This is a genomic window from Nodosilinea sp. AN01ver1 (genome assembly GCF_050565655.1).
Taxonomy (GTDB): domain Bacteria; phylum Cyanobacteriota; class Cyanobacteriia; order Phormidesmidales; family Phormidesmidaceae; genus Nodosilinea.
This window is the reverse complement of the sequence record NZ_JBNXVS010000019.1, coordinates 55,441-105,056: the sequence shown is the minus strand read 5'-3', so window position 1 is coordinate 105,056 and position 49,616 is coordinate 55,441. Positions and strand designations below refer to the sequence as shown.

Here is a 49,616-nt window from a genome sequence, read left to right as displayed (position 1 = left end):
AAACAGCTGCCTGGTCGCGTGATGTCAACACCATCCAGCGCGGGGTTGACTGGCAGATGAAGGTCGACGACGCACGCTGTAAGCTCGCGTCTGTCTACCCTAAAATTAAGTCTTGACGCTGCACTAGCCGCCCTGGGGCAGCAGCATTTAGCTTAAATCTCGGTAGTGCCGTAGAGCTCAGGCACCTCCCGGGCGGGGGGCAGCGATTTGGCATCACGGGTCTCGATGTAGCCGGTGTAGTAGGCCCCTGGCTCTATTTCTAGAGCACCAGCTACTACGTCGCCCTCCAGGCGGGCCGTGCGGCTGAGCGTCAGTTTGCCTTCGGCATAGACCCGCGCCTTCAGCACTCCCTGCACCACAATATTCTGGGCCCTGACCTCCGGCCCTTCGATCAATCCTGTGGAGGAAATCTCAAGATCGCCTTTGATGTCTACGGTGCCGTGGATAACGCCGTCTACCCGCAGCATTCCCTCGGCGTGGAGCACCCCCTCAAACTCGGTTTTTTGACTCAAATAGGTCAATAGCGGAGCCGACTTACGCTTGAACATCAAATTGCCCTCATAACTCCAGAGAACAGCACTCCAACCATGGTCTGAGCCAGATTGACCCTACGGCAGCCCCACCGCCAAGCTGACGGCTCAGCCGTATAACTAGATTCTATATGTAACTAAATCTTAAAAGACAATAGCTGCCGCGCGTCCAACAATCCACTAGCTGGACGGAATTTTCTCATCTTGAGGAGGATACGCACTCCGGTTTGCCCTAGCTAAGCTTTAAATCAAAAGAAACTTGGAAGAAACGCTCTTTATTCAAAAAGGACAGGGATCAATATAAACAGACGATAAAACTGATTAAATTGATCCCCCTTCCTCTTCTTTTTTTCGCTTCGACAGCTTAAAGACATTGTTTTAGCTCCAGCAAATGAGAGCGGGAGATTCTACTCCTCGCGATCGCACCGAGTCCGACAGCGCACCTGGCCTGTGCTGTCGTATTGCCATCTCCCCCATAACAAACCCCAAAGGAAACCTACCATGACCGCTACTGACGTCCGCCTCCAGTTTGAGCAAACCGTTCAAGCGTTTGAATCCGTTGATGTAGACTGCAAAATTGCCGTGCTCTGGCAGACCTACGATACCTTGGGCCAGGCCTTTGCGGCCATTGCTCCCGTGGCGCTCTTCTCTCAGGCAGTGCAGCAGCTGCTCAGCCAGATTCAACAGCTCAATCGCGACGACCAGGCCGCTATCTTGCGCGATATTCTCTCTGGAGCCGATACCCGTTTTACCCACGCCTACCAGGCGCTCAACATCAACATGAAGCTGGCCTTCTGGCACCGGCTGTTTCACCTGATGCCAGCTAGCCGTCTGCCGCTGGCCACCTGCCAGGATGGCTCGGCTAGAACTCAGGCGCTGCTAACCCGTCTTAACACTATGGGGCTGAATGAGCGGCTTCACTTCCTACGCCAAGTTGTCGACTAGGCGAGCCCCGCAGGTTTAGATCCAGGTGCTCTAAAATCCCTTACTGCAGCTAGATGGCGGCTTTCGTGGGTTTGAGAGCCGTTTACTCCGCGCTGGGCATGGGCTGATAGGGGGCCGAGGCTTGGGCAATGCCCGGAATCAGGGGTTGGCGGTAAAGTGAAATCCATAGGCCTTCACAGGGCTATTCTTTATGCCGTCAACCTACGCCCAGTTTCCATGCCCAGCATTGATGTCGACCAGCTCAGCAAACGCTACCCCGTAGCTGTCAAAGAATCGGGGTTAGGAGGCACCCTGCGGCACTTTTTGCGCCGTCAGTACCGCATGGTAGAAGCGGTGCAGGAAATATCGTTTCATATTGAGCCAGGGGAAATCGTGGGGTTTTTGGGGCCAAACGGGGCCGGCAAGACCACCACGCTCAAGATGCTGACCGGGCTCATTCACCCCTCCGCCGGTACGGTGCGGGTGGGTGATCAGATACCTTTTCAGCGCCGGGCCGAATTTTTACAGGATATTACCCTGGTGATGGGGCAAAAACAGCAGCTGCTGTGGGATTTACCGGCCCTCGACTCGCTGCGCATCAATGCCGCTATCTACGGTCTCTCCGATAAAGAATTTCGCTACCGGGTAGATGAGCTGACCGAGATGCTCGCTCTTCAGGGCAAGCTCAACCAGCCGGTGCGCAAGCTCTCTCTAGGCGAACGTATGAAGGCTGAAATGATGGCGGCTCTACTGCACCGTCCCCAGGTGCTCTTTCTAGACGAACCTACCCTGGGTCTAGACGTTAACGCCCAGGTAGCCGTGCGCGAATTTTTGCGCGACTACAACCGTCGCTACCAGGCCACTATTTTACTGACCAGTCACTACATGGCCGACATCACTGCCCTGTGTCGGCGGGTGCTGCTGATCTACCAGGGGCGGTTGATCTACGACGGCAGCCTGGAGGGGCTGCTCGATCGCTTTGCCCCCTACCGAGAAGTGACTGTAGATCTGGCCAGCCACTGTGATGCTGCCACCCTCAGCCGCTACGGCGAACTGGAGTCGCTGGAAGGCTGCACCGCCCGGCTGATTGTGCGCCGCGAAGCGCTAACTCAAACGGTGAGCCAGCTGCTGGGAGAGCTGGACGTGCAGGATTTGACCGTCAGCGATCCGCCCGTGGAGGAGGTGATTGGGCGGGTGTTTGCGGCGGGGGCGGTGAGTGGGTGAGTGGGTGGATGGGTGAGTGAGTAGGCGGGTGAGAAAGATGAGGGGATGGGGAAGGTAAGGGAGTGAGGTAACCATGTGCATTAGAGTGCATATCGCTAAGGCGAGGCTGCGCCCACGCGCAGCAACCCACCGCGAGGAAGGCCATCCCAAGTAGGGTGGGCACTGCCCACCAGCGTGTAGGCAACGTCTTCGGACAGGCTCTAAACTCGGAGGCCGAAGTAGGTGAGAACAAGGTCTTCGGTGCCGGTGTTGGCGACTTCGTGGTGTTCGCCGGGTTCTACCGCAATGCAGGTACCTGGGGTCAGGAGGTAGGGCTGGCCATCGACGGTGATAGTGCCCTGGCCCGATTCGACAAAGAAGACCTCCGCCATATCGCTGTGGCTGTGGCCGTTGGCAATCTGGCCGGGGGCAAAGCGGGCCTGAGAAAAATTGGTCAGGTGGGGCAAATCGTGCGATCGCAGCAGCACCCGCTTTTTAATCGCCGGGTTGTGGGAGACCGCCTCTTCGGGCACCTGATTTAGGCCAGTAATCTTCATGCTAGAACAGCTCGCACTGGCCGTGGTGGCGCAGCAGGTGGTCGCACAGCACCAGGGCCACCATCGCCTCGACCATGGGCACGGCGCGGGGCAGCACGCAGGGGTCGTGACGGCCTCGCGCCTCTAGCACGGTGGCTTCGCCCGTATTGGTGACGGTGTTTTGGGCTTTGCGAATGGTGGCGGTGGGCTTAAAGGCGACGCGAATGATGATGTTTTCGCCGTTGGTGATGCCGCCCTGGGTGCCGCCGGAGCGGTTGGTGCGGGTGCGCAGGGTGCCGGTTTCGTCGGTGTAAAACTCGTCGTTGTGCTGGCTGCCGGTGAGCAGGGTACCGGCAAAGCCGGAGCCAATTTCAAAGCCCTTGCTGGCGGGTAGAGACATAACGCCCTTAGCCAGGTCGGCCTCCAGCTTGTCGAATACGGGAGACCCCAGGCCAACGCGAACGCCTCGGGCCACGCATTCCACCACGCCGCCGATGGAGTCGCCCTGGTCACGGATGGCTTCGATGCGGTCGATCATGCGCTGGGCGGCCTCGGGATCGGGGCAGCGCACCATGTTGCTTTCGACCTGCTCCAGGGTGACGGTGGCTGGGTCAACGGTGCCTTCCAGGTCTTGAATGCGCTTGACGTAGCCGATGATCTCGGTGCCTGTGACCTGCTGAAGAATCTTTTTGGCGATCGCCCCCGCCGCCACCCGGCCAATCGTTTCTCTGGCCGACGATCGCCCGCCGCCCTGGTAGTTGCGCAGGCCGTATTTGGCGTCGTAGGTGGCATCGGCGTGGGAGGGCCGATAGGTCGTCACCATCTCGCTGTAGTCTTGCGGGCGAGTGTTCTCGTTGCGCACCAGAATGGAGATGGGCGTGCCCAGGGTTTGGCCCTCAAACACGCCGGAGAGAATTTCGCAGCGATCGCTCTCTTTGCGGGGGGTGGTAATTTTGCTCTGCCCAGGGCGACGGCGGTCTAGCTCGGCCTGAATCTCTGCGGCGGAAATAGCCAGACGCGGGGGGCAGCCGTCTATCACCACCCCGACTCCACCGCCGTGGGATTCGCCAAAGGTGGTAATGCGAAATAAATGCCCAAAGGTGTTGCCCATAGGTTCGGTAATGCTAGCGCTGGTGCAGGTTGTTTTACCGATCCTACTATGCCAGGTTCAGGTCGGGAGCCGGAGGCTTCCCACCGGCAAAACTCCACTTCTGGGTTTGGATTGGGTTTATTTGGGTTTCTCAAGCTTCAAATAGTAGCGAGGATTCACGGCCTGACCGTTGCGGTAGATGCTGTAGTGCAGGTGCGGGCCTGAGGAACGCCCCGTACTGCCCAGGTAGCCCACAACATCGCCCCGCCGAACGCGATCGCCAATTTTGACCTCGATCTTGGACATATGGGCGTAGAGGGTTTCGTAGTTGTAGCCGTGGTCAATTCTGACGTGGTTGCCGTAGCCGCCGTTGTAGTCGGCTCTGACCACGACGCCCTCGGCGGTGGCCAAGATGGGTTTGCCCACCGGACCAGAAAAATCGAGCCCCTCGTGCATTTCATAGCTGCGAGCGCCAAAGGGGTTGGGGCGCAGGCCAAACTCCGACGACACCTTGGCCGTGCCAGCGATGGGCTTGCCGCTGGGGAAAGCGGCGGCCTGCTCGGCCTCAGACTCCAGGGTTTGCTCCAGGGCGGGCTTAACGGCGATCGCGAGCATTTGCTCTAGACCCGGCAGCTGCTGACGAGCCTCGTCAAACATCATTTCGGCAGGGGCCACCTCAGCCACACCTCCCCGCGGCGGCATCTTCTCATCGTCGGGGAGACGAGTGTTCTCCAACCGTTCGTCGGGCAGCCCGGCCCGGGTTTTGAGCACCTCAATTTCGTTACCGATGGCGTTTAGCTCGGTGAGCACTTCGCTGGCGGTTTCCGATAAATTTTGGTTGCGCTGGGCCAGCTGCACGTTTTGGTAGAGCAGCAGGCTAATCCAGGCGATCGGCAGCCCCACCAGCAAACCCAAGCCCACCAGCAGCGGCACCGGGCGCAGTTTTAGCACAACCGGAGCCCTGCCGGTTGCCGTAATCAGCACGGTATAGGGGTTGATGGAAAAACGGGCCATATGCGGAATTCGATAGTGGAGAAACGGCAGTCAACGTTAACCCTCAGACCAAAACGGATTATACGGGGATCAGCGCGTTTGCACAATTTCGCGACTGTTTGTACCACAGAGCGAAGGCCGAACTGGAGTGTAATTGTGGTCATGAACAGCTCAGCAATAGGCCCAGAAAATCGGTCAATTCTGCCTGTGTAAAGAATCCGTTACAATATTAAAAGCCGCTTTATACAGAGACTCTGCCCATGGATGTGACCTGGCTCGACAGTAATTCTTGGCTGCTAACGTTGGGTGGGCAGCGCATTTTAGTAGACCCCTGGCTAGTGGGTGAACTGGTGTTTGGGCAGCAGAGCTGGCTGTTTAAAGGTGAGCACCCCCAATCCCGTCCTCTGCCTGAGGCGATCGACTTAATTTTGCTCAGCCAGGGGATCGAAGACCACGCCCATCCGCCGACCCTGGCGGCGCTCGATCGCTCCATTCCTGTAGTCGGTTCTCCTAGCGCGGCCAAGGTGGCCGAAAAGCTGGGCTACAGCCAGGTCACCGCCCTGGGCCACGGCGAAACGTTTGCCCTAGGCGAGGTGACAATTAAAGCCGTGCCTGGTACGCCCATGGGGCCTCTGCTGGTCGAAAATGGCTACATCCTGCGCGATCGGAGCACCAGCACCTCGGTATTCTATGAGCCCCACGGCTTTCATCGGGCCGAACTCAAGCAGGAAGGCCCGGTGGATGTTCTGATTACCCCCGTGGTCGATCTGGCGCTGCCGCTGGTTGGTCCCATTATTCGAGGCCAAAAAGGGGCGCTAGAACTGGTGGAGTGGCTGCAGCCTCAGGTAGTGCTGCCCACTGCCGATGCTGGTGCCGTGACCTACAGCGGCGTGCTGCTCAACTGGCTCAAAGTAGTTGGCAACCCTCAGTCGCTACAGACTGCGATCGCCCAAAAAGGCCTAACGACCCAGGTGCTTAGTCCAGCAGTAGGGCAAGCGATCGCTCTCAATCTGGCTCCTCGGCAGCCGGCTGCGGCCTAAACCCAGCTTATCTCGCTGGGTTTAGCTCCCTAGACCTATCTCCTTGTCGCGATTGGGGATCGCTGGGGGTACCCAGTTAGCGCCCTCATCAGGTAACCTTCTTTTAAGGTTAGTCAATTTTTAAGAAGGGATTTTAGCAATGCCTTACACCACTGAAGAGGGCGGTCGCCTAAACAACTTTGCCAACGAGCCAAAGATGTACGAGGCTGAGCCACCAACCGCGTCTCAAAAGCGTAACTACGTTATTTTAGGTGGTCTAGGGCTGGCGCTGATCGCTGGGCTGATGGTGGTAGCGGTGTCGGTGTCCTAATCGCAATTAAAAACCTGGGTGCTGCCCAGGGCTAAAGCGGGTGACCTGAATTGGTTTAGGCTGATTCAGGTCACTTTGCTGTGCTGCTCTCAGTTGGCCCTGGCTGAGCCAGGGTAAAGTAGGCAGAGTAGGGTTTTTTAGGTGATATGGCAGACTGGCCCCAGTGGCTTGAGGGTGCGACGGGCAGCGGCAAGACCGCCTGGCTACTCGACCAACTTGCGGCGGCATCTGTAACTGGCAGCGACCTTAGACCACCCCTGGAACTGGGCCAGAGCTTTTTGGTTTTTGCCGCCAATGGCGACAATCGCCTGCGGCTGGCGGCCCGGCTGGCCGATGTGGCTCCCGAGGTCGCCGTGGTCACCACCACCCCCAACGGATTCATTCAGGATGAAGTAACCCTGTTTTGGCCGCTGCTGGTCAATAGTCTGGGGCTACTGCCGCAGTTTCCGCTGCGGTTGCGCCCCGAAAACGAGCAGGAGCTGACCACCGGGCTGTGGCAGGAGAAATTGATCGACGGCACCATGACCGTTGAGGGCTGGCGCGAGGCCCAAACGGTGCGGCGATCGCTCGATTTTCTACAAATGGCGGCGGCGGCAGGCATTCCCGCCGACGATCTGCCGGTGCTGCTGCCGGAGGGCATTCCCTCGGGCTATGCCCCAGAGACTGTATGGCGGGCCATCGGTGAGGCCGTTTTAGACTGGCGCGACTGGTGCCTGGCGCGCAGCCTGCTCACCTACGGCGTGATGACCGAACTGTACTGGCGGCATCTGCTGCCCCACCCGCTCTACCAGGAGAAGCTGCTGGCCCGCTACGGCGGCGTTTTTGTCGATGACCTGGATGAGTACCCTGGGATCACCGCCCGGTGGCTACAGGTATTTATCGATCGGGCTCGACCCGTGGCGCTGACCTGGAACCGCTACGGCAAAGGCCGACTGGGCATGGGGGCCAACCCCGACAGCCTGGAGCAGCTCCTCAAGCCGCAGTGTCAGGTGATCGAGCGGCCCGAGCCCGCCGCCGACTCCCTGGGCTATCGCTGGGGCGACCAGGTGGTGCGGTGGGTGATGGACCCAATGACGCTGCCGGAACCCCTGGCCTGTTTTCAAACCCTGCAAACAGTGTCGCGGGGCGAGCTGCTGCGGCAGACGGCAGAGCGGGTGGTCGAGGTGGTCAGGACCGGGCAGGCGGCCCCCCACGAGGTGGCGATTATTGGGCCGGGGCTAGATGCGATCGCCCGCTACACCCTGGCTGAAATTTTGACCAACCGCGGGCTGCCCGTGGCCTCGCTCAATGACCAGCGCCCGGTGATTCACTCGCCGCTGGTGCGGGCTCTACTCACGCTGCTGAGCTTTGTTTACCCAGGGCTGGGGCGGCTGGCCGACGCAGAAACCGTGGCTGAAATGCTGCTGGTGCTCAGCCAAATTCCCCAGGCCCCAGAGGTTGGCCCCTGGTTTGAGTCGGTTCAAATTGACCCAGTGCGGGCCGAACTGCTGGTCGATCACTGCTTTGAGCCCAGCCTAGAGCAGCCTGAACTGCTGCCCATCGAGCGCTTCGATCGCTGGGATCGGCTCGGCTACAAAGCCACCGAAGCCTACAATCGCCTGCGCCAGTGGATTGCGCAGCAGCGCCAGCAGCGCCAGCGCCGCCTCACCCTGGGTGTGGTCAGCGTGCTGGACCGCGCCATTCAAACCTTTTACTGGGGCGGTAGCCACCTGCCCCCCGACCAGCTGTCTGCCCTGCGGGAACTGATGGAAACCGCCCAGCAGTACTGGGCGATCGAAGATCGGCTGCGCCAGATTCCGCCAGCGCTCGGAACAACCCCGGCCCACCTGCTCAAACCGGCCCTGGAACGGTTCATTTTGCTGCTGCGTCAGGGCACCGTCACCGCCGACCCCTACCCGGTGGAGTCAGCTGACCCCAGCCAGCGGGTGATTACGATCGCCACCGTGTACCAGTACCGGCTGCAGCGCCTGCGCCACCGCTGGCACTTTTGGATTGACGCTGGATCGCCCCGCTGGCTGGGTGGCACCGAGGATTTGCTGTTTGGCTACCCTATATTTTTGAGCACCTACCGGGGGCGGCCCTGGCGTACCGAAGACCTGGAGGAGCTGCACCGCGATCGCCCTGAGCGAATTCTACGCGATTTGCTCGGTCGGGTTACCGAGCGGGTGGTGCTGTGCCACAGCGATTTAGCCGTCAGCGGTCAGGAGCAAATTGGCCCGCTGCTCACCCTGGTCAACGCCAACCTTGAGGAGTGACCATCCAAAACAAACAAAACAAAGGGGACACCGATAACGGCATCCCCTGACTGTGGCTTTGATTGGAGGCTCTAAGCAAAATCTTCCTTAACGAGATTAAGACAAGACCAGTAACCGCTGCGGCGGTAGCCCCCAGAAACCCCCATTCAGCCTATCTAAAGGCAGCTTAGCGGTAGCGCTTCTTGCGCCGGGCGACGGCCTTGCGCTTGCGCTTTTCCTGGGGCGTCTCGAAGTGGCGACGACGCTTAACTTCTGAAAAAATCCCTGCCTTAGAGACCTGCCGCTTAAAGCGGCGCAGGGCCGATTCAATGCCCTCGTTTTCACCTACAACGACTTGAGTCATACGAAATTGCTTCTTTACTCCTTGGGTATGAACTAGTGACCAATCAACTGGCAGGCCGCTGGGCCTACAAAAATTGGGTTGGGTTGCCCTGGAACGCTTGAGCCACCTCCCATTGTTCCAGGCAAAGTCGTTAAGGCTGCATAGCAGCACAGTCATTAAAAAACTGCCAGCATACGAATATACAGACAGCAAAGCTTGGGCATAACTGCCCATTGATTAGCTATACCTTAGCACAAATTTCGCTTGCTAACCGCCCCCTGGCTAGACGCACTGCCGATTGGCAGTAGAGCCAAAAGGTGTGATATCGCAGCAGCCAAGATAGTTAGGACACTTTAACCGGCAGAGTTCTCTGCCCAGGGCATGGCCGTGCAATGCCCCCACGCTGAACCTGGCCTAGCCCAGCAGCCATCTGCGACACCAGTGCCTAAGCGGTATAGGTTCTGGGTCTGGGAAAGGGCAGATTTCCGGTGCAGAGAGCTTTCCCCAGGCGCTGTTCGCAGAAGGATTTCTCATCGGGAGCCAATTCGTCGTAGCTGATGTCTCGGCGCAGCACAACGCCGTTATGTCCGGCTAAAAATCGAGGTAGTTCCTCGTATTCAATGGTGCGCAGGGTTTGCATGTCGTAGGTCGTGTAGGTAGTCAGGTCGGGATCGCTGAAGTCAACGTCGATGACCGTGATCACTTTCCAGGGGGGCAGTTGGCTGTCGATGAGCGGGCGGGGGCCAGCGCCCAAAATGCCCGTGTGCAGCAGCTGTAGCTGCCCCCGGTGGCCGGGGTAGTAGGCGTGGTGGTGCCCGCTGATGTAGGTGTGGACGTTGTAGCGCTCTAGCATGGTGCGCAGCTGGTCGGCGTTCGCCATTACTTCGCCCGGTTCGTCGCGCCCTACCGCCACCGCATAGAGGGGTAAATGGCTGAGCAAAATACGAGCCTTAGCCTGCTGAGCTACGTCGCTGGCCAGTGCCTGCTCGACCCAGGCCAGCTTGTCTGCGGGGATCTGGCTCGATGAGCCATCCCAGGCCATAAAGAAGATGCCCTGCTGCTCAAAGGTGTAGAAATAGGGAAAGTCGGTGCGATCGATAAACGTTACCCCAGGGCTGTGGGCCGGGTCTTGCCAGTAGGCCGAGGCCAGGTCGCGCTCCTGCTGAAACAAAAACTGATCGTGAACGCCCCGAGCGCTGGAGGCGTCGTGGTTGCCGATGGTAAAGCCAAAGGGCAGGTTTTGCTGGCGCAGGGGGGCGGCGACATGGTCGTCAAAGGCCCGCCACATGGCGGTAATTTGCTCGGGCGTGAGGGCCGGGTTTTGCCCGGCTACCATATCGCCGCTGCACACCACCAAGTCGGGTTGCCAGTAGGGCAGCAGAGCGATCGCCTTATCGACTTCGGGGTCATAATCGGTAGAGCCGTAGGCGCTGTTGAGATCGCTGATTGCCACCAGCCGCACGTCTTTGCGGGGTGGGTTGACCATGCCGCCTGGGGCACTGGCGATCCACTCCTGGGCGACGGCAGAGAGTTCGGGGGCGGCAGGAGATGACTCTGCCGCTACAGGCGCACCCTCGCGGGCTTGCTCGGGGGAAATCTCCTCCGCTGCAGCATCGGGCGGCGTTGACCCCGCTGGCTCAGACAGCAGCACCCGCTGGGAGCAGGCGATACAGATGCTGAGCACCAACCCCAGTCCCAGCCCCGTTAGAAACCGTCGATAACCCATGACACCTTACTGGCCGAACCACAGGCATAAACTTACCCCATCCGTCTCTTGTTTGCGCAGGGGGATGGGAGAGTTTTTGGGGTGTTTCGATTGCCAGCCTCGGTCGCTGGTACGTGAGGCGTGATGGTCAAGACCGGGCCAGAGGGGCATCGCTTCAAGGATTAACCTAGGCTTACTTTCCCCCTGCCACATCGATAAACGAACCCGTTGTGTAAGCAGACTCGGCTGACAGCAGCCACAAAATCGCCTGGGCCACCTCGATCGCCTGGCCGCCCCGCCCCAGCGGCACCGAAGCCTTAACCCGCTCCACCCGGTTGGGCTCGCCACCGCTGGCGTGAATATCGGTGTAGATAAACCCTGGCCGCACCGCATTGACGCGAATGCCCTCGGCGGCCACTTCCTTGGCTAGCCCAATGGTCAGGGTGTCGATCGCGCCCTTAGCAGCGGCATAGTCAACATATTCTCCGGGAGAACCCAGCCGCGCCGCCACCGATGAAACGTTCACGATCGCGCCCCCATCTCCGCCCCGCTGGGTTGACATGCGGCGAATGGCTTCACGCGCGCACAAAAAGCTGCCGGTCACGTTGGCGGCCAAAACGCGGCTGAGCCGGGCGGCATCAATATCTTCGACCCGCCGCTGCTGCTCTAGAATACCGGCGTTGTTAACCAGCGCCGTCACCCGACCCAGTTGCTCATCCACTGTTTCAAACAGGCGCACCACATCGCTCTCAACGGCCACATCGGCGGCCACCGCGATGGCCCGTCCGCCCGCCTGGGCAATAGCCTCGACAACAGCGCTGGCCGCCGCCTGGTTCTGCCGATAGTTGACGCATACCGCGTACCCTCGCTCTGCCGCCAGCTGAGCCGTCGCGGCTCCAATGCCCCGGCTGCCGCCAGTTACAATCAAGACCTGTTTCATTGTTTTTGCTGCGTTATTAGAGAGTTAAAAACCTTTGATGGTGTATACGTCTAGGAATGTTTTTCTTGCCTTACAGAAGGAGGAATACTTTAAGCCTGGGTGAATCGAAATCGAGAGCTTTTGAATTTTTTCTAAATTCCTAACCCACGGCACCCTCTTTAGAGGGGAATTGTATGTCTTGTGTTAGGCTTCAGGGACTTTGTCGAGTTCTTCAAAAACATCTTTGGCAACCATTAATGCATTGACCGCCGCAGGAAAACCAGCATAGACGGCCATTTGCATGATCACTTCAACAATTTCTTCTCTAGTGCAGCCTACATTTAGACTGCCCTGAATATGCGCCCTGAGTTCGGTGGGGGCATTGCCGAGGGTAACCAGGGATGCGATCGTGGCGATTTGTCGCTCTTTAGGTGACAGCCCTGGCCGCGAGTAGATGTCGCCGTAGGGAAATTCGATAATCAGGCGGGCAAAGTCAGGGGCAACATCCCCCAGCGCGGTCATAACGCCTTCGCCAATATGGCCGTGAATTCGGGCTAGAGCCTCTTGTCCGCGCTGGTATCGAGTCGAGTCCATAGAGCGATCAATGATAGAGAACGAAGTCGATTTTATCGCTTTTTCAAACTCAAACTATGGCTTGGGATGAATTTATGAAAAGCGTCTTTATCGCGTAATGCAAGCTCTGCTTTGAAAAAAATATTGGGCTAAAGAGCGGCGATCGCCCCAGCATTTTAGAAAGCCCAGACGGCTCAATTTTCTATACAATGTAAAAGTTCTACCCGCCGCATAGCTACCCTCGCTCAATCCGCCTTAAGAAGAGCGCTATGCTAAGGCCCTAGCCTGTAGCTGCCCCATGAGTCAAACCTACAAAACCATCGGCATCAATCTCAAGGCCATACCTCTAGGCGAGAGCGATCGCTTGCTCACCATTCTTACCCCCGATCTGGGGTTGGTGCGGGCGGTGGCACCGGGGGCGCGCAAGCACCAGTCGCGGCTGGGGGGGCGCAGCGGTCTGTTTGTCATCAACGAGTGCCTGGTCGTCAAAGGCAAGCGCCTCGACAAACTCATTCAGGCTGAAACCCAGCGCACCTTTCCGGGGTTGAGCCAGCACCTGGGGCGGCTGACCGCCAGCCAGTACCTGGCGGAGGTGGCCCTGTTGATGGCCCTGAGCGACTGCACCCAGAGCGATTTGTATACTGTATTAGTAGAGCACCTGGAACGGCTCGAAACCGCCGCTCCTGGCTCCTTGCTGGCGGCCCTTTGCCACGGGCTTTATCACCTGCTCGCCCTCGATGGCGTAGCCCCAGAGGTACACCGCTGCACCCTCAGCCGGGCCGACATTGTGCCTAACCTGCTCGACCCCAGCTGGCGAGTTGAGTTTAGCGCCGAAGCGGGAGGGCTGGTGCAGCTTGCTTCTGCCCCCCAGCTGGCAGAGGCATCAGGGCGCTATGGGGCTGGCCAAAAGCGTCCAACGCTGCTAACGGCCACCGATGTCGCCCTGCTGCAGCAGTTGAGTAAGCCTGAAATTGTCTCTACCTTACCCACCGGCCTGGCGTCATCTGGGTCTGGAAAAAGCCAGCAGCTGTGGTCACGAGTCGAGCGGCTTCTGCGAGAATATACTCAAGACTACTTTGAACGCCCTATCCGGTCGGCAGCTCTGGTTGATGTCTGTTTTGCTACCGTTTAAACTGCTGGGTAGTGAGCTGCCCAGTGCCCTGGTTCGTTGGTTAACCTATGCTCCGCGAGTTTGATACTGATACCGATACTGCCGAGGCAAACTATTTGCCTCAGACTGAGTCTGACCAGGCTACCCCGGACGTAGACTCTGCCAAAGGCCAGCGGGGGGCGATACCGGGCGTTGAAGACTTGCCGCCCAGCTCCAAAAACGGATTCAGGGCCATATTTCAAAACCGAAACTTTTTAATCCTGTGGACGGGACAGCTCTTTTCTCAGCTGGCCGACAAAGTCTACCTGGTGCTGATGATCGCCATCATCGCGGCTCGGTTCGAAACCCCTGGTCAGACCATCAGCGGCTGGGTGGCGGCGGTAATGATCGCGTTTACTGTACCAGCCGTGCTGTTTGGGGCGCTGGCGGGAGTATTTGTCGATCGCTGGCCCAAGCGTCCGGTGCTGATCTGGTCAAATCTGCTGCGGGGTAGCCTGGTGATGGCGCTGCCCCTGGGCATCTGGCTGACGTTGAGCTGGGGTACCGTACTGGGGCTGCCGGTGGCGTTTTGGCTGCTGCTAATCGTCACGTTTTTGATTTCGACCCTGACTCAGTTCTTTGCTCCGGCGGAGCAGTCGATTATTCCTTTAATTGTGGCTGAGGGCGACCTGCTCTCGGCCAACTCCCTCTACACCACCACCATGATGGCCTCGGTCATCGTTGGCTTTGCGGTGGGCGAACCGCTGCTGGCCCTGGCCGACCGGCTCATGCTGGCCCTGGGCATTGCCAATAACGGCCCGGCTATCTTAGTAGGCCTTAGCTACCTGGTGGCGGGTTTTTGCCTGATGACGATGGCCCCCGGCAAAGAAACCCTCTCTGCCGCCCATGAAGATTTGTCTCAGTTCTGGGCCGACATTAAAGACGGCTTGCGCTACCTGGGCCAGCAGGTGCAGGTGCGGGTAGCGATCATTCAGCTGGTGCTGCTGTCGTCGGTGTTTGCGGCGCTGGCGGTGCTAGCGGTGCGGCTAGCAGAAATGATTCCGGCGATTAAGGCCTCGCAGTTTGGCTTTTTGCTGGCGGCTGGCGGGCTGGGGCTGGGGTTAGGGGCGGTGCTGGTGGGTAAATTTGGCTCTCGCTTTCCCAGGCGCTTTCTCAGCCTGTGGGGCGCGATCGGTATTGCGGTGTGCCTCATTGCCCTGGCCTGGACAACCAATCAGCTGTGGGCCTCAATGGCCATCATTGCCGCCCTTGGCCTGTGTGGTGCCTTTGTGGGTATCCCCATGCAGACTCTAATTCAAGAAAAAACGCCAGAAGCTATGCGGGGCAAGGTGTTTGGCCTGCAAAATAATTTGGTGAACATTGCCCTTAGCCTGCCGTTGGCCCTGGCTAGCGCCGTGGAAGCACGCCTCGGTTTGGCGAATGTTTTTATCGGTATGGGCGCTTTGGTGGGCTTAGGTGGAGTTGTAACCTGGTATATTGCCGATACGGCTATGAGAAAGGTCTAGGTTCCACGCTAGGCACCGTTTTTTTACCTTAGAACGGCTAGCAAATTGGCGCTCCGGCCTGGGCGATAGCTAGAAAACGGCCCCTTGAGGCGATCCGATAATGGATGCCCATCCTGAGTCGGTTCCAGAACGCTGCGCGATCGCGTCGGTGTTCCGCTGGCGCTTGTTTCGGTTGTTTAATGGATATCGCTACACGGCATGCATATCGCGTGGCTAGGCAAAAAATCACCCTTTTGTGGCAACGTTACCTACGGCCGAGAGGTTACTAACGCCCTGCTTGAGCGAGGCTACCGAGTTACCTTTCTGCACTTTGCCCAACCTCAGGAGGGGCACGCTGCCGACCACTTACCCCGCTCAGAAGAGGTACCGCTCCCCTTTCTGTTTAAGTCTCAGATTCTCACGATTCCTTCGCTGAAGTCAGGCAAGCTGCTGGCCGAGGCCCTGGAACGACTCCAGCCTGACCTGGTTCATGCATCGCTGACGCTGTCGCCCCTGGATTTTCGGCTGCCCGAAATTTGCGCCGAGCTGAACATTCCTCTGGTGGCCACCTTTCATCCCGCCTTCGATCGCCGGGTGCGCAGCCTAACTTCGGGTACCCAGCACCTCACCTACCAGCTCTATGCTCCCTGTTTGGCCCACTACGATCGCGTCATCGTCTTCTCTGATCTCCAGCGCGATCTGCTGAGCAAGCTGGGGGTGCCTGCCTCTACCCTGGTGGTGATACCCAATGGGGTCGATACCCATCGCTACTCGCCGGGGCCATCGGCGGTCAAGGCCGATCTCTACGCTCGGCAGCTGTTTGTCTACCAGGGGCGAATCTCGCTAGAAAAAAACGTAGAAGCGCTGCTGCGGGGCTGGCGACAGGCCGACATGGGACCAAACTGCAAGCTGGCGATCGTCGGCAGCGGCCCACTGGAGGCTTCCCTGAAGCGGTTCTACGGCGATGAAAACGATATTATTTGGCTGGGCTACCTGGCCAACGAGCAGCGCCGCATTGATATTCTGCGGGCGGCGGACGGGTTTATTTTGCCGTCTTTAGTCGAAGGGCTGTCGCTGTCGCTGCTGGAGGCGATGGCCTGCGGCACGGCCTGTATCGCCACCGATGCCGGGGCCGATGGCGAGGTGCTGGCCGAAGGGGCGGGCATTGTGCTCGACACGCAGCGGGTGTCGTCGCAGCTGCAAACCATTCTGCCCATTTTGCGCGACCATCCCGAAATCACCCAGCTTTTGGGACACAAGGCCCGCGAGCGAGCGCTGCAGCGCTACACCTTAGACGGCAATATTTCTGCCCTAGAGCGGCTCTACAGTGAGGTGACGGCGGAGCAGCGGTTGATGTGTGGGCAGCGGGCCTGATTGGAAGTGGATAGGCTATGGATTTAGCTGATTTGCCACAATAGGGAATAGTCTTGTCGCCAGGTTCACGGTGTGTGCCTATGCCTTCTCCTTTTCCTGGTATGGATCCTTATTTGGAGCAGGCGACGTTTTGGTCGTCGTTCCATAGCCGTCTGATTGTGGCATTGGCAGATGCTCTGGCTCCTCAACTGCGGCCTCGCTACTATGTCGAAGTTGAGACTCGCACCTATACCGATACCCCTGACGGGGGCGAAGTGCTGGTAGGTATTCCCGATGCGGTGGTCTTGTCTCGGCAAGCCATGCTTTCACCTGTGGCTCAATCCTCAGGTACGTTGGCGGTTCAGCCGATGCCCCAAGTGGTGACTCTGCCCATACCGACGGAAGTTAAAGAGCGATACCTTGAGATCCGGGAGGTCGGTAGCAACGCGGTCATCACCGTGATAGAAGTGCTTTCGCCTAAAAATAAGCGCCCAGGCAAAGGAGGTACTGTCTATCAGGAGAAACGCCAGACTATTTTGGGCAGCGCCTCTCACCTGGTGGAAATTGATTTGCTGCGGGGCGACTCGCCCCTGCCAATGGAGGGTCAGGTTAATTTAGCTCACTACCGGATTCTGGTCAGTCGGGCCGAGACTCGTCCCCAAGCGGAACTCTATGCTGTGACCGTGCGGGAGGCTTTGCCCTGCTTTCCGCTGCCGCTGCAGGCGGTGGATGGTTCGGTTTTGGTAGACTTATCGGCTATTGTCAAAGGCGTTTATGACCGCGCCAGCTACGACCTCCGCATTGACTACAGTCAGTCGCCACCGCCACCACCGTTCTCAGAGGAGGATCGGGGTTGGATGCAGACTCTGTTGAACTCTAGTCCCTAGAGGGGCAGCCCTAAAAAATATTTCGATCCCACCCGTGAAGCCAAGGGAAAACCTTGGACTCTGCCGTAGAGTTCTACAGTCGCTATTAAGATAGCTCCCCCTAAATTGGGCAATCTGGAAAAATAACCGGGTTGCCCTTGACAAGCACCCAAAAAAGCTTAAAGGAGCATCAAAATGCAGACGTCACCGATCGCTTGTAGACCGCTTGCCGACTGGCTAGGGCAAAGCGTTCGCTTTCAGGGATACCTGAACTACTGGGAAACGGCTAATAGAACTGACGATACAGCGTTTCTACTGCAACATGTCAAGGTGGTGCCTTACAAAGGGGGTGAGAAGCAAATAAGAACGCTGGATCATATTTGGTTGTATTCACCCAAAGAAGCCCATGCCAACACCAAGCTCGAACGGCTCAACGCATACGGAGCGGTTGGGCAAGTGGTCAGCTATACCCGGAGTAATGGCACCAAAGATTTTGCTATTAACGTCAAGTCTTTTGCGCCGATGGCGTGGCATCTTGATCTGCTTGATTCGTATGGAGAATCCAAGCTCGATCATATCAAAGCCAGAACATTAGTGCTGGAAGAGACGCTGAACGCATTAGAATCCGAAGAGTTGCATTTTGATATTCACTCATCCTACGAGGAGGTTTATCAGGACTTTCAGGATGAATATGAGTTTTGCCGCAGACATATTGAAATCAACGAGCGGTATGAGGCCAACAAACAGCACCGCTCCAAGCCCAAACCGGATATTCTCAAGTTTGCTTCAACATCATCGAAGTCAACCAAGTTAGCCTGCAAGGGCTTCGCCGCCTCGTAACCTGTCTGGTGATGAAATAGCAAGGGCTGCGATCGCACTGAGCTACCTACCAACTTGTTATGCCGACACTTTCCGTATAAATGCCTTGTAGAGAGTAGTTATACTGACAGTCCACGAAGTATATCCTGACTGCTGGTAGTCACCTAAAAACTCTCCGTTACTTCTATAAAGACTGGCAGCAGGCGTCGCCTCTACTCTATGGTTGACACTGAGCGTCTGTATCAGTAATGTTTTGCGTTAAGCCGTTCGACCCCGAGCGGTTGACCCACAGAACTCGAAAATTTTAGCGCTGCCGGAAGGTGTTCTCAGCACCAACCGACAGCTAACCCCGCAACTCTAGTAGGCAGATTGCGAGGTTAGGCTCATGGTACCCTAGCCCCCTCAGTTTGCACGGCAAGCGCGGGTGGCTAGGGTTTTCGCGTTCTGTTTCTTCCGTAACCCATCACAAGGAAACAGAACCGATGTTTGAATATCTTGAGCCCGATGCCGGTGGCGCGTCGAATCTTCCGCCTGCCAACTCTGGCAAACCTCAACCTCGCCAAGAGCGGGTGCGCCATATGCTCTTTGGCAGCCTGGCGGGGATCGTTCGCGAAGCGTCTCCGTTCCGGAGAATCGCACCATCAAAATCCTCCACGCCCTAGGCTACGCCGACCCCAACGACTGGAGCGAACCCATCCCTGCGCCACCTGGTGCATTGGTAGATGACACAACCCGGTCGCTTCGACTCCGCTCAGCGAGCAAAGCTGAGATACCAGCAGCGAGCGAATTCGAGGCGCGGTCATCGAGCGAATTCGAGGCGCGGTCATCGAGCGGAGTCGAGGCGCGGTCGTCGAGCGGAGTCGAGGCGCGGTCATCGAGCGGAGTCGAGATGTGGATGGCGATACGGACCAAGACCCTTCTGATTGAGTAGCTTCTTGTCAAGAAACCGGGTGCCTGGTGTTTTTCCAAAAACTGGGCTACAAACAGCAGGCACCCAGTTCCCAATCGCCAAAAACTAAGCTCTAAACTCCCCTACGATCGCTTGCCGATTAGCTGATCGCGCAGGGTTTTGATGCGATCGCGGTACTTGGCCGCCTCCTCAAAGTCGAGGTTTTTGGCGGCTTCTTTCATTTGCTTTTCGAGCTGGCCAATGAATTCTGGAATGTCTTCTAGGGGCAGCTCGTCTTTGTGCTCGTAGACCTCCTCTAGCTCGTGGGCGTTGAGGCGGCGCGAGACTTCTAAGAACGACAAAATCGAGTTGCTGTTGCGGCGAATGATCGAGGTGGGGGTAATGCCGTTGGCCTCGTTGTAGGCAGTTTGAATGGCGCGGCGGCGCTCGGTTTCGCTGATGGCTTTGGCCATGCTGTCGGTGAGGTTGTCGGCGTAGAGAATGGCCTGACCCTGGACATGGCGGGCGGCGCGGCCGATGGTCTGAATGAGCGATCGCTCGGCTCGCAAAAAGCCTTCCTTGTCGGCATCCAGAATGGCTACCAGGGAAACCTCAGGCAGGTCCAGCCCCTCCCGCAGCAGGTTGACCCCCACCAGCACGTCGTACAGCCCCTCGCGCAGGTCTTGAATGATCTCAATCCGCTCGATGGAGTGAATTTCAGAGTGCAGATAGCGCACCCGCACCCCATGCTCCTCAAAGTACTCGGTCAGGTCTTCGGCCATGCGCTTGGTCAGGGTGGTAATCAGCACCCGCTCTTGCTTGGCGGCCCGCTCGCGCACTTCGCCCAGCAGGTCGTCGATCTGGCCCTCGGTGGGGCGCACAAAGATCTCGGGGTCGAGCACCCCGGTGGGGCGAATGATCTGCTCGACCACCTTGCCGCCGGAGATTTCCATCTCCCAGTTGCCGGGGGTAGCCGAGACAAACACGCACTGGTTCACCTTTTCCCAAAACTCTTCGGCCTTCAGCGGGCGGTTGTCAGCGGCGCTGGGCAGGCGAAAGCCGTGGTCGATCAGCACCATTTTGCGGCTGCGATCGCCGTTGTACATGCCGTGAATCTGCGGAATGGTGACGTGGGACTCGTCGATCACCAGCAGCCAATCTTTAGGGAAGTAATCGAGCAGACATTCCGGCGGCGACCCGGCTTTGCGGCCAGCCAGGTGGCGGGCGTAGTTTTCCACGCCGTTGCAGTAGCCCACCTCGCGGATCATCTCCAGGTCGTAGCGGGTGCGCTGCTCCAGCCGCTGGGCCTCCAGTAACTTCCCTTCTTTTTCTAGCTCCGCCAGACGCTCCTGCAGCTCATCTTTAATCGCCTGGCAGGCCTCTTCGATGCGATCGTCAGGGGTGACAAAGTGCTTGGCGGGGTAAATGCTCAGCCCCTCCATGCTCTGTAGGGTGGCCCCGGTGATCGGGTCGACGTAGCGCACGGCATCGATTTCGTCGCCAAAGAACTCGACGCGAATAATGCGGTCTTCGTACGCGGGGCCGATTTCCAGCACGTCGCCCTTGACCCGAAACTTGCCCCGGCCCAGGTCGAGGTCATTGCGCTCGTACTGAATCGAGGCCAGATCGCGCAGCACCTGGCGCTGGTTCACCTCCATACCCACGTGCAGCGGAATCGACGCCTTCAGGTACTCCGACGGAATGCCTAGGCCGTAGATGCAGCTGATCGAGGCGACTACGATTACGTCGCGGCGCTCAAACAGCGATCGCGTCGCCGAGTGCCGCAGCATATCAATTTCGTCGTTGATCGAGGCGGTTTTGGCGATGTAGGTATCGGTGGTGGGAATGTAGGCCTCGGGCTGGTAGTAGTCGTAGTAGCTGATGAAGTACTCAACGGCGTTGTCGGGGAAAAACTCGCGCAGTTCGTTGCAGAGCTGGGCGGCCAGGGTTTTGTTGTGGGCCAGCACCAGGGTGGGCTTGCCAATGTTGTTGACGACGCGGGCGATGGTGTGGGTTTTGCCCGTGCCCGTGGCCCCCAGCAGGGTCTGGTACTTGGTGTTGTCCTGCAGGAATTTGGTCAGCCCCGCGATCGCCTTGGGCTGATCTCCAGTGGGTTCAAAGGGAGCCTGAATGTTGAAGTCGCCCATAGGTCAAATCGGTACAAAGACACTATTTCGCTTCTTTATAATGACTGATTTTGCCTCAGATGGTGGTTACGGTAATCACTCAACGGGCCGTTTGGGTGGGGACTGTACTCAGCGGGCGATCGCCCCTAGCGCCCGCATTTGTGACCCTCAGGCCTGAGCCAATCGCTCTATACCTGTTTGCCCCTGACCTGTTCTTGGGGGCGGGCGTGGCAAGGCTTGTTACGTCAAACTTTTGGCCCCAATTAATGACACGCCCTGGGGCTGTAGCGACGGTCAGTTCCACTAAAATGGGCTGAGGCTCTGTAACCGAGAATTCGTTTGCGAACTGTGTTGCGAACCGTTATGGCCACCCGCTACGTCACTCCCCTGCGGGAGGGAGGCTCTCTCCCGGCCATTGTAGAGGCTGACGACGATGGCATGTATGTGCTGAAGTTTCGGGGTGCCGGTCAGGGCGTCAAGTCGCTGATTGCCGAACTTGTGGCTGGAGAAATTGCGCGGGCCGTCGGTCTGCTGGTGCCCGAAATTGTCCTGATCGAAGTCGATGCCGAACTGGCCCGCACCGAACCCGATCCCGAAATTCAAGATCTAATTCGCGCCAGTGTGGGTCTCAACCTGGCCCTCGACTATCTGCCCAGCTCCATCACCTTTGACCCCGTTGCCCAACAGCCCGATGCCGCCCTGGCCTCGACCATTGTCTGGCTCGATGCCTACGTCACCAATATCGATCGCACCGCCCGCAACACCAATATGCTGATGTGGCACCGCCGCCTCTGGCTGATTGATCACGGGGTTGCCCTCTACTTTCACCACAGCTGGAACAACTACTTAGAGCGCAGCCGCACCGCCTTTCCCGGCATCAAAGATCACGTTTTGCTGCGGTTTGCTAGCCAGCTGCAAGCGGTTGATGCCACCATGACGGCCCAGCTAACGCCAGATGTCATCACTCACATCGTCAACCTAATTCCAGAGCCCTGGCTGCTGGAGGGCTCTCCATTTACCAATAGCCAACACCATCGCGAGGCTTATATTGAGTATTTGCTGAGGCGGCTAGAGCCACCCCACGCTTTTTTAGAGGAGGCCATTCGTGCACGATCGCGTCACCTATGATTACGCCATCATTCGCGTGGTACCTAAGGTTGAGCGAGAAGAGTTTGTCAACGTCGGCGTGATTGTTGCCTGCGCGAAGCGCAACTTTCTCGAAGCCCAAATTGAACTCGATCCGCAACGGCTGCTCGCCCTTGACCCCACCCTAGATTTAGAAACAGTCGCAGGTCATTTAGACACCATTCCGATCATTTGCGCTGGGGATACCCAGGCTGGCCCCATTGGTCAACTGCCCCAGCGAGAACGGTTTGACTGGCTGGTGGCCCCCCGCAGCACGATCATTCAAACCTCACGGGTGCACACCGGCCTGTGTAGAGATCTACCGGCTGTGGTCGAACACCTGCTAGCGACTATGGTGCGTCCGCTCCCGTGCCCCCTGGGGAAACGGGTAAAGAGTTAACGTTCAGTCGGCCTCAGCTACGCTGCCCTACAACGAGCAGACCAAAACGCGTATCCCGCTGAATCTACAGCAGAATTTGCTGAGACTGCGGCCTGGGCGCACCTTTTCTGACGCGCTGCCCGAGTTTTGGCTAACGACGGTTACGATGTCTTAATCAAACGGGCCACCGCTACACATATCAGTACTAGGGCATAGAAAGCTCATTTAAACACCGATTAGGATATTTATCGCACCGACAGCTGGGGCAGGTAGTATGGAGCTTTTGGGGTAGGGTAATGGCACTCTTCTTCTACACCGGACAAAAGAGCGTCCGCAGTGCACCCACACGTCATAGTTGAGACGCGAACGGTGGCAGAAAAGCCTGTAGGGTCTAACGCTTTGAATGCGCTTATTCAGCGAGTGACTGCAATTTTCAAGCCGCCCCTTTCAGCCCGGTCTAATCGCGGCTTGCTTTCGCTGAAGTGGTATTTGATTTTGCTGGTCGTAGGAACGCTACTGCCGGTGGGGGCGTTTGCGGGGGCTGTCGTGATTAGGCTGTCGCAGCAGCAGCAGGGGGTAGCTGAGCGGCGCATGCTGCGAGAGGCCCGTAACTTAGCCTCAACCGTGGAGCGCGAGTTTTCAAACACGACTCGAACGCTTCAGGCCCTGGCGGCCTCTGAGCATCTTGACCAAGGAGACCTGGAGAGCTTTTATAGCGACACCAAGCGAGTGACGGCAACTCAGTCTACCTGGCTAACTGTGCTGCTGCTGTCGCCTGATGGTCAGCAGCTGTTGAATAGCAGGCAGCCCTTAGGCGCACTGCTACCCTCAGTAAATGAGCCCGCTAGTCTAAAAAAACTGGTGACAACCCGCCAGCCCGTTGTCGGCGATCTAAGTCGGGGGCAGACGGGAAAAAACTTTGCGTTCCCGGTTCGGGTGCCGGTCATGCAAAACGGCAGCTTGCGCTACGCCCTGACCGCCGTGATTACGCCTGAGGCACTGGCTACCATCGTTGAGGGGCAGCAGCCGGTGGAGGGCGAATGGACGCGCACCATTGTCGATAGTCAGGGGGTTGTGGTGACGCGCACGCTCAGCCCTCAGCGGTTTGTGGGGCGGCGGGGCACGCCGTCTTTTTTAGAGCGAATTAGCGCCGCCAGCGAGGGCGTCTATCCCGATCGCACGCTGGAAGGGGTAGAGGTCTATGTAGCCTTTAGCCGCATTGGCAACACGCCCTGGACGGCGGCTGTCACGGTGCCCATTGACGATATTCAAGGCCCGGCCCGCCGAGCCATGGGGCTGGTGGTGGGTTCGGGGCTGGCGCTGCTGCTGCTCAGCGGCACGGGGGCTTTTTTGCTGTCGCGGCAGCTCTCGCGCAGCATTGCCTCGGCGGCCCAGGCAGCAGAAGCCCTGGCCAACAATGAGTATCCTCAGGTGCGATCGCTGTCGATTAAAGAACTCGTGCTGCTGGGGCGATCGCTGGAATTGGCCGCCAACCTGCTGTCGCAGCGCGATCGCGAGCGGGCCGAGCACCTGCGCCAGGCCCAGGCGGCCCAAGAAGAGGCCGAGCACGCCAACCGCATTAAAGACGAGTTTTTAGCCGTGCTGTCTCACGAGTTGCGCACGCCGCTCAACCCCATTTTGGGCTGGGCCAGCCTGCTGCGCAACGGCACCCTCAGCCCCGAAAAGACGGCCTTTGCCCTAGAAACCATTGAGCGCAACGCCAAACTGCAAACCCAGCTGATTGAAGATCTGCTGGATGTGACCCGCATTATGCAGGGCAAAGTGCGGCTGAATAAGGAGCCCGTTGACCTGGTGGGCATTGTTGCTGCCGCCCTGGAGACGGTGCGGCTCACCGCAGAAGCTAAGTCGATTGACATACAAACGGTGTATGAGCCTCACCTGGGGCCAGTTTTGGGCGACTCGACTCGCTTGCAGCAGGTGATCTGGAATTTGCTCAGCAATGCGGTCAAGTTTACCGACCAGGGCGGGCAGGTGATGGTGACGGTGTCGCAGGTGGGGGCTGAGGTCCAGGTGCAGGTGAGCGACACCGGCAAAGGCATTCACCCCAGCTTTTTGCCCTACGTGTTTGACTACTTTCGCCAGGAAGACGGCACCACCACCCGCAAGTTTGGCGGCCTGGGGTTGGGGCTGGCGATCGTCCAAAACCTGGTCGAGCTGCACGGCGGTACCGTCACTGCGGCCAGCCCTGGCGAGGGCGAAGGGGCCACCTTTACGTTGCGGCTGCCGCTGCAACGGTAGGTATAGCGGCCGCTCGCGCTGTGCCTTCTATCTTCTGGTAGATTGGCTTGCCATAGCAGACGCTATACAGTTTTAGTCGATGCCATTTGCGATCGCCTGTATGCCTTCGGATTCAACACCGTCTTCTTCGCTGCAAGCGCTGCCTCGGCAGCAGCCGGAGATTGGTCAGCTAATTCGCGATCTGCGGCAGGCACTCGGATCTACCCAGGCGCAGTTTGCCGATGCCTTAGGGGTGAGTTTTAGCACCCTCAACCGCTGGGAAAACGGCCACATGCAGCCGTCGCCCCTGGCGCTGCGACAGGTCGAAAGCGTGTTAGCAAACCTGAGCCAGTCCCCCGATTTGGCGAGCGGCAGTCAGGCGCTCTTAGCCAAATATGGGGTCAACTATGGGAGCCTAGGCCGCTAACGCTTTTCTATGGCTAATTCCGATTCTCGCAACGCCCCCAACCCAACCCCGGCGGCGGACCTGCCCCAGGCTCGCCCCCCCGGGACTCGCACCATCTTAATCATCGATCGCGATGCCGAGCGTGCCAGTGTCTACCGCCACCTGCTGCGATCGGCGGCGGGGGCCAGCTATCGTGTCTTAACGGAGGGCTGTGACGGTCCCATTTTAGACCTGTGCCAGCGTCAGGCGGTCGATGGCGTCATTCTGGCCACCCATGCCCCCGATCGCTGCAGCCTCGAACTGCTCGATCGGCTCCAGTCGCAGGTCACTTGCGGTCCGCCCACCATTGTGATTGGCGACAACGACGTCAACCTGGCCAAACAGGCGCTGCGAGCGGGGGCGACCGACTATTTAGTGCGCGAGCAGGTGACGGCTGACACACTGGCGATCGCCCTCCAGACGGCCATGCCGCTAAACCAGGAATGCGCCGGTCTGCGGCAGCAGCTTCAGGCGGCAGAGGCGGCTCTAGACGACAGCCGCGATGAACTCGACCGGCGATCGCACATCTTTGACGCGGTACTCTCCACCATCACCGATTTTGTCTATCTTTTCGACCGCCAGGGCCGCTTTGTGTTTGTCAACCAGCCCCTGCTCGATCTGTGGGGCCTGACCCTGAGCGAGGCCGTGGGCAAAAATTTCTTTGACCTCAACTATCCCCAGGCGCTGGCGGCCAAGCACCAGCGAGAAATTGAGCACGTATTTATCACGGGCGAAACCGTTAAAGACGAGTCGGTCTACGTCAGCCCCAAAGGCGTCAGCGGCATTTACGAATATATTTTCACCCCGCTGCTGGGTTCCGATGGTGCGGTCACCTCCGTTGCGGGCTCAACCCGCGACATTACCCACCGCAAGCTGGCCGAAGCGGCCCTGCGCGAATCGGAAGAAAAGTACCGCACGCTGTTTACCTCAATTGATCAGGGCTATTTCTTAGTCGATGTCATTTTTGACGAAAGCGATCAGGCGGTGGATATTGTCTGTCTGGAAACGAACACGGCGGCGATCGACATTGTGGGCGAAGACTTCACCGGGCGGCAGCTCAGCCAAATTAGCCTCACCCAGGGGCCGCGCTGGTACGACATCTTTGGGCAGGTGGTGCGCACGGGCAAAGGCGAGCGGCTAGAAGAATACGCCGAACTGAACCAAAAATGGTACGACTTCTATATCTCTAAGGTTGGCGACGAAAGCAGCCGCCGGGTGGCGGTAATTTTTCAAAACGTTACCCGGCGCAAACGCCGCGAAGCCAACGCCGCTTTTTCGAGCGAGATTGCCGCCGATTTTGCTCAACTGTCGGCAGCAGATGACATCATGCAGACCGTTGGGGCCAAAATTGGCGCTTACTTAAATCTGTCTGTCTGTGCCTTTGCCGAAATCGACGCCGCCGGGCAAAACGCGGCCATTGACTACGCCTGGCATCGCCCCGAGGCGCACAATGTGGTCGGTGTCTATCACCTCTCAGAGTTTGTCACCAACGAATTTTTGCGGGCGGCTCAAAATCAGGAAACGATTGTGGTTCGCAACACGCAGACTGACCCACGCACGGTGGCTGAGCAGTATGCCGCTCTCAATATTCATGCCTTTGTGAGCGTGCCGTTCCATAAAGATGGGGAGTGGAAGTTTCTGCTCAATATCTACGACGCCTACCCTCGCCACTGGCACTCTGACGAAATTCGCCTGGTTCAGGAGCTATCCAACCAGATTTTTCCGCGCCTGGAGCGGGTTCGGGCCGAGGCGGCTCTGCAAGAAAGCGAAGAACGCTTTCGGCTGTCAACCTATGCCGTCGATGGCATGGTCTACGACTGGAATTTACAGACGGGTGAGGTCTATCGCTCGGAGGGGCTCTATCGCCTGATTCAGCTACATCCTGAAGATGTTCCGTCAAACAGCGACTGGTGGGCAACGCGCATTCACCCTGACGATTTGGCCGATATTGAGGCAAAGGTAGCCTCTATTCTTGACGGCAGCGGCCATCGCTACGAGTTTGAATATCGCCTGCGCCACGCCAGCGGCCACTGGATCGACGTTTGGGATCGCGGCTACCTGATTCACAATCAGCAGGGGCAAGTGGTGCGGGTAGTGGGCTCGACCACCGATATTACCAGCCGCAAGCAGGCCGAGCAGGAGCGCGAACAGCTGCTGGCCCGCGAGCGCACCGCCCGCGAGCAGGCCGAAGCCGCCAACCGCATCAAAGACGAGTTTTTGGCTGTGGTGTCCCACGAGCTCAGGTCGCCCCTCAACCCCATTTTGGGCTGGTCGAAGCTGCTGCGCACGCGCCAGCTCCCTGAGCAAAAGCGAGATTACGCCCTGGAAGTAATCGAGCGCAATGCTCAAATTCAGGCGCAGCTGATCAACGATTTGCTAGATGTATCCCGCATTTTGCGCGGCAAGCTGAGCCTCAACAAGACCGTCGTCGATTTGGGAACGACCGTTCAGGCTGCCCTAGAAACCGTGCAGCTGGCCGTTGAGGCCAAATCGATTCAGGTTTGCGCCCAGCTTGAACCAACCTTCAGGCTGGTTTCGGGCGATGCCGACCGACTGCAGCAGGTGGTGTGGAACCTGCTGTCGAATGCGGTTAAGTTTACCCCCGAGGGCGGGCGCATTGAGGTGCGGCTTGCCTACCTCGACCCCTACGCCCAAATTACGATTACCGACACGGGCAGGGGCATTGACCCTGGTTTTTTGCCCCACGTGTTCGATCGCTTTCGGCAAGAAGACGCCACCACCACCCGCCAGTTTGGCGGCCTGGGGCTGGGGCTGGCCCTGGTGCGCTACCTGGTCGAGCTGCACGGCGGCCAGGTGCAGGCCGCCAGCCAGGGCGAGGGCCAGGGCGCTACCTTTACGGTGCGCCTGCCGCTGCTGCCGCTGCACCAGGCGGTCAAACCCGAGCCTCAGGCCGCTAAGCCCCCAGTTGACTTAAACGGCAGCCGAATTTTGGTGGTCGATGACGACAGCACCACCCGCGAGTTTATTGCCTTTTTTCTGGAGCTACAGGGGGCCGAGGTGATCACCGCCGCCAGCGCTGGCGAGGCGATCGCGGTGCTGACCCGATTTCGACCCGACGTAATGCTGAGCGACATCGGCATGCCCGACATGGATGGCTACATGCTGATGCGCCAGGTGCGCTCGCTCTCGCTGGAGCAGGGCGGGCGGGTACCGGCGATCGCGCTGACTGCCTACGCTGGCGAGATTGACTACCAGCAGGCGCTGGCGGCGGGGTTTCAAAAGCACATTACCAAGCCCGTCGAGCCCGACCAGCTGATCGAGGCGATCGCCGCCCTGGTCAAAGCCAGCCCCTAACCCTCGGCCTTGAGCAGGGTTTCGAAGCGGTTGTGGGCCTCAAAACTGCCCACCACCAGCAGGCGATCGCCTGTTTCCAGCTGCATTTCTCCGGTGGGGTAGCGGTGCAGGTGTTTGTCTCGCTCGACCGCCATTACGGTGGCCCCGGTCAGCCGACGAATGTTGGCCTCAGCCAGGTTCAGATTCACCAGCGGCGAGTCGGGCAGCAGCTCGTACCAGTGCCGCTGCAGCCCTTCGATCGCCGTCTCCAGATCGGTGGCACCCCAGTACTCCGATCGCTCGGGCAAGATGTCGCGGTAGCGGCCGGTGCGGTAGCGGTTGACCACCTGCTGCACCTCAAAGGTCGAGTCGCCCAGGTTCAGCAGCAGGTGAGCACCCATCTCCAGCGAGGCCTCAAACTCGGGCTGCACCACCTCCTGGGCTCCGAGCTGGTAGAGGGTGTCGATTTCGGCGTTGCCGTGGGCGCGCACTGTAATGTCGAGATCGGGGGCCAGGCCCAGCGCCCGGTTGAGGGTGAGGCGAGTGGCCATTGGGTCGGGCAGGGCGATCGCCATGGCCTTGGCCTGGGGCAGCCGCGCCTTTTCGAGCACCAAGGGGCTAGAGGCGTCGCCAAACAGGTAGGGAATGCCGCGATCGCGCAGTGACTGCAGCACCGCCTCGTTGTTGTCGATCACCAAAATTTTGTAGCCCTGAAAGTACAGCATGCGCACCAGGGTGTGCCCCACCCGCCCGCAGCCCACCACCACCACGTGGCCCGCCAGGTCTTCTTCCTGCCCGTACAGGCGGGGCGACTGGCTGAGCCGAAAGAACCGATTTAGCCACGGCAGCTGCTCTAGCGCCGTCAGCAGGTGGGGCGCGGCCCGCAGCAAAAACGGCGTAATCAGCAGCGTGGCCGCCGTGGTGCCCACTGTCAGGCCGTAGAGCCGGGGCGAAAACAGCCCCTCCTGCTGGGCCACCCCCGCCAGCACAAAGGAAAATTCGCCAATCTGGTTAATGCCCAGGCCCACCGTCAGCGCCGTTTTGAGCGAGTAGCCAAACAGCGCCACCACCCCGGTGGCAATGATCGCCTTGCCCACCATGGCGATCGCCACCAGCCCCAGCAGCACCCAGCCGTTGGCCAGCAAAAAGGCCGGGTCGATCAAAATGCCAATGGAGGCAAAAAAGAGGGTGGCAAACACATCGCGCATGGGCAGCATGCGATCGAGGGCGTGGTCGGCGTACTCCACATTAGAGATCATCAGCCCCGCCACAAACGCGCCCATCTCAATACCCAGCCCCAGGGCCGAGGTAATCAGGGCAATGCCCAGGCAGAGCACTAAAATGCCCAGCAAAAACAGCTCCTGCGAGCCGCTGCGCACCAGCAGGTGCACCGCCTGAGGAATCACCCACTTACCCACCAAAATAGCGCCGCCCAAAAAGAGCAGCGCCTTGAGCACCGCCGCCACCAGGGCGGTGCCAATTACATCGGCGGGCTGGGTGAGGGCGGGCAAAATGGCCAGCATCAGGCCCACGCCCAAATCCTGGGCGATCAGAATGGCGAGCATGATCTGCCCGTGGTTGGTCTGCATCTCGTTGCGCTCGATCAGGCTTTTGAGCACCACCGCCGTCGACGACAGCGACAGCACCGCCCCCAAAAACACCGCCGTCGGCATCGTCTCGACCCAGCCAGTCAGGTAGGCCAGCCCGCCTCCCAGCAAAACGGTCAGCAAAATTTGCAGCGACCCGCCCCCCAGGGCGATCGCCCGAATGCGCAGCAGGTCTTTGAGCGAAAACTCAATGCCCAGGGCAAACAGCAGCAGCGCCACGCCAATGTCGGCCAGCACCTCAATGTCGCCTTCGAGGGTAATCAGCCCCAGCCCGGCGGGGCCAATTAGCATGCCGCCCAGCAGGTAGCCCAGCAGCACCGGCTGCTTCAGGCGACTGGCCACAAAACCGCCCACCGTGGCGGCCCCCAGCACCGTCACCATCTCGACAATTAGCGTTAACTCTTCAGCCATTGGGGTGGTCAGCCATGGGGGGCGTTAAATGCGACGGTGCCGGGGCCTGGGGCTAGCTGGGCGGGCTATTTGGCCACGCCGCCTCTAGGCTAAACGATGCCGGGACGGGTGTACCGCTGAGTTTGGGCTGGCGGCTCAACTCCGTACCTGTATAATCGGCCCATCTGTCTGGCAGGTAAATCCTATGGCTCAGGTGTTGGGTATGCCGTTTTCTACTGGCCTGGGACTGTTGGTAACGGGAATGGGCGCTGTCGGAGTTTTGGGCTGGCAGCGATGGCGCAGGCGGCAACACTTTCAGGCGCTGCGATCGCTCCCCTCTCCTCCCCGGCACTGGCTGCTGGGGCACATTCCGCCGCTGCTGGCGGCGGTCAAAAACCGACAGCTGTTTCAGATCTTGTTTGACTGGTCGCAAGAGTTTGGCCCCCGGTACCTGTACTGGGTGGGCTACCCGGTGGTGGTGCTCAGCCAGGCCAAACTGATCGACAGCACCATTGTGCAGGGCACCCGCGACGGCAGCCTGGTGCGCACCGGCCAGTCGCAGCGCGCCTGGAACGAGCTGATGGGGCCGATTATGATCGGCAAAGATGGGGCCGAGTGGCAGTGGCGGCGCAAGGCCTGGAACCCGGAGTTTAGCTCTAGCGGCATCAACCACTATCTGGCCCTGGTCGATCAGGCCTGCCACCAGACGGTGAAGCAACTGCAAGCCGCCCCGCCAGGGGAACCTGTCCCCGTCGATCCGCTGTTTGTGGAGCTGACCATGCGGGTGATTGCGGCCCTGGTGTTGGGTATTCCTATCGACCCAGCCGAGCCCAGCCCCGAAGGCCCACCCCTGGAGATTGAACCCACCTACAACGCCATGTCGGTGTTGACCTATCGGTTTTTGCGGGTGGCCGTCGGCGAAAAGCCCTGGCAAAAGTACCTGCCCACCCAAGCCGCCAAAGACTACTGGGCCGCCCGCCGCCACTTTGAAACGGCCCTAGAATCGCGCCTAGACCTGGCCCTGCGGCTGCGCGACGACCCCGCCGCCCTGGCCCAGACTAGCCCATTGTTTCAGCAGTCGATGCTGGTCAAAATTGCGGCCAAAGAACCCCGCTACACCCGCGCCACCCTGCTGCCCGAAATTATCGAAATGCTGATTGCCGGTACCGATACCACCGCCCACACCCTCTCCTTTGCGGTGGGCGAGCTGGCGCTCAACCCCGAGGTGTTTGAGCAGGCTCAGGCCACGGTCGATCGCGTGTTTGAGCAGCACAGCACCCTTACCCTGGCCAGCCTCAAGCAGCTCAGCTACCTGCAAGGGGTGATCAAAGAAACCCTGCGGCTCTACTCGGTGGCGTCGGGCACGACATCGCTACAGGCGACCCGCGACATCGTGGTCGATGGCCAAGCCATACCCGCCGGAACCCGCCTGTTTTGGTCAATGCTGGGAGCCGGACGCGACCCCGACGCCTACCCCCAGCCCGATCGCTTTTGGCCCGATCGCTGGCTGAGCGACGATCGCCAGTCGCCAGCCCCGCCGATGATTGACTTTGGCTCTGGCCCCCACCGCTGCCTGGGCGAACACCTGGCCATGCTGGAATCGACCCTGATGCTGGCCCAAATGCTGCGGCACTTTAGCTGGGAGTTGGTAAACGGGCGATCGTCGCTGGAGAACCTGAAGCAAAATTTGCTGATCTACCCGGTAGACCGCATGCCGATCTACTTGCAGCCGCGCCAGGGATAGGTCATGGAGCGGTTCGATCGGTCAAAGGCGATGGGTTTTGGGTTTTAGGTGTACGGTTCAAGGTCTGCTATAAACCGTGAACCGTACACCGCAAACCGTTTACCCCCCCGGCGGCGTAATGCGGCGGTTGGTAAGGCTGATGTATTCGCCGCTGCGCCCGGTGGGGATGGGATCAATCCAGGCGATTCGTTCGCAGTAGCCGAGCACTTCCATGCGGTTGATGGCGGCGACGAGGGCAGCGTAATCGCCGAGCAGAATGTGGCAGAGGCGATCGGGCTGGTAGGTGGGCAGCGTAAAGCTGGTGGGGATGGTGCTCCCCTCGGCAGGTTGGTCAAACATACGGGTGAATCTCCGTTTTCGGTAAAGAAAACGGGGAACGAGTCTAGCTGTCCCCATTGCAGGTAATACGACGCTAGAGCCTAGAATGATTCCAGGTTATCGCCAGCTTACCGATACTAAGTTGGGATGACTCAGGAGAAGAGAGGAGACGCAACCTCCGCTCTTCTCCGCCTAAAATCATTCCCCGCATTATTAAACTGCCAGAAGCGGGGCCAAAGTAAAACCTTATGGGCTACTTTGCAGTTCAGGGTTTGCTGACGGCGGCGGTGGTGAACTACCCATCGGGCCAAGGCCGGGGCTCTCTCTAAGGGTGAGGGCACAGAAGGCATCCACGGGTATGCTTAACCGGGAATGCAGAGAATGTAAGAAGCAGCCTGAAGAGTCTCCCGACACTCTCAAAGAGTCTCCCGACACTCCCAAAGACTCTCTCGACATTCCCAAAGAGTCTCCCGACATTCCCAAAGACTCTCTCGACACTCCCAAGGAGTCTTCTGACACTCCCAAGGAGTCTTCTGACACTTCTAAAGACTCTCTCGGCACTCTCGCAGAGTCTCCCAACACTCCCGCAGAGTCTCCCGACATTCCCAAAGAGTCTTCCATTAATCTCAAATACTCTCTTAACACTCCTAGAGACTCTTTAACCAATATTGGAGAATCTTCGACTCAGTTTGGATGCTGGGGTATGCTCCTGCCGAACTGCATTACGGTTGATGGCTCAGCTCTTACCTCTTGGCGTAGCAGACAACTGAGAGCTTGCTGGATAACACCCCAAAACAAGGGCTTATCCAGCACGTTTGACGGATAATACCCCCAATGCCCGGAGTTAACCGTCAAAAATGCCGGATAACACCCAGATATTAAGGGCTTATCCAGCAAAAATGACGTTTAATTCCTTAAGATTCAGGTGTTATCTACCGAATTTGCTAGATAATCCTGGAGAATAGGGGTCTTATCCAGCGGATCTGACACTTAATACATAGTTCGACCGCTAACTCTAGGTAAAGACGCAGATGAGGATTGTTTCAACTCGTTCGATGTTTCTTTGGTCTTTCTAGGCTGACAGAAGCAAAGTACAGAAGTTAAAGTAGATTTAACAAGCTAAATCCTGAATTAGAAAGTTATGCCTCCTTTATCCGACCCAAACCAGTCAACAGGCAGAGTAATTGTTTCTCAATTAAATGCTTACCCTTCGGGATTTGATCCTTCTATGGCTCGAAAGCTAGCAGGGTTAACTCAACAAGCTTATGATCAGTTTGACTTGAGAATACATCCACAAACTTGGCGATTGGAAGCCCCATACCAATTGGACACTGAATTTGCCGAAAAAGATGTTCCGTTTGGATTTGTTGCTTCTGAGGCTAATAGCAACAATGTATATGTAATTTTTCGTGGCACCAAACGATTTGTCGAATGGTTTAAAGACGCTAATGTTCAACTTGTGTCTTACAGAAGTAGCCGTGACAAAAACGATAAAAAAGTAGAGATAGATGACGAAATTGCAGAGGGAATTGTACAAAAAAATCAATCTTCCCTTATCATCCCCAATATTAGTGATGACTTTGGTTTTGTGACGGCAGGCTTTCGAGGAATTTATGTGAGTTTGCGAAAGAAGCTTATTGATGCACTTCAGCAGAAGCCACAGAACTCTAAAATTTTCGTCACAGGACACAGCTTAGGTGGAGCACTTGCAACGTTAGCGATTCCAGATATCCTCAAAAATACTCATTTCACAAATCCTGAAAATATAAAGCTGTATACCTTTGCCAGCCCACGAAGTGGTGACAGGCATTTTGCTACGAATTTTCAAAAGTTAGGAGTGCAACACTGGCGGATTGCTAATACAGAGGATTTTGTGACTATGTTGCCATTTCCAACAGGAAATGTAACAAAACCAGAACGTATTGAAACACCTCCAGAAAAAAGTGTTATAGAAGGGGCAGCTAAGGGAAATCCGTTCTTCCAGTTTCTTAAAGGATTTTACGATTCCAGAAGACATAGGATGGCAGACTATGCCCACACTGGTACTCCCATTTATTTCACTATTCATGAGGGGGCTTTAGAGCGGCATCATAATCTGGATGAGGTATATATGCTTGGAATCTCACAAGATCCTCTTACTATAACGATGAAAGCGGTTGATAAAGCCGTTGAGATAATTAAAGATAGGGTTATTGATGAGTATTGAAATGTTGTCCTAATCTCAACTTCTAGTTCTAGAATGGGCTAATTCGTTTAGCAGGAACTATTATGCAGACTATCTCTGTCATCGCTGTCATAATTGTTGGTTTTATCCATGTCGCTATTGCGATGGTAGAGATGTTTTTCTGGTCACTTCCCGCTATTTATAAAAGACTTGGGTTTACAGCTGATGTTGCTAGACAGGTTGCCCCAATTGTTAAAAATGCAGGTTTGTATAATTCATTTATTGCGGTTGGTTTGTTTTGGGCGGCTTTTAGTCAACAGACACCAACTCAAGTCTTTTTTCTGGTTTGTGTTGTCATTGCAGGTTTGTACGGCGCAGCCACGCTGAAGCCGACAACGCTTGCACTTCAGTCACTTCCAGCAACCGTTGCTCTTGTTCTTGTTTGGTTGGCGTATTTTTAATAGGCACACTTTCAACTTGCACTGTGAAGTCAACAGGTTAAACGAGAACTCGTGCAATACCGACGCGATCGAACACTCGCGTTGCAGCGGATGGTAGAAACTCTTAGTGTATGAGTTCAGTACTGTCTACCACCGCTGAACGCAATCGTTAGATTGCTGGTTTTGAATTAAAGGTTGTGGTTGGTCATCCCGTCGTGCCAATCCTCTCGCCTGACCTGCGCCCCATGTGCTTCTGCTTCCTCAAAACAGGTGCAACGAAACACCACTTAGAACTCTCCAACGCAAAGCGGCAAAGATGTCAATGCTGGGTTGCTATGCTCAACGTAGGTTTAACCCTCCGCCAAACGGCTGAACCTCTCATACCTTGCGCCCTTCTATCGGGCTTACCCTTCTCCATCGGGAACGCTGAACCCAATGACACAGCAAAGCCATCAACCGCTCTTGCTCCGTCAGTACAGCATCGTTTTCTATTATTTATGGAGAATCAGGGGCATGCCCTACGAAAACATTAGCGCCACCATTTCAGTCCAAGACCTATCTGAAATCAAAGCGGCGATCGCCACCGTTGAAGACCACCTACCCTTCCTCATCAGCCTCACTACAGAAGAACGCCGCAAGCGCATCAAAATGGGCGACAAAAGCCTCGCCTTCGTCCGCAACAGCGTCACCGCTACCCAAAACAACCCCGAATTTGTGCCCAGCAACTTCGACATCGCCGAATTTGCCCGCGACTACCAGCTCACCGTAGACCTCACCGAAGTGCTGGGCCTGCTAGAGCAGCTCACCGAAAAAGTAGACGACACCCTACTCGCCGTCGGCAGCGAATCGATGAGCAGCAGCCTGCTCGTCTACGACTATGTCAAAACCGCCGCCCGCCGCTCCCCCGGCCTCAAGAGCGTAGCCGACCAGCTGGGCGATCGCTTCAAAGCCCTGCGCCGCCGCCGCTCCAAAACCGCAGACGACATGGCCGCCTAAGCAAAGATCGCAACCAACAAAAAAGAGGGATTGCTTCGACAAGAGCAGTCCCTCTTTTTTTGTCAAAGGTTGTCAGTGGGCGCGATCGCTTGATACTTCATAATCTGAATAGCTTCAAAACCTGAATTTCTATAATCAAATCAGTTCTTCCACTCCTACGCTGCCATGGCCCAGATCACCATCGATATTCCCGACGACCTTGCCCAGCGGCTTGCCCCCTACCAAAGCCAATTTTCTGAACTCTTTACCCGTCTCATTGCCACCACCCTGCTTGGTCAACAGCCCCCAGGGCAAAGCACACCCACGCTACCCAACAGCTCCAGCACCTATCAAGAAATTCTTGACTTGCTTATCAGTCAACCTACGTCAGAGCAGATTATTAGCTTCAAAGTCTCCGAAGCATCCCAAAGCCGCCTGCAAACCCTATTGCAAAAAAATCGTGAGACCGCTCTTAGCCCAGCCGAATCTGCCGAGCTAGACCTTTATGAGCAATTAGATACCCTGATGGGCTTGTTGAAGGTTCGCGCTTACACCACCCTCAACGCCGCTCCCCAAAACTAGCCCTCTCTATGACCGACTATATTTCGGTATCCCTTCGCCAACTCGTTACTCGGCGGGCATCAGGAGCCTGTGAGTATTGCCGCATTCACCAAACCTTCTCTATTTACAGTCACGAGGTTGATCATGTCATAGCCCTCAAGCACGGCGGACAAACCACCGCAGAAAACCTTGTATTAGCCTGCTTGCCCTGCAACCGACACAAAGGCTCAGACCTCACCAGCCTCGATCCCTTCACGGGAGAGATTACCCCTCTCTTCAATCCACGTACCCAAACCTGGTCAGAGCATTTTCAGCTAGACGGGGGATTCATTCAAGGCCTAACCGCCACGGGACGAACTACCCTCTTTTTGCTAAAAGTAAACGAGTCTAGCCAACTTCAGTTGCGCCAAGCTCTAGCCTCTCAAGGGCTCTACCCTGACTTACCCAGCAATCTGCCAAACGGGTAGTTCTCTACACCTGTAGTGCCCAGCAACTTCGACATTGCCGAATTTGCCCGCGACTACCAGCTCACCGTCGACCTTACCGAAGTGCTGGGCCTGCTAGAGCAGCTCACCGAAAAAGTAGACGACACTCTGCTCGCCGTCGGCAGCGAATCGATGAGCAGCAGCCTGCTCGTCTACGACTATGTCAAAGCCGCCGCCCGCCGTTCCCCCGGCCTCAAGAGCGTAGCCGACCAGCTAGGCGATCGCTTCAAAGCCCTGCGCCGCCGCCGCTCCAAAACCGCAGACGACATGGCCGCTTGAGCCAAGATCGCAATCAACAAAAAGAGGGACTGTTTCGACAAGAGCAGTCCCTCTTTTTGTGCGAAAGGTTTGTGGTGGTGAATGATCAGTGCGATCGCCCTTAAACCTCCAGCTCTTGAGCGGTGCCGCAGTGGCGGCAGTAGGGCAAATATTTGTAGGTAGGCTGGTGGCAGTGGGGGCACTCCACAGTCTGGTGGTAGCCGCAGTGGGGGCAGTGGTCGTCGTCCCGGCGCAGCCGTTTAGCGCAGCGAATGCACTTCTGGTTTTGCACTCGCCCCGCCACCTGCAGCCGGGGGTTGAGCACCACCTTTTGAAAGAACTTGATAATGCCGTAGCCCACCAGCGGCACCAGCAAAATGTAGAGATAGTTGATTAAAAACAGCAGGCCCCCCAGCAGCGTCACAATGATCTGCGACAGCCAGCTAAACAGCGCCCCAAACTGCAGCACCTCAAACAGCTTGATTACTAAAGGAATGCAGAAGATCACCAGCAGATGCCAGCTCTGCAACGCCACCAGCCCGTAGCCGCGCCGCTCGGCAAAGCGGTAGATGGCCCAGGCCAACCCCACCAGCGGCAGCAAAAACAGGCTCTGAAACAGCAGCTGCACCGTGGGGTACCAGAACGAGGCCCGCTGATACTGGCGATCGAGCGATTGAAACTCGGCATCGTTGTTGAGCAGGGCGAGAAACTGCTGGCTGGTCTGGGTTTGGGTGAGCTGGTTTTGCAGGTCGCGCTGCTGCTGCTTTAGCTGGTTGAGGCTGGCGTTGTTGCGATCGAGAATGGCGCGGGCCTGTCTGGCTTCTACCTGGTTGATCGACTGCTCCGGCGACTGTCCGGCGATTTGCTCTAGCAGGGTCGAGTCGTACTGGCTGCGAATGGTCTGATTCTCTTGCTCTAGCTTAGTGATAGACTCTTGCACCTGGTCAAGGCTGGTGAGAATCTGGCGATTTTCGGGGGTGTCGAGGCCGTCGGCGGTGGCGGCATAGTCCAGACAAAGCGGCGATACCTCGCCCAGGTGGCCCTCGGCCAGGTTGCGGTAGTTGGTGGCCCAGCTAAACTCCGGCTGGTTCTCAAACTGCATGCTGGCGCGCAGAATGTCGTAGTCGCGGTTTCCTTCGGTTTGGGCGCGGTAGCCCGCCCAGGGCTCGTGGCAGGGGTGGGCCTGGTAGGGGCTGAGGGGCCAGCGGCTAATGTCGCTGAGGCCGCTAAACACATTGAAGAGAATGAACAGGTCAATCAAGATGATTACCGCCAAACTGGCCCGGTTGACGGGCTCGTTGTTGACGGTGCGAGCTTGCCTAAAAAAGCGACGAAACTGCCGCCGCACTCGATTGACCATATCCCTGACTCCAAAAGCGTGATGTTACCGACTGTAGCCTTGGCCCAGTCTGGGGTTCCTTGCCGTCGTCCAGTTTTCAGGTCTGGCCTGGGGCTAACGGCAGAACAGGGCCGTTTACGGGTGGATAGGCCTACCCCTTCAGGGCCTGGTCGAGGTCGGCGATCAGATTGTCCACCTGCTCTAGACCAATCGAAAGGCGCAGCAGGTTGGGGGCAGTTTGAGTACCGACCTCAATCGAGGCGCGGTGTTCTACGGTGCTGTGGGGGCTACCAAAGCTGGTGGCGCGGGCAATCAGGCGAGTTTTAGCGGCCACACCCATGGCAGTTTCCTGGTCGCCCTTGACCAAAACCGACAGCAGGCCGCCGTAGCCACTCATTTGCTGCTGGGCAACGGCGTGGCCGGGGTGACCCGGCAGCCCAGGGTAGAGCACCTGTTCAACGGCAGGATGCTGAACCAGCCAGGTGGCAATGGTTTGAGCGGCCTGGGCCTGGGCGCGCACCCGCAGCGGCAGGGTTTGCAACCCCCGCAGTGTGAGCCAGCAGTCGAAGGGCGAGGGCACCACGCCGCCAACGGTTTGCACCAGCCGCAGCTGCTCAAACAGCGGGGTGATCTCGCGGGCCACCACCGCGCCGCCAATCACGTCGCCGTGGCCCGCCAGGTACTTAGTAGTAGCGTGAATGACAAAGTCGGCCCCCTGCGTCAGCGGCGTTTGCAGCACCGGGGAGGCGATCGTGTTGTCGCAGGCCAGGTAGGCGTCGGCCTGGTGAGCTAGAGCTGCGATCGCGCGAATGTCAGTCACCGCCAGCTGTGGGTTCGACGGCGTTTCGATCAGCACCAGTCGGGTGTTAGGCCGCAGCGCCTCTTCTACCGCCGCTAGGTCGGTCGTGTCAACCAGGGTGTAGCTCAGCCCCCAGGGAGCAAAAATTTGGCTCAGCATTTGCTGCACACCAAAGTAAACGCTCTGAGGTGCAATCACGTGGTCGCTGGGGCTAAGCGCCTGCAGCAGACTAAAGGTAGCGGCAGATCCGGAGGCAAAGGTAACGGTTTCGGCCCCCTGCTCCAGGTCGGTGAGGGCCGTTTCGAGGGCATCGCGGTTGGGGTTGCCGCTGCGGCCATAGATGTAGCCCTTGGGGTAGCTGCCGTCGGCGTCGCGCTCAAACGTGGTCGAGAGGTGAATGGGGGCAGTCAGCGCTCCGGTGGCGGGGTCAATGCCCCGACCGCTGTGGATGGCCTGGGTATCGGCAGAGAAAGGCATGGCTTCGGGGGACATAAAATGATGGGGAAATGACGTTCTCCTGATTGTAGAAGCGATCTCTAGAAGGCATTGTCCAGGCGATTCCCGCTTAGGAATGTCTCACCAACGCACCCAAACCCTCTCCCCCATCTGGGCACCCTAACCCTACTCACCCACCTACCCATCCACCCATCTACCCATGGACGCCCTCATCACCTCCGCCCTCGTCTTCCTCTTCGGCTCTGCCGTGGGCAGCTTTCTCAACGTGGTGATCTACCGGGTACCGGCGGGGCTGTCGCTGCTGCACCCCCCCTCGCGCTGCCCCCAGTGCCACACCCAGCTCAAACCCTACGACAATGTGCCGGTGCTGGGCTGGCTCTGGCTCAAGGGCCGCTGTCGCTACTGCCGCACCCCGATTTCGCCCCGCTACCCGCTGATCGAGGCCTTTACCGGAGCGCTGTTTTTGGCGACATTTTGGCTGCTGGGGCTGGGCTGGGCTACGGTCGGCTACTGGCTCCTGCTGAGCTGGCTGGTGGCATTGACTTTTATCGACATCGACATGCTGATGCTGCCCAACGTGCTCACCGGGTCGGGACTGCTGCTGGGCCTGGCGGTCAAATTTGCTCTGCCAATCTTGCAGGGAGAACCCTGGCCTACCCCAGTTCAGGGACTTTTGGGCGGCATTCTCGGTGCGGTCTTGGGCATCTGGCTGTTTGATTTGATTACGCTGTTTGCCTCAGCGGCCCTGGGGCAAACGGCAATGGGCGGCGGCGATGCCAAACTGGCGGCCATGCTGGGGGCCTGGCTGGGCTGGCAGGGGGTACTGCTGAGCGGGTTTTTGGCCTGCCTGGTGGGGGCCGTGGTGGGGGGAGGGGCGATCGCCCTCAAGCTAATCAGCCGCCGTCAGCCGATGCCCTTTGGCCCATTTCTGGCGATCGGCGCGGTGATCACGGTGTTCTGGGGCGAGGCAATCATTGGCGCTTACCGATCGCTGTTTTTCCCCACCCTGTAGCCGCCTTTCTACATCACCAGGATGTACCACTGGATGTCGGGCGGGTGATCCACCAGTTCGGGAATTTCGCGTATGAACTCATCCATGTAGCCAGAGCGAAAGTGGGACTGAAAGGCGGCGTCACTCTGCCACTGCCCCAGGGTGACAAACTCATTGGCGTTGGCTTGGCCCTGCTGCAGCTCAAAACTTAGGCAGCCAGGGTTCTCGCGGGCTAGCTCGACGATCTCGAGCAGCAGCGATTTTAGGGCATCCGCTTGCCCTGGGCGGGCGATAATTTTGGCGATAGTGCGCACGGTCACGGCGGGCCTCTCGTCAGTTTTGCCAGCTAGCCGCCTTGACTGGGCCAGCCGCAATGATTCACGATCGGTAGAGGCATACTCTATGCTGCCATCCCGATATCAGCAAACAATACGTCTAGATAGCCCGCCGTGACCGAACCCCCGCAATGTTTTAAGCTTGGTCCCTGGTCTTGGGGGAGCAGCTGGCAAGATTTGATCGGCAGAATAGCGGCTCTCTGGCTGGGGCTGGGGCTTTGCTGGGCGATTTATCCCGCCAGCGTTGGGGCTACGAACTGGTACCCGGTCGCCGAAGCGAGCCAGGGGCAACAGCGGCAGTTTGTCGATCTCGACTCGGTGAAGTCCCTGGACAAAGGCTACGTAAGGGTGGGCAGCTACTACGTTGACAGCCGCGCTGGTGAGCCCCAGCGCACTGATTATTTAACCGAGTACGACTGCGATCGCCGCCGCTTTCGCGATGTCGAGTTTAACGGCCCTGTTGGCAGCCAGGGCTGGATGCCGGTAGACCCCGACCCCTTGAATTCAGCCGCAATGGAGTACGTCTGTGCCGTAGCAAAGTCTGGGTAACTAGCTGATAGCCATAACCTGTACGGTTTCGCCCGCAGCAATGCCCGTTGTGCCCGCAGGTACGATCGCCAGGGCGTTAGTTCCCGCCAGGTTGATCAAATTGCCTGAGCTATGGCCACCGCTGGCCAGCTCAAACTCATAGCCGGTTGGCGTTGGGGTCAGCCTGCCCCACAGGTAGGTTTCCCGCTGCCCTCCAGCTTTGAGAGCCTGGCGAGTAACGGCGGGCAAAAACCTTGGCCCCCAGCCATTCCCCAACCCCGATCGCTTGCGTAGGGCAGGCACCACAAATCGCCAAAACGTCACCAGGGCCGAAACCGGATTCCCCGGCAGGCCAAAGTAGATTGGCTCAGCTCCCCCCTGTGCCGGAAAGGTCGCCACCGTCAGCGGCTTACCGGGCTTTACCGCCACCGAGCGAATGTGCAGCGTTGCCCCCAGCTCCGCCAAAATCTCGTCCACGTAGTCGTAGTCGCCTACCGATACGCCCCCCGACGACACGATCACATCCGCCTGAGCCAGGGCCGACTGAATCGCTGCCCGCAGGGCCTGGGGCTGGTCGGGCACGATGCCCATCGGAACGGGGATCGCTCCGGCCTGACGCACCAGCGCCGCCAGAGCGTACTGGTTAGAGTCGACAATTTGCCCCGGTTGCAGGGGCGTTTCGGGCATCACCAGCTCATCGCCGGTCGATAGAATCGCCACTCGGGGCTGCGGAAACACCGGCACCGGCACGCACTGGGCCGAGGCCAGCACCGCCAGCTCTGGTCCACCAATCTGTAGTCCTGCCTTCATGAGAGGATCGCCTGCCCGGCAGAAGCTGCCCCGGTGGCGCACAAACTGCTGGGGTGCTGGTGCTAGAAGCACCAGCACCTGCTCGCCCTCGCGCTGGGTCACTTCCTGAATGACGATGGTATCGGCCCCAGTTGGCAGCATGGAGCCGGTGAGAATGCGGGCGGCCTGACCGGGGCCAACGGGTTGGGTAGGCGATCGCCCCGCCGGAATGGTCTCTGTCAGCGCCAGCGCCACCGGGTGCTCAGCACTCGCCTCCTGCACATCGGCGTAGCGCACCGCATAGCCATCCATCGCCGAGTTGTCCCAGTGGGGAAAGTCGAGCGGGCTGGGGATAGCCTGGGCCAAAATGCGCCCCAGGGCTGCATCTAGAGGCACCTGCTCGGTCTCGGCGGGAGCAGAGACCAGAGCAAGAATTTTGGCTTCGGCCTCGGCAGCGGGGAGCATGGGCGTGGGATAAATGAAACTGGACGGCGATGGGTTAAAAATCAGGACGGGTGATGAGACAGCTGAGGCCCAGCGTAACAGACCCGGCCAGCGTAGCGGCAGTGGAGGCATCGGTGCCCAAAAACACCAGCAAACTGTAGAGCATCACGCCAACAGTAGCCACCGTGCCCAGGGGGGTGGTGACAACGTCTAAGATCTCCAAGAGTCCTTCAAGGAACCTTAAAAACTGAAGCCAGCGATTCAGAAATGCCATAGGTTTACCACTCAGGCAGGGTTGGCAAAGGGCTAGGAAATCAGCTTAGGTAACTATTTCTAGAATAACTGTTGTTGCCTTGACCAAAGTTGCCTGATTCGGCATTCTTCAGATTTTCCTGGGTAAAGGGTTGCCTAATATAGGGCCTGCATCAGCCGCTTGCGGTAGGTCACAGTTAGCGGATCGCTGCTGCCCAGCAGCTTAAAGACCGTCAGCATGGCCTTGCGGGCGCTGTCGTTGCGATAGGTACGGTCTTGCTCCACCACGCTCAAAAATCCCTCCAAAGCAGTAGCAAAATCTCCCTTCAGAGCCGCCTGACCCGCCGTACCAAACGCTCTGTCTAATTCAGAATTGCCCAGCTCCGCAAGCGACTGACGCAGGGAGATCAGTTCCCGTAGACCATCGGCCATATCAGTGGCGTCGCGCTCTTTTGGATCGATCAGCTCCAGGTACTGGCTAGCCAGGGCATCGTCTCCCTGCAGGAGGTAGAGCTGAGCCGCCTTGAGCAATATCTGGCTGTTGTTGGGGTAGCGGGTCAGCAGCGTGGTCAGAGCGGGGAAAATCTTGGCAGGGTCGGCCGTGGCCAGGGCCGCATCAAACGCCGCCAGGTCTTCTTCCAGGCTCGATCGCAGGCCCAGTTTGGCCAGCAGCTCGCGCAGCTGCGGCTCGGGCAGCACTCCCACAAACCCCTCCTGCACTTGCCCCTGGCTGACGATCCGCACGTCGGGCACCCCTTCTACCCCAAAGGCCTTGGCCAGCTCGGGGTTGGCGTCAATATCCACCTTGACCAGGGTAAAGTCGTACTCCTGGGCCAGCTTTTCGAGCATGGGCTTGAGCATCTGGCAGGGGCCGCACCAGGTGGCAAAAAAATCGACCAGCACCGGCTGTTCAAAAGACGGCTGCAGCACCGCCTGATCAAACTCGGCCTGGTTCACAACAATAGATTGTCCCATTGGTACCTCAGCAGGGGTGAATAAACAGGTCGTACAGCGACAGCAGCACTTCTATCACAATCAAGCAGCACCACCTATCACTCTAGGCGCAGAACCGTATGCTGTCGTTGCAAATCGAGCCCTGCTTCGGCAGTACGGCTGATCAGATCGAGCTTGCGCTTATACAGCTGTCCCAGCGCTAAATTTCAATAGGTCAAACCGTGTTTAGAACTGTTGCGGAACGCCTGTGCAGCGGCAATGTTCCGTACATCCCATCCTAGGGTATGTTAGAAAACTGGCATGACCTACATCAGGTAGCTATGCGGCAGTGCTTCAGCATTCAGGATTGGCTCCGCTGCCATTGTGGTCGATTGTCAGGTTTTTCCCCCCAGCCTCGCTCACGGCAGGCGGGCTATTTTGGAGTAGGGCCGCAGCCATGAAGCGCGTGGTATTCATTCTTGGAGTTTTAGACGACGACGACGTTGACTGGTTGATAGAAGCTGGGCAGCGGCAGGAGCTTCAACCTGGGCAAGTGCTCATTCGTGAGGGCGAACCTTGCGAACATCTCTACCTTATTCTAGACGGTGGTCTAGAGGTTTCTGTGGCCGCCCTGAGCACCCAGCCCATTGCCCATCTGGCGACAGGCGAGGTGGTGGGCGAGATGTCGTTTGTAGATAGTCAACCGCCCTCAGCGACGGTATCGGCCTTAGAACCCAGTATTGTGCTGGCTATCTCCTGCGCTCAGCTGCGCCACAAGCTTCAGCAAGACATTTGGTTTGCCTCTCGGTTTTACCGCGCGCTGGCCATTTTGCTCTCTAGCCGTCTGCGCAGCACAGTCAAGCACTTGCAGGGTGAGCACTGGCGACCGGTAGCGAGCCTTAACGATGCTGGGCTAGACGAAATGAACGACATGCTCTCCATCGGCGGCATTCGCTTTGACTGGATGCTCAAGCGCCTGCGCGATGTAAACTCCAACCCCTGGGAAGAGTTGGAAGTAGACTCCACTGATTAGCAACCACTGAATTAGCCGCAAAGGCTGCAAAACCAGTCAGCCACCTAGAGAGGATTCTGCTACCATTCAGGCAATGGCAGGAATGGGTAGACTAAGGAAAACCCGTCGGTTTACTTTCAGTGTCGTTTTCCTCAGCAATGGTGGGCTCATGCAAGTAAGCTGAGTTAACCACAATATATAACGTCCAAAGATTGTTCATAAGGGCACTTGGGCGGTGAAAACAGGGAAATGTTGACCACCTACTAGGCCACCAATAGCTTTGTGTTCCCTATCAAGTCAATTCTGGGCTCCGTTTTTGCAAGTGTCAGAGCATGCCACTCCATACTAAACTCAGTAATATTCTCATTGTTGAAGACAGCAAAGGCCGTCGCGAGATTGTCTTAGACGGTTCGGTGTACTCCATTGGGCGCGACCCAAAGTGTGACATTCGGCTGTCGTCTCAGTTTGTGTCGCGGCACCACGCTACCCTGGTACAGCTGCCTAAGGACGACGATACTTTTTACTACCGCATCGTAGACGGCAACCTGAAGGGCAAACCCAGTGCCAACGGTATGCTTATAAATGGTCGTAAGCTCCAGGCCCACGACCTTAAAAACGAGGACGAGATTGTCTTTGGCCCCCAGGCACGCGCGATTTACTATCAGCTCAAGCGCGATAGCCAGTCTACTCTCCCTCCCGACGAGTTTGATATCACCCTAATTAGCCCCAATATGGTTGAAGAGGGCGAGGAAGATGGGGAAGGCTTAGACGACGATACTGAGAGCTAGGGCCACTCAGTATAGCTTGGTTGAAGAAAATCTCTAGAGCCGCTGTGCCAGAACAGCCAGCCTGGCCAAGAGCACGGAGTCTAGACTAGAGCCACAATGGCCTGATTTACAGCGCTAAACACCTGCTCGCAGTGGTTATCGTGCCTGAGCGGCAGCTCTTCGTTTTTGACTACAAGATTTACGCAGCCAGAACCGGCGGCTACGGTGGGCTGATTGATCAGCACTTCGATAGTGGTGAGCTGAGATAGCGATACTCGGCCCGGTTGCTCTTTGGCGACTAAATAATCGCCATTTTCGTAGACCATGTGTAGCCCAAAGCCCTGGAGAGAGCTGATGATAGCGTCTCGCAGCCGAGAGGTTGTCTCGGGAACGGGAAGAGAATTTGTATAACGTGCCATAGGCGTCCTTTGCTGAGACCGTAACAACTATTGCTCAGTGCCAGGTCGATGGCGACTTGTGTTTAGTTCCCCAACGGACCCTTTTAGCCCAGAACGTGGCAATTCTGGGTTTGTATCCTTATGTATAGCATAATTTTTGTGGGGGGTCAGGGTTGCGGTCTGGTCGCTGAGGCGAACGGTCTTGCCTGTAAGCTTGAGGGGGCAACCGCTAGAGTATGGGCTAATGCCAGGTAAACTGCTGGTTCTTGAAGGGGTAGAGGGCTGTGGAAAATCGACTCAGCTGCAGATTTTGTATGCTGCTTTGCGAGAACACCGTGGTATGCGGCAGCTCCAGCAGCGGGGCCTAATTCCCCGCATTTTGACTACGCGTGAGCCGGGGGGTACGGAGCTGGGTCTGGAGTTACGCCAGCTGCTGTTGGGCGATCGCGGTGAGGCTGCGATGGCGAGCCGAGCTGAGCTGTTGCTCTACGCCGCCGATCGCGCCCAGCACGTAGAAGAGCTAATCAAACCAGCTCTAGCGGAGGGCTGTTGGGTGCTGTGCGATCGCTTTATCGACTCAACTGTGGCCTACCAGGGCTATGGTCGTGGCCTGGATCTGGCCCTGATCGAGCAGCTTAACCAGGTGGCAACGGGGGGACTGGTACCCGACCTCACTCTCTGGCTCAGGCTCGATGCCGAGGTGGGGCTGGCCCGCACCCGCCAGCGGGGAAGAGCAGATCGCATGGAGCAGGCCGATCTGGCTTTTCACCAGCGGGTGCAGGGGGGCTTTGAGGCGCTGGCGCAGCAGCAGCCAGAGCGCATTGTAGCGATCGATGCGATGGGCGGCGTAGACACCGTCGCCCGCGAAATTTTTGCCGTTGTGGAAGGGTATTTGCAGCAGTGGTACGCGCCCAGTTTGACGGCTTAGTCGGTCAGGATACGGCCATCGCGCTGCTCTGTCGCGCAGTGGAGCAGGGCCGGGTGGCCCCAGCCTATCTGTTCGCTGGCCCCCATGGGGTAGGGCGACGGCTGGCGGCAGAGCAGTTTGCGGCCATTCTTTTTGCCTTCGGTGCTGAGCCTCCATCCCCTACGCTGAAACGGCGGATTGCCCAGCGCAACTACCCCGATCTGCTGTGGGTGGAGCCAACTTACCTGCACCAGGGCAGGCTGGTCGGTGCATCCCAGGCGACGGAAGAGGGAATCACCCGCAAAAGCCCGCCCCAAACCCGCCTGGAGCAGGTGCGGCAGATTGCCCAGTTTTTAAGCCGTCCGCCCCTAGAGTCTCCCCGAGCGGTGGTGGTGATTGAAGCGGCTGAAACCATGGCTGAGGGAGCCGCCAACGGGTTGCTAAAAACCCTGGAAGAACCGGGGCAGGCAACCATTATTTTGCTGGCTCCCGGCCCGCAATCGCTGCTGCCCACCCTGGTATCGCGCTGCCAAACCATTCCCTTTCAACGGCTTAACTCGGCAGATTTAGCGACCGTGCTTGAGCGGGTGGGGCAAGGCGAGGTGCTGGGGCAGCCGCAGATTTTGGCGATGGCTCAGGGTAGTCCGGGAGGGGCGATCGCGGCCTATAACCAGCTCCAAACTATCCCCGCCGACCTGCTCATCGCTCTGCACCAGCCCCCCCGCAGCCTGCGCGATGCCCTCGACCAGGCTCGCCAGGTGGCCAAAGCCCTCGATACCGAAGCCCAGCTCTGGCTGCTCGATTACCTACTCAACTGGTACTGGCAGCGCTACCCAACCGAAAGCCAGCGCTGGCTGCCCAAACTGGAAGCAGCCAAGGGTTACCTGCGCCGCTTCGTCCAGCCTCGCCTAGTCTGGGAGGTCATGCTGATGGATTTAGTCAAGCCGTAGAAATTTCATGGATCAGCGCATTGTTGTCATTGTTTAGTGTTAGTTCCAACTTGGAGTTTCTATCTTGAACAAGCTTTTTAAGCAACGTTTTGATGAGTTGGAAGCTCCAAGTCATTCGAATTGAAGCTTCTAAAGCAATGCATCACAATGAGATAGTTGGTAGTCGTGAGTATATTGACGACAATTTGTTCATAAACTGGAAAGTGAAAGACCTCCTGTCAAAAATTTGCGGTGAAGAGTCTCAGTACTTTCAGCAGTTTGAGCAAAAGAGACTGGCATACCTTATGAAACGAACTACGATATCTTGAAAAGACTAAAAGCCATCTTCTTAGCGGCAAAGGAGGATTTTGAGGGCGGATATCTTTCGTCGATGAGAGCGCTTGTTCAGGCGGAGGTCTTTGATTCTGAACTTGAACAAGCCAATGAATTATTAAATAGCGGTTACTTTACAGCAGCGGCTGTCGTGGCGGGAGTTTTATTGGAAACAGCACTGCGAGAGCTATGTGAAAAGGAAGGTATTTCAGTTGGAAAGCTGGATAAGATGAATGCTGATCTTGCCAAAGCTGGTGTATACAATAAGCTTATACAAAAACGTATAACTGCCTTGGCAGATATACGAAATAGTGCAGCTCATGGCAAAGTTAATGAGTTTGTAGAGCAAGATGTAACTGACATGATTAGATATGTCAGTTTGTTTCTAGCAAGTCATCTAATAAGTTAACTTGTATATATACTCTGCTGAGTAGGCTGCAAAGTGTTGTAAGCCACGTTCAGCTCGGGAGGGGCAGTTTGTCACCAGACAGATCTCTACTTCTGAACTTGGATTAGGTTTAGTCTCGTAGGGTGCATTCGCGCAGCAATGCACCGCCGGATATTTGTACTTGGCAGCTCCCTAGTCCTCTTCCACCATTAGTCGCCAGCGAATAGTCTGGGCGGTGACGCTGTCAATGTCGCCCAGGCGTACCTGCACGGTTTCGCTGGTGATGGGGCCGAGGGCGGTGAGCAGGGCGCGCAGGTTGGGGGTGCTCTCGCCGCTGTCGACAAACACCCGTTCAGCCAACTGGTTCAGCCGCTTCCAGGCGGTAAAGAGTTTGACGGCGGTTTGCTCGATCTGGGCCGCCTGGGCCACCATATCCGCTGCGGAGTTGAGGCAGCCCACCCGCAGGGCTTCTTCGAGGGCGAGTTCGAGGTCAATGCCGCTGGCCTCCAGCAGCTGCACCTGGTTAGCAGAAGCCAGGTATTTGG

General features: G+C 57.7%; 47 protein-coding genes and 1 pseudogene (1 of these 48 running past the window's edge). 29 read left to right on the top strand and 19 right to left on the bottom strand.

The window, feature by feature from the left end; translation table 11 throughout:
* Positions 1–152: 152 nt before the first annotated feature.
* A complete protein-coding gene (locus tag ACQ4N7_RS15955; RefSeq protein WP_106867838.1) occupies positions 153–548 on the bottom strand; it encodes a bactofilin family protein in 396 nt (131 codons plus the stop codon).
* 483 nt (positions 549–1,031) lie between these two features.
* Here ACQ4N7_RS15955 and ACQ4N7_RS15950 point away from each other — a divergent pair, with 483 nt between their 5' ends.
* Together ACQ4N7_RS15950 and ACQ4N7_RS15945 are read left to right on the top strand one after the other, a co-directional pair.
* Complete coding sequence (locus ACQ4N7_RS15950; RefSeq protein ID WP_430712493.1) at positions 1,032–1,475, top strand: orange carotenoid protein N-terminal domain-containing protein; 444 nt, start codon at positions 1,032–1,034, stop codon at positions 1,473–1,475.
* A 216-nt stretch (positions 1,476–1,691) separates the two neighbouring features.
* Positions 1,692–2,678 (top strand): ABC transporter ATP-binding protein, encoded by a 987-nt coding sequence (locus ACQ4N7_RS15945; protein ID WP_430712492.1) that lies wholly within the window; start codon positions 1,692–1,694, stop codon positions 2,676–2,678.
* A gap of 200 nt (positions 2,679–2,878) precedes the next feature.
* On the opposite strand, the gene ACQ4N7_RS15940 is transcribed toward ACQ4N7_RS15945, so the two are convergent.
* From ACQ4N7_RS15940 to ACQ4N7_RS15930, 3 genes are all read right to left on the bottom strand, one after another.
* Positions 2,879–3,214 (bottom strand): cupin domain-containing protein, encoded by a 336-nt coding sequence (locus tag ACQ4N7_RS15940; RefSeq protein WP_430712491.1) that lies wholly within the window; start codon positions 3,212–3,214, stop codon positions 2,879–2,881.
* A 1-nt stretch (position 3,215) separates the two neighbouring features.
* Complete coding sequence (gene aroC / locus ACQ4N7_RS15935) at positions 3,216–4,304, bottom strand: chorismate synthase (protein WP_430712490.1); 1,089 nt, start codon at positions 4,302–4,304, stop codon at positions 3,216–3,218.
* Positions 4,305–4,421: 117 nt separating this feature from the next.
* On the bottom strand, positions 4,422–5,297 hold the full coding sequence (locus tag ACQ4N7_RS15930) for a M23 family metallopeptidase (protein ID WP_430712489.1): 876 nt from the start codon (positions 5,295–5,297) through the stop codon (positions 4,422–4,424).
* 239 nt (positions 5,298–5,536) lie between these two features.
* On the opposite strand from ACQ4N7_RS15930, the gene ACQ4N7_RS15925 reads away from it, so the two are divergent.
* The 3 genes from ACQ4N7_RS15925 to ACQ4N7_RS15915 all read left to right on the top strand — a co-directional run bounded on the left by ACQ4N7_RS15925 (position 5,537) and on the right by ACQ4N7_RS15915 (position 8,881).
* Positions 5,537–6,316: an MBL fold metallo-hydrolase gene (locus tag ACQ4N7_RS15925; protein WP_430712488.1), complete on the top strand. Its 780-nt coding sequence runs from the start codon at positions 5,537–5,539 to the stop codon at positions 6,314–6,316.
* A 139-nt stretch (positions 6,317–6,455) separates the two neighbouring features.
* A complete protein-coding gene (gene psb34, locus ACQ4N7_RS15920) occupies positions 6,456–6,626 on the top strand; it encodes a photosystem II assembly protein Psb34 (RefSeq protein ID WP_430712487.1) in 171 nt (56 codons plus the stop codon).
* A gap of 146 nt (positions 6,627–6,772) precedes the next feature.
* Positions 6,773–8,881: a hypothetical protein gene (locus ACQ4N7_RS15915; protein WP_430712486.1), complete on the top strand. Its 2,109-nt coding sequence runs from the start codon at positions 6,773–6,775 to the stop codon at positions 8,879–8,881.
* Between the two features lie 166 nt (positions 8,882–9,047).
* On the opposite strand, the gene rpsU is transcribed toward ACQ4N7_RS15915, so the two are convergent.
* From rpsU to ACQ4N7_RS15895, 4 genes are all read right to left on the bottom strand, one after another.
* The gene (rpsU, locus tag ACQ4N7_RS15910) at positions 9,048–9,224 is read right to left on the bottom strand and encodes a 30S ribosomal protein S21 (RefSeq protein WP_035985692.1); all 177 of its coding nucleotides are present in this window, start codon (positions 9,222–9,224) and stop codon (positions 9,048–9,050) included.
* Positions 9,225–9,648: 424 nt separating this feature from the next.
* Complete coding sequence (locus ACQ4N7_RS15905; RefSeq protein ID WP_430712485.1) at positions 9,649–10,929, bottom strand: metallophosphoesterase family protein; 1,281 nt, start codon at positions 10,927–10,929, stop codon at positions 9,649–9,651.
* A gap of 172 nt (positions 10,930–11,101) precedes the next feature.
* The gene (locus ACQ4N7_RS15900; RefSeq protein WP_430712484.1) at positions 11,102–11,848 is read right to left on the bottom strand and encodes an SDR family oxidoreductase; all 747 of its coding nucleotides are present in this window, start codon (positions 11,846–11,848) and stop codon (positions 11,102–11,104) included.
* A gap of 183 nt (positions 11,849–12,031) precedes the next feature.
* Positions 12,032–12,421 (bottom strand): carboxymuconolactone decarboxylase family protein, encoded by a 390-nt coding sequence (locus ACQ4N7_RS15895; RefSeq protein ID WP_430712483.1) that lies wholly within the window; start codon positions 12,419–12,421, stop codon positions 12,032–12,034.
* A 277-nt stretch (positions 12,422–12,698) separates the two neighbouring features.
* Between ACQ4N7_RS15895 and recO the strand changes: the two genes are divergently transcribed.
* From recO to ACQ4N7_RS15870, 5 genes are all read left to right on the top strand, one after another.
* Complete coding sequence (gene recO, locus ACQ4N7_RS15890) at positions 12,699–13,532, top strand: DNA repair protein RecO (protein WP_430712482.1); 834 nt, start codon at positions 12,699–12,701, stop codon at positions 13,530–13,532.
* A gap of 47 nt (positions 13,533–13,579) precedes the next feature.
* A complete protein-coding gene (locus tag ACQ4N7_RS15885; RefSeq protein ID WP_430712481.1) occupies positions 13,580–15,016 on the top strand; it encodes an MFS transporter in 1,437 nt (478 codons plus the stop codon).
* Between the two features lie 198 nt (positions 15,017–15,214).
* Positions 15,215–16,369 carry a glycosyltransferase family 4 protein gene (locus ACQ4N7_RS15880; RefSeq protein WP_430712480.1) on the top strand — a complete coding sequence of 385 codons (1,155 nt, stop codon included), beginning with the start codon at positions 15,215–15,217 and terminating at the stop codon, positions 16,367–16,369.
* Between the two features lie 80 nt (positions 16,370–16,449).
* On the top strand, positions 16,450–17,235 hold the full coding sequence (locus ACQ4N7_RS15875) for a DUF4058 family protein (RefSeq protein WP_430712479.1): 786 nt from the start codon (positions 16,450–16,452) through the stop codon (positions 17,233–17,235).
* A gap of 174 nt (positions 17,236–17,409) precedes the next feature.
* Positions 17,410–18,054: a hypothetical protein gene (locus ACQ4N7_RS15870; protein ID WP_430712478.1), complete on the top strand. Its 645-nt coding sequence runs from the start codon at positions 17,410–17,412 to the stop codon at positions 18,052–18,054.
* A 1,011-nt stretch (positions 18,055–19,065) separates the two neighbouring features.
* On the opposite strand, the gene uvrB is transcribed toward ACQ4N7_RS15870, so the two are convergent.
* On the bottom strand, positions 19,066–21,069 hold the full coding sequence (gene uvrB / locus ACQ4N7_RS15865) for an excinuclease ABC subunit UvrB (protein WP_430712477.1): 2,004 nt from the start codon (positions 21,067–21,069) through the stop codon (positions 19,066–19,068).
* Positions 21,070–21,411: 342 nt separating this feature from the next.
* On the opposite strand from uvrB, the gene ACQ4N7_RS15860 reads away from it, so the two are divergent.
* From ACQ4N7_RS15860 to ACQ4N7_RS15840, 5 genes are all read left to right on the top strand, one after another.
* Positions 21,412–22,176, top strand: a complete 765-nt coding sequence (locus ACQ4N7_RS15860) for a HipA family kinase (protein ID WP_430712496.1) — start codon at positions 21,412–21,414, stop codon at positions 22,174–22,176.
* Positions 22,154–22,573: a DUF3037 domain-containing protein gene (locus tag ACQ4N7_RS15855; RefSeq protein WP_430712476.1), complete on the top strand. Its 420-nt coding sequence runs from the start codon at positions 22,154–22,156 to the stop codon at positions 22,571–22,573. The genes ACQ4N7_RS15860 and ACQ4N7_RS15855 overlap by 23 nt, the downstream gene beginning before the upstream one ends.
* A 378-nt stretch (positions 22,574–22,951) precedes the next feature.
* The gene (locus tag ACQ4N7_RS15850; protein ID WP_430712475.1) at positions 22,952–24,811 is read left to right on the top strand and encodes a sensor histidine kinase; all 1,860 of its coding nucleotides are present in this window, start codon (positions 22,952–22,954) and stop codon (positions 24,809–24,811) included.
* 100 nt (positions 24,812–24,911) lie between these two features.
* On the top strand, positions 24,912–25,217 hold the full coding sequence (locus tag ACQ4N7_RS15845) for a helix-turn-helix domain-containing protein (protein WP_430712474.1): 306 nt from the start codon (positions 24,912–24,914) through the stop codon (positions 25,215–25,217).
* A 9-nt stretch (positions 25,218–25,226) separates the two neighbouring features.
* Positions 25,227–28,550: a response regulator gene (locus ACQ4N7_RS15840; protein WP_430712473.1), complete on the top strand. Its 3,324-nt coding sequence runs from the start codon at positions 25,227–25,229 to the stop codon at positions 28,548–28,550.
* Here ACQ4N7_RS15840 and ACQ4N7_RS15835 read toward each other — a convergent pair.
* Entirely contained in the window at positions 28,547–30,547 is a 2,001-nt protein-coding gene (locus ACQ4N7_RS15835; protein WP_430712472.1) for a cation:proton antiporter, read from the bottom strand. The genes ACQ4N7_RS15840 and ACQ4N7_RS15835 overlap by 4 nt on opposite strands.
* 184 nt (positions 30,548–30,731) lie before the next feature.
* Between ACQ4N7_RS15835 and ACQ4N7_RS15830 the strand changes: the two genes are divergently transcribed.
* Positions 30,732–32,270: a cytochrome P450 gene (locus ACQ4N7_RS15830; RefSeq protein WP_430712471.1), complete on the top strand. Its 1,539-nt coding sequence runs from the start codon at positions 30,732–30,734 to the stop codon at positions 32,268–32,270.
* 99 nt (positions 32,271–32,369) lie between these two features.
* Here ACQ4N7_RS15830 and ACQ4N7_RS15825 read toward each other — a convergent pair whose 3' ends face one another.
* Complete coding sequence (locus ACQ4N7_RS15825; protein ID WP_430712470.1) at positions 32,370–32,609, bottom strand: hypothetical protein; 240 nt, start codon at positions 32,607–32,609, stop codon at positions 32,370–32,372.
* Positions 32,610–33,729: 1,120 nt separating this feature from the next.
* Between ACQ4N7_RS15825 and ACQ4N7_RS15820 the strand changes: the two genes are divergently transcribed.
* The 6 genes and pseudogenes from ACQ4N7_RS15820 to ACQ4N7_RS15795 all read left to right on the top strand — a co-directional run.
* Positions 33,730–34,794, top strand: coding sequence for a lipase family protein (locus ACQ4N7_RS15820; RefSeq protein WP_430712469.1), 1,065 nt, complete (start codon positions 33,730–33,732; stop codon positions 34,792–34,794).
* A gap of 62 nt (positions 34,795–34,856) precedes the next feature.
* Complete coding sequence (locus ACQ4N7_RS15815) at positions 34,857–35,213, top strand: DUF1304 domain-containing protein (RefSeq protein ID WP_430712468.1); 357 nt, start codon at positions 34,857–34,859, stop codon at positions 35,211–35,213.
* 492 nt (positions 35,214–35,705) lie between these two features.
* Positions 35,706–36,188 carry a hypothetical protein gene (locus tag ACQ4N7_RS15810; protein ID WP_430712467.1) on the top strand — a complete coding sequence of 161 codons (483 nt, stop codon included), beginning with the start codon at positions 35,706–35,708 and terminating at the stop codon, positions 36,186–36,188.
* A gap of 165 nt (positions 36,189–36,353) precedes the next feature.
* On the top strand, positions 36,354–36,749 hold the full coding sequence (locus ACQ4N7_RS15805) for a hypothetical protein (protein ID WP_430712466.1): 396 nt from the start codon (positions 36,354–36,356) through the stop codon (positions 36,747–36,749).
* Positions 36,750–36,757: 8 nt separating this feature from the next.
* A complete protein-coding gene (locus ACQ4N7_RS15800; RefSeq protein WP_430712465.1) occupies positions 36,758–37,195 on the top strand; it encodes an HNH endonuclease in 438 nt (145 codons plus the stop codon).
* Positions 37,196–37,207: 12 nt separating this feature from the next.
* A pseudogene (locus ACQ4N7_RS15795) lies at positions 37,208–37,492 on the top strand (hypothetical protein); the annotation flags it as partial.
* A 100-nt stretch (positions 37,493–37,592) separates the two neighbouring features.
* Here ACQ4N7_RS15795 and ACQ4N7_RS15790 read toward each other — a convergent pair.
* Together ACQ4N7_RS15790 and ACQ4N7_RS15785 are read right to left on the bottom strand one after the other, a co-directional pair.
* Positions 37,593–38,831, bottom strand: coding sequence for a hypothetical protein (locus ACQ4N7_RS15790; protein ID WP_430712464.1), 1,239 nt, complete (start codon positions 38,829–38,831; stop codon positions 37,593–37,595).
* 130 nt (positions 38,832–38,961) lie between these two features.
* Entirely contained in the window at positions 38,962–40,086 is a 1,125-nt protein-coding gene (locus tag ACQ4N7_RS15785) for a trans-sulfuration enzyme family protein (RefSeq protein ID WP_430712463.1), read from the bottom strand.
* Between the two features lie 178 nt (positions 40,087–40,264).
* Here ACQ4N7_RS15785 and ACQ4N7_RS15780 point away from each other — a divergent pair, with 178 nt between their 5' ends.
* Positions 40,265–41,077, top strand: coding sequence for a prepilin peptidase (locus ACQ4N7_RS15780; protein WP_430712462.1), 813 nt, complete (start codon positions 40,265–40,267; stop codon positions 41,075–41,077).
* Positions 41,078–41,085: 8 nt separating this feature from the next.
* On the opposite strand, the gene ACQ4N7_RS15775 is transcribed toward ACQ4N7_RS15780, so the two are convergent.
* Positions 41,086–41,376: a putative quinol monooxygenase gene (locus ACQ4N7_RS15775; protein WP_430712461.1), complete on the bottom strand. Its 291-nt coding sequence runs from the start codon at positions 41,374–41,376 to the stop codon at positions 41,086–41,088.
* Between the two features lie 129 nt (positions 41,377–41,505).
* On the opposite strand from ACQ4N7_RS15775, the gene ACQ4N7_RS15770 reads away from it, so the two are divergent.
* The gene (locus ACQ4N7_RS15770; protein ID WP_430712460.1) at positions 41,506–41,940 is read left to right on the top strand and encodes a hypothetical protein; all 435 of its coding nucleotides are present in this window, start codon (positions 41,506–41,508) and stop codon (positions 41,938–41,940) included.
* On the opposite strand, the gene ACQ4N7_RS15765 is transcribed toward ACQ4N7_RS15770, so the two are convergent.
* The 3 genes from ACQ4N7_RS15765 to ACQ4N7_RS15755 all read right to left on the bottom strand — a co-directional run bounded on the left by ACQ4N7_RS15765 (position 41,941) and on the right by ACQ4N7_RS15755 (position 44,379).
* Positions 41,941–43,173, bottom strand: a complete 1,233-nt coding sequence (locus ACQ4N7_RS15765) for a molybdopterin molybdotransferase MoeA (RefSeq protein WP_430712459.1) — start codon at positions 43,171–43,173, stop codon at positions 41,941–41,943.
* A gap of 34 nt (positions 43,174–43,207) precedes the next feature.
* Entirely contained in the window at positions 43,208–43,426 is a 219-nt protein-coding gene (locus ACQ4N7_RS15760; RefSeq protein WP_430712458.1) for a hypothetical protein, read from the bottom strand.
* Positions 43,427–43,560: 134 nt separating this feature from the next.
* Positions 43,561–44,379, bottom strand: a complete 819-nt coding sequence (locus ACQ4N7_RS15755; protein WP_430712457.1) for a tetratricopeptide repeat protein — start codon at positions 44,377–44,379, stop codon at positions 43,561–43,563.
* A 415-nt stretch (positions 44,380–44,794) separates the two neighbouring features.
* Between ACQ4N7_RS15755 and ACQ4N7_RS15750 the strand changes: the two genes are divergently transcribed.
* Both ACQ4N7_RS15750 and ACQ4N7_RS15745 read left to right on the top strand, forming a co-directional pair.
* Positions 44,795–45,370, top strand: coding sequence for a cyclic nucleotide-binding domain-containing protein (locus ACQ4N7_RS15750; protein ID WP_430712456.1), 576 nt, complete (start codon positions 44,795–44,797; stop codon positions 45,368–45,370).
* Positions 45,371–45,681: 311 nt separating this feature from the next.
* Positions 45,682–46,137, top strand: coding sequence for an FHA domain-containing protein (locus ACQ4N7_RS15745; protein WP_430712455.1), 456 nt, complete (start codon positions 45,682–45,684; stop codon positions 46,135–46,137).
* Positions 46,138–46,217: 80 nt separating this feature from the next.
* On the opposite strand, the gene ACQ4N7_RS15740 is transcribed toward ACQ4N7_RS15745, so the two are convergent.
* Positions 46,218–46,535: a hypothetical protein gene (locus ACQ4N7_RS15740; RefSeq protein ID WP_430712454.1), complete on the bottom strand. Its 318-nt coding sequence runs from the start codon at positions 46,533–46,535 to the stop codon at positions 46,218–46,220.
* 223 nt (positions 46,536–46,758) lie between these two features.
* Here ACQ4N7_RS15740 and tmk point away from each other — a divergent pair, with 223 nt between their 5' ends.
* The 3 genes from tmk to ACQ4N7_RS15725 all read left to right on the top strand — a co-directional run bounded on the left by tmk (position 46,759) and on the right by ACQ4N7_RS15725 (position 49,092).
* Positions 46,759–47,442, top strand: coding sequence for a dTMP kinase (gene tmk / locus ACQ4N7_RS15735; protein WP_430712453.1), 684 nt, complete (start codon positions 46,759–46,761; stop codon positions 47,440–47,442).
* Positions 47,415–48,371, top strand: coding sequence for a DNA polymerase III subunit delta' (locus ACQ4N7_RS15730; protein ID WP_430712452.1), 957 nt, complete (start codon positions 47,415–47,417; stop codon positions 48,369–48,371). Before tmk ends, ACQ4N7_RS15730 begins: the two co-directional genes overlap by 28 nt.
* Positions 48,372–48,675: 304 nt before the next feature.
* The gene (locus ACQ4N7_RS15725; protein WP_430712451.1) at positions 48,676–49,092 is read left to right on the top strand and encodes a DUF4145 domain-containing protein; all 417 of its coding nucleotides are present in this window, start codon (positions 48,676–48,678) and stop codon (positions 49,090–49,092) included.
* Between the two features lie 171 nt (positions 49,093–49,263).
* Here the strand turns inward: ACQ4N7_RS15725 and ACQ4N7_RS15720 are convergent, their stop codons facing one another.
* A protein-coding gene (locus tag ACQ4N7_RS15720; RefSeq protein ID WP_430712450.1) for a hypothetical protein crosses the window boundary here: on the bottom strand, positions 49,264–49,616 show its 3' portion. Its footprint extends 682 nt past the window's final position; only the last 353 of its 1,035 coding nucleotides appear in the window; its start codon lies beyond the right edge, outside the window — the gene reads right to left on this strand; its stop codon occupies positions 49,264–49,266.

Excerpts from the sequence above, each read along its gene's own strand:
- ACQ4N7_RS15840 (WP_430712473.1), top strand. The coding sequence starts at position 25,227 with ATGGCTAATTCCGATTCTCGCAACGCCCCCAACCCAACCCCGGCGGCG.
- ACQ4N7_RS15895 (WP_430712483.1), bottom strand. The coding sequence starts at position 12,421 with ATGGACTCGACTCGATACCAGCGCGGACAAGAGGCTCTAGCCCGAATT.
- ACQ4N7_RS15765 (WP_430712459.1), bottom strand. The coding sequence starts at position 43,173 with ATGCTCCCCGCTGCCGAGGCCGAAGCCAAAATTCTTGCTCTGGTCTCT.
- ACQ4N7_RS15740 (WP_430712454.1), bottom strand. The coding sequence starts at position 46,535 with ATGGCACGTTATACAAATTCTCTTCCCGTTCCCGAGACAACCTCTCGG.
- aroC (WP_430712490.1), bottom strand. The coding sequence starts at position 4,304 with ATGGGCAACACCTTTGGGCATTTATTTCGCATTACCACCTTTGGCGAA.
- ACQ4N7_RS15885 (WP_430712481.1), top strand. The coding sequence starts at position 13,580 with ATGCTCCGCGAGTTTGATACTGATACCGATACTGCCGAGGCAAACTAT.
- ACQ4N7_RS15745 (WP_430712455.1), top strand. The coding sequence starts at position 45,682 with ATGCCACTCCATACTAAACTCAGTAATATTCTCATTGTTGAAGACAGC.
- ACQ4N7_RS15825 (WP_430712470.1), bottom strand. The coding sequence starts at position 32,609 with ATGTTTGACCAACCTGCCGAGGGGAGCACCATCCCCACCAGCTTTACG.
- ACQ4N7_RS15950 (WP_430712493.1), top strand. The coding sequence starts at position 1,032 with ATGACCGCTACTGACGTCCGCCTCCAGTTTGAGCAAACCGTTCAAGCG.
- ACQ4N7_RS15790 (WP_430712464.1), bottom strand. The coding sequence starts at position 38,831 with ATGGTCAATCGAGTGCGGCGGCAGTTTCGTCGCTTTTTTAGGCAAGCT.
- ACQ4N7_RS15820 (WP_430712469.1), top strand. The coding sequence starts at position 33,730 with ATGCCTCCTTTATCCGACCCAAACCAGTCAACAGGCAGAGTAATTGTT.
- ACQ4N7_RS15760 (WP_430712458.1), bottom strand. The coding sequence starts at position 43,426 with ATGGCATTTCTGAATCGCTGGCTTCAGTTTTTAAGGTTCCTTGAAGGA.
- ACQ4N7_RS15830 (WP_430712471.1), top strand. The coding sequence starts at position 30,732 with ATGGCTCAGGTGTTGGGTATGCCGTTTTCTACTGGCCTGGGACTGTTG.
- ACQ4N7_RS15805 (WP_430712466.1), top strand. The coding sequence starts at position 36,354 with ATGGCCCAGATCACCATCGATATTCCCGACGACCTTGCCCAGCGGCTT.
- ACQ4N7_RS15800 (WP_430712465.1), top strand. The coding sequence starts at position 36,758 with ATGACCGACTATATTTCGGTATCCCTTCGCCAACTCGTTACTCGGCGG.
- recO (WP_430712482.1), top strand. The coding sequence starts at position 12,699 with ATGAGTCAAACCTACAAAACCATCGGCATCAATCTCAAGGCCATACCT.
- ACQ4N7_RS15875 (WP_430712479.1), top strand. The coding sequence starts at position 16,450 with ATGCCTTCTCCTTTTCCTGGTATGGATCCTTATTTGGAGCAGGCGACG.
- ACQ4N7_RS15905 (WP_430712485.1), bottom strand. The coding sequence starts at position 10,929 with ATGGGTTATCGACGGTTTCTAACGGGGCTGGGACTGGGGTTGGTGCTC.
- ACQ4N7_RS15930 (WP_430712489.1), bottom strand. The coding sequence starts at position 5,297 with ATGGCCCGTTTTTCCATCAACCCCTATACCGTGCTGATTACGGCAACC.
- ACQ4N7_RS15860 (WP_430712496.1), top strand. The coding sequence starts at position 21,412 with ATGGCCACCCGCTACGTCACTCCCCTGCGGGAGGGAGGCTCTCTCCCG.
- tmk (WP_430712453.1), top strand. The coding sequence starts at position 46,759 with ATGCCAGGTAAACTGCTGGTTCTTGAAGGGGTAGAGGGCTGTGGAAAA.
- ACQ4N7_RS15955 (WP_106867838.1), bottom strand. The coding sequence starts at position 548 with ATGTTCAAGCGTAAGTCGGCTCCGCTATTGACCTATTTGAGTCAAAAA.
- ACQ4N7_RS15915 (WP_430712486.1), top strand. The coding sequence starts at position 6,773 with ATGGCAGACTGGCCCCAGTGGCTTGAGGGTGCGACGGGCAGCGGCAAG.
- ACQ4N7_RS15925 (WP_430712488.1), top strand. The coding sequence starts at position 5,537 with ATGGATGTGACCTGGCTCGACAGTAATTCTTGGCTGCTAACGTTGGGT.
- ACQ4N7_RS15815 (WP_430712468.1), top strand. The coding sequence starts at position 34,857 with ATGCAGACTATCTCTGTCATCGCTGTCATAATTGTTGGTTTTATCCAT.
- ACQ4N7_RS15750 (WP_430712456.1), top strand. The coding sequence starts at position 44,795 with ATGAAGCGCGTGGTATTCATTCTTGGAGTTTTAGACGACGACGACGTT.
- psb34 (WP_430712487.1), top strand. The coding sequence starts at position 6,456 with ATGCCTTACACCACTGAAGAGGGCGGTCGCCTAAACAACTTTGCCAAC.
- rpsU (WP_035985692.1), bottom strand. The coding sequence starts at position 9,224 with ATGACTCAAGTCGTTGTAGGTGAAAACGAGGGCATTGAATCGGCCCTG.
- ACQ4N7_RS15900 (WP_430712484.1), bottom strand. The coding sequence starts at position 11,848 with ATGAAACAGGTCTTGATTGTAACTGGCGGCAGCCGGGGCATTGGAGCC.
- uvrB (WP_430712477.1), bottom strand. The coding sequence starts at position 21,069 with ATGGGCGACTTCAACATTCAGGCTCCCTTTGAACCCACTGGAGATCAG.
- ACQ4N7_RS15945 (WP_430712492.1), top strand. The coding sequence starts at position 1,692 with ATGCCCAGCATTGATGTCGACCAGCTCAGCAAACGCTACCCCGTAGCT.
- ACQ4N7_RS15785 (WP_430712463.1), bottom strand. The coding sequence starts at position 40,086 with ATGCCTTTCTCTGCCGATACCCAGGCCATCCACAGCGGTCGGGGCATT.
- ACQ4N7_RS15880 (WP_430712480.1), top strand. The coding sequence starts at position 15,215 with ATGCATATCGCGTGGCTAGGCAAAAAATCACCCTTTTGTGGCAACGTT.
- ACQ4N7_RS15755 (WP_430712457.1), bottom strand. The coding sequence starts at position 44,379 with ATGGGACAATCTATTGTTGTGAACCAGGCCGAGTTTGATCAGGCGGTG.
- ACQ4N7_RS15940 (WP_430712491.1), bottom strand. The coding sequence starts at position 3,214 with ATGAAGATTACTGGCCTAAATCAGGTGCCCGAAGAGGCGGTCTCCCAC.
- ACQ4N7_RS15780 (WP_430712462.1), top strand. The coding sequence starts at position 40,265 with ATGGACGCCCTCATCACCTCCGCCCTCGTCTTCCTCTTCGGCTCTGCC.
- ACQ4N7_RS15810 (WP_430712467.1), top strand. The coding sequence starts at position 35,706 with ATGCCCTACGAAAACATTAGCGCCACCATTTCAGTCCAAGACCTATCT.
- ACQ4N7_RS15870 (WP_430712478.1), top strand. The coding sequence starts at position 17,410 with ATGCAGACGTCACCGATCGCTTGTAGACCGCTTGCCGACTGGCTAGGG.
- ACQ4N7_RS15845 (WP_430712474.1), top strand. The coding sequence starts at position 24,912 with ATGCCTTCGGATTCAACACCGTCTTCTTCGCTGCAAGCGCTGCCTCGG.
- ACQ4N7_RS15835 (WP_430712472.1), bottom strand. The coding sequence starts at position 30,547 with ATGGCTGAAGAGTTAACGCTAATTGTCGAGATGGTGACGGTGCTGGGG.